Source organism: Fischerella sp. JS2, assembly GCF_032393985.1.
Lineage (GTDB): Bacteria > Cyanobacteriota > Cyanobacteriia > Cyanobacteriales > Nostocaceae > Fischerella.
Genome location: NZ_CP135918.1, coordinates 6,343,873 through 6,401,543, shown reverse-complemented (window position 1 = coordinate 6,401,543; position 57,671 = coordinate 6,343,873). Strand labels below are relative to the sequence as shown.

At 40.5% G+C, this 57,671-nt stretch carries 48 protein-coding genes and 2 pseudogenes (2 of these 50 only partly in view); 19 read left to right on the top strand and 31 right to left on the bottom strand.

Features of this window, described 5'->3' with window-relative positions:
• Positions 1-575: the 3' portion of a PatU gene (locus RS893_RS27430; protein ID WP_315788742.1), read on the top strand. It extends 406 nt beyond the left edge of the window; the window shows 575 of its 981 coding nt (coding positions 407-981); its start codon lies off the left edge, out of view; it ends in the stop codon at positions 573-575.
• Between the two features lie 259 nt (positions 576-834).
• The gene (locus tag RS893_RS27425; RefSeq protein WP_315788741.1) at positions 835-3,171 is read left to right on the top strand and encodes a DUF3488 and DUF4129 domain-containing transglutaminase family protein; all 2,337 of its coding nucleotides are present in this window, start codon (positions 835-837) and stop codon (positions 3,169-3,171) included.
• A gap of 429 nt (positions 3,172-3,600) precedes the next feature.
• Here RS893_RS27425 and RS893_RS27420 read toward each other — a convergent pair.
• Positions 3,601-3,820: pseudogene (locus tag RS893_RS27420) on the bottom strand (hypothetical protein); the annotation flags it as partial.
• A 681-nt stretch (positions 3,821-4,501) separates the two neighbouring features.
• On the opposite strand from RS893_RS27420, the gene RS893_RS27415 reads away from it, so the two are divergent.
• Positions 4,502-5,353: a universal stress protein gene (locus RS893_RS27415; protein WP_315788740.1), complete on the top strand. Its 852-nt coding sequence runs from the start codon at positions 4,502-4,504 to the stop codon at positions 5,351-5,353.
• A gap of 131 nt (positions 5,354-5,484) precedes the next feature.
• Here RS893_RS27415 and psbM read toward each other — a convergent pair whose 3' ends face one another.
• From psbM to RS893_RS27390, 5 genes are all read right to left on the bottom strand, one after another.
• The gene (gene psbM / locus RS893_RS27410) at positions 5,485-5,601 is read right to left on the bottom strand and encodes a photosystem II reaction center protein PsbM (protein ID WP_009455495.1); all 117 of its coding nucleotides are present in this window, start codon (positions 5,599-5,601) and stop codon (positions 5,485-5,487) included.
• Between the two features lie 108 nt (positions 5,602-5,709).
• Entirely contained in the window at positions 5,710-6,009 is a 300-nt protein-coding gene (locus RS893_RS27405) for a 2Fe-2S iron-sulfur cluster-binding protein (protein WP_315788739.1), read from the bottom strand.
• Between the two features lie 191 nt (positions 6,010-6,200).
• Positions 6,201-6,338: a photosystem II reaction center protein K gene (locus tag RS893_RS27400; protein WP_009455491.1), complete on the bottom strand. Its 138-nt coding sequence runs from the start codon at positions 6,336-6,338 to the stop codon at positions 6,201-6,203.
• 257 nt (positions 6,339-6,595) lie between these two features.
• Positions 6,596-7,711 (bottom strand): tRNA guanosine(34) transglycosylase Tgt, encoded by a 1,116-nt coding sequence (gene tgt / locus RS893_RS27395; RefSeq protein WP_315788738.1) that lies wholly within the window; start codon positions 7,709-7,711, stop codon positions 6,596-6,598.
• 305 nt (positions 7,712-8,016) lie between these two features.
• Positions 8,017-8,469, bottom strand: a complete 453-nt coding sequence (locus tag RS893_RS27390; protein ID WP_315788737.1) for a hypothetical protein — start codon at positions 8,467-8,469, stop codon at positions 8,017-8,019.
• Between the two features lie 435 nt (positions 8,470-8,904).
• Here RS893_RS27390 and cobS point away from each other — a divergent pair, with 435 nt between their 5' ends.
• On the top strand, positions 8,905-9,690 hold the full coding sequence (gene cobS, locus RS893_RS27385; protein ID WP_315788736.1) for an adenosylcobinamide-GDP ribazoletransferase: 786 nt from the start codon (positions 8,905-8,907) through the stop codon (positions 9,688-9,690).
• 104 nt (positions 9,691-9,794) lie between these two features.
• Here cobS and RS893_RS27380 read toward each other — a convergent pair whose 3' ends face one another.
• Positions 9,795-10,883, bottom strand: coding sequence for a T3SS effector HopA1 family protein (locus RS893_RS27380; RefSeq protein ID WP_315788735.1), 1,089 nt, complete (start codon positions 10,881-10,883; stop codon positions 9,795-9,797).
• A gap of 33 nt (positions 10,884-10,916) precedes the next feature.
• Positions 10,917-12,161, bottom strand: a complete 1,245-nt coding sequence (locus RS893_RS27375) for an aminoglycoside phosphotransferase family protein (protein ID WP_315788734.1) — start codon at positions 12,159-12,161, stop codon at positions 10,917-10,919.
• A 1,206-nt stretch (positions 12,162-13,367) separates the two neighbouring features.
• On the opposite strand from RS893_RS27375, the gene RS893_RS27370 reads away from it, so the two are divergent.
• The 3 genes from RS893_RS27370 (at position 13,368) to RS893_RS27360 (ending at position 18,227) form a co-directional block, all read left to right on the top strand.
• Complete coding sequence (locus RS893_RS27370) at positions 13,368-17,369, top strand: response regulator (protein WP_315788733.1); 4,002 nt, start codon at positions 13,368-13,370, stop codon at positions 17,367-17,369.
• An 85-nt stretch (positions 17,370-17,454) separates the two neighbouring features.
• A complete protein-coding gene (locus RS893_RS27365) occupies positions 17,455-17,835 on the top strand; it encodes a response regulator (protein ID WP_009455093.1) in 381 nt (126 codons plus the stop codon).
• Positions 17,836-18,053: 218 nt separating this feature from the next.
• Positions 18,054-18,227, top strand: coding sequence for a hypothetical protein (locus RS893_RS27360; RefSeq protein ID WP_315788732.1), 174 nt, complete (start codon positions 18,054-18,056; stop codon positions 18,225-18,227).
• Positions 18,228-18,390: 163 nt separating this feature from the next.
• On the opposite strand, the gene RS893_RS27355 is transcribed toward RS893_RS27360, so the two are convergent.
• From RS893_RS27355 to RS893_RS27320, 8 genes are all read right to left on the bottom strand, one after another.
• On the bottom strand, positions 18,391-19,119 hold the full coding sequence (locus RS893_RS27355) for an ABC transporter ATP-binding protein (protein WP_315788731.1): 729 nt from the start codon (positions 19,117-19,119) through the stop codon (positions 18,391-18,393).
• Between the two features lie 147 nt (positions 19,120-19,266).
• Positions 19,267-19,494: an indolepyruvate ferredoxin oxidoreductase subunit alpha gene (locus tag RS893_RS27350; protein WP_315788730.1), complete on the bottom strand. Its 228-nt coding sequence runs from the start codon at positions 19,492-19,494 to the stop codon at positions 19,267-19,269.
• Positions 19,495-19,547: 53 nt separating this feature from the next.
• Positions 19,548-19,745: a hypothetical protein gene (locus tag RS893_RS27345; RefSeq protein WP_315788729.1), complete on the bottom strand. Its 198-nt coding sequence runs from the start codon at positions 19,743-19,745 to the stop codon at positions 19,548-19,550.
• A 17-nt stretch (positions 19,746-19,762) separates the two neighbouring features.
• Positions 19,763-19,891: an AraC family transcriptional regulator gene (locus tag RS893_RS27340; RefSeq protein ID WP_315788728.1), complete on the bottom strand. Its 129-nt coding sequence runs from the start codon at positions 19,889-19,891 to the stop codon at positions 19,763-19,765.
• Positions 19,892-19,904: 13 nt separating this feature from the next.
• A complete protein-coding gene (locus RS893_RS27335) occupies positions 19,905-20,501 on the bottom strand; it encodes an AraC family transcriptional regulator (RefSeq protein ID WP_315788727.1) in 597 nt (198 codons plus the stop codon).
• Between the two features lie 48 nt (positions 20,502-20,549).
• Complete coding sequence (locus RS893_RS27330) at positions 20,550-20,885, bottom strand: cupin domain-containing protein (protein WP_315788726.1); 336 nt, start codon at positions 20,883-20,885, stop codon at positions 20,550-20,552.
• Positions 20,882-23,761, bottom strand: a complete 2,880-nt coding sequence (locus RS893_RS27325; RefSeq protein WP_315788725.1) for a glycerol-3-phosphate acyltransferase — start codon at positions 23,759-23,761, stop codon at positions 20,882-20,884. The genes RS893_RS27330 and RS893_RS27325 overlap by 4 nt, the downstream gene beginning before the upstream one ends.
• A 669-nt stretch (positions 23,762-24,430) precedes the next feature.
• The gene (locus RS893_RS27320; RefSeq protein ID WP_315788724.1) at positions 24,431-24,571 is read right to left on the bottom strand and encodes a hypothetical protein; all 141 of its coding nucleotides are present in this window, start codon (positions 24,569-24,571) and stop codon (positions 24,431-24,433) included.
• Between the two features lie 303 nt (positions 24,572-24,874).
• On the opposite strand from RS893_RS27320, the gene RS893_RS27315 reads away from it, so the two are divergent.
• Complete coding sequence (locus tag RS893_RS27315) at positions 24,875-25,822, top strand: SGNH/GDSL hydrolase family protein (RefSeq protein WP_315788723.1); 948 nt, start codon at positions 24,875-24,877, stop codon at positions 25,820-25,822.
• 289 nt (positions 25,823-26,111) lie between these two features.
• Positions 26,112-26,660, top strand: a complete 549-nt coding sequence (locus tag RS893_RS27310) for a pentapeptide repeat-containing protein (protein WP_315788722.1) — start codon at positions 26,112-26,114, stop codon at positions 26,658-26,660.
• 246 nt (positions 26,661-26,906) lie between these two features.
• Here RS893_RS27310 and RS893_RS27305 read toward each other — a convergent pair whose 3' ends face one another.
• The 4 genes from RS893_RS27305 to RS893_RS27290 form a co-directional block, all read right to left on the bottom strand.
• Positions 26,907-27,779: an MBL fold metallo-hydrolase gene (locus RS893_RS27305; protein WP_315788721.1), complete on the bottom strand. Its 873-nt coding sequence runs from the start codon at positions 27,777-27,779 to the stop codon at positions 26,907-26,909.
• 243 nt (positions 27,780-28,022) lie between these two features.
• Complete coding sequence (locus tag RS893_RS27300) at positions 28,023-28,454, bottom strand: archease (protein WP_315788720.1); 432 nt, start codon at positions 28,452-28,454, stop codon at positions 28,023-28,025.
• A gap of 82 nt (positions 28,455-28,536) precedes the next feature.
• Positions 28,537-29,421 carry a GTP-binding protein gene (locus RS893_RS27295; protein WP_315788719.1) on the bottom strand — a complete coding sequence of 295 codons (885 nt, stop codon included), beginning with the start codon at positions 29,419-29,421 and terminating at the stop codon, positions 28,537-28,539.
• A gap of 198 nt (positions 29,422-29,619) precedes the next feature.
• Positions 29,620-31,080 (bottom strand): RtcB family protein, encoded by a 1,461-nt coding sequence (locus RS893_RS27290; protein WP_315792117.1) that lies wholly within the window; start codon positions 31,078-31,080, stop codon positions 29,620-29,622.
• 641 nt (positions 31,081-31,721) lie between these two features.
• Between RS893_RS27290 and RS893_RS27285 the strand changes: the two genes are divergently transcribed.
• The 3 genes from RS893_RS27285 to RS893_RS27275 all read left to right on the top strand — a co-directional run bounded on the left by RS893_RS27285 (position 31,722) and on the right by RS893_RS27275 (position 33,776).
• Positions 31,722-32,522 (top strand): class I SAM-dependent methyltransferase, encoded by an 801-nt coding sequence (locus RS893_RS27285; protein ID WP_315788718.1) that lies wholly within the window; start codon positions 31,722-31,724, stop codon positions 32,520-32,522.
• Between the two features lie 390 nt (positions 32,523-32,912).
• A complete protein-coding gene (locus RS893_RS27280; protein WP_315788717.1) occupies positions 32,913-33,071 on the top strand; it encodes a hypothetical protein in 159 nt (52 codons plus the stop codon).
• A 555-nt stretch (positions 33,072-33,626) separates the two neighbouring features.
• Positions 33,627-33,776, top strand: a complete 150-nt coding sequence (locus RS893_RS27275; RefSeq protein ID WP_009455060.1) for a hypothetical protein — start codon at positions 33,627-33,629, stop codon at positions 33,774-33,776.
• Positions 33,777-33,829: 53 nt separating this feature from the next.
• Here the strand turns inward: RS893_RS27275 and RS893_RS27270 are convergent, their stop codons facing one another.
• Positions 33,830-34,780 carry a heme o synthase gene (locus RS893_RS27270; RefSeq protein ID WP_315788716.1) on the bottom strand — a complete coding sequence of 317 codons (951 nt, stop codon included), beginning with the start codon at positions 34,778-34,780 and terminating at the stop codon, positions 33,830-33,832.
• A gap of 106 nt (positions 34,781-34,886) precedes the next feature.
• Complete coding sequence (locus tag RS893_RS27265; protein WP_315788715.1) at positions 34,887-35,849, bottom strand: heme A synthase; 963 nt, start codon at positions 35,847-35,849, stop codon at positions 34,887-34,889.
• 639 nt (positions 35,850-36,488) lie between these two features.
• Here RS893_RS27265 and RS893_RS27260 point away from each other — a divergent pair.
• The 3 genes from RS893_RS27260 to RS893_RS27250 all read left to right on the top strand — a co-directional run bounded on the left by RS893_RS27260 (position 36,489) and on the right by RS893_RS27250 (position 40,243).
• Positions 36,489-37,571 (top strand): cytochrome c oxidase subunit II, encoded by a 1,083-nt coding sequence (locus RS893_RS27260; protein WP_315788714.1) that lies wholly within the window; start codon positions 36,489-36,491, stop codon positions 37,569-37,571.
• Between the two features lie 146 nt (positions 37,572-37,717).
• On the top strand, positions 37,718-39,460 hold the full coding sequence (gene ctaD, locus RS893_RS27255) for a cytochrome c oxidase subunit I (RefSeq protein ID WP_315788713.1): 1,743 nt from the start codon (positions 37,718-37,720) through the stop codon (positions 39,458-39,460).
• Between the two features lie 165 nt (positions 39,461-39,625).
• A complete protein-coding gene (locus tag RS893_RS27250) occupies positions 39,626-40,243 on the top strand; it encodes a cytochrome c oxidase subunit 3 (RefSeq protein ID WP_102171111.1) in 618 nt (205 codons plus the stop codon).
• A 178-nt stretch (positions 40,244-40,421) separates the two neighbouring features.
• On the opposite strand, the gene RS893_RS27245 is transcribed toward RS893_RS27250, so the two are convergent.
• Both RS893_RS27245 and argS read right to left on the bottom strand, forming a co-directional pair.
• Positions 40,422-40,727: a hypothetical protein gene (locus tag RS893_RS27245; RefSeq protein WP_315788712.1), complete on the bottom strand. Its 306-nt coding sequence runs from the start codon at positions 40,725-40,727 to the stop codon at positions 40,422-40,424.
• 276 nt (positions 40,728-41,003) lie between these two features.
• Entirely contained in the window at positions 41,004-42,761 is a 1,758-nt protein-coding gene (gene argS / locus RS893_RS27240; protein WP_315788711.1) for an arginine--tRNA ligase, read from the bottom strand.
• A 291-nt stretch (positions 42,762-43,052) separates the two neighbouring features.
• On the opposite strand from argS, the gene metH reads away from it, so the two are divergent.
• The 3 genes from metH to RS893_RS27225 all read left to right on the top strand — a co-directional run bounded on the left by metH (position 43,053) and on the right by RS893_RS27225 (position 48,598).
• Positions 43,053-46,592: a methionine synthase gene (gene metH, locus RS893_RS27235; protein WP_315788710.1), complete on the top strand. Its 3,540-nt coding sequence runs from the start codon at positions 43,053-43,055 to the stop codon at positions 46,590-46,592.
• Between the two features lie 159 nt (positions 46,593-46,751).
• Complete coding sequence (locus tag RS893_RS27230) at positions 46,752-47,135, top strand: endonuclease domain-containing protein (protein WP_315788709.1); 384 nt, start codon at positions 46,752-46,754, stop codon at positions 47,133-47,135.
• A gap of 164 nt (positions 47,136-47,299) precedes the next feature.
• Positions 47,300-48,598 (top strand): GmrSD restriction endonuclease domain-containing protein, encoded by a 1,299-nt coding sequence (locus RS893_RS27225; protein WP_315788708.1) that lies wholly within the window; start codon positions 47,300-47,302, stop codon positions 48,596-48,598.
• A gap of 154 nt (positions 48,599-48,752) precedes the next feature.
• Here RS893_RS27225 and RS893_RS27220 read toward each other — a convergent pair whose 3' ends face one another.
• Entirely contained in the window at positions 48,753-49,811 is a 1,059-nt protein-coding gene (locus tag RS893_RS27220) for a hypothetical protein (RefSeq protein WP_315788707.1), read from the bottom strand.
• A gap of 678 nt (positions 49,812-50,489) precedes the next feature.
• Between RS893_RS27220 and RS893_RS27215 the strand changes: the two genes are divergently transcribed.
• The gene (locus RS893_RS27215; RefSeq protein ID WP_315788706.1) at positions 50,490-50,927 is read left to right on the top strand and encodes a lysozyme inhibitor LprI family protein; all 438 of its coding nucleotides are present in this window, start codon (positions 50,490-50,492) and stop codon (positions 50,925-50,927) included.
• 576 nt (positions 50,928-51,503) lie between these two features.
• Here RS893_RS27215 and RS893_RS27210 read toward each other — a convergent pair.
• From RS893_RS27210 to RS893_RS27185, 6 genes and pseudogenes are all read right to left on the bottom strand, one after another.
• Positions 51,504-52,340 carry a metallophosphoesterase gene (locus tag RS893_RS27210; RefSeq protein WP_315788705.1) on the bottom strand — a complete coding sequence of 279 codons (837 nt, stop codon included), beginning with the start codon at positions 52,338-52,340 and terminating at the stop codon, positions 51,504-51,506.
• Positions 52,341-52,558: 218 nt separating this feature from the next.
• Positions 52,559-52,753, bottom strand: a pseudogene (locus tag RS893_RS27205) (IS701 family transposase); the annotation flags it as partial.
• A complete protein-coding gene (locus RS893_RS27200; RefSeq protein ID WP_315788704.1) occupies positions 52,754-54,445 on the bottom strand; it encodes a potassium channel family protein in 1,692 nt (563 codons plus the stop codon).
• A gap of 238 nt (positions 54,446-54,683) precedes the next feature.
• Positions 54,684-56,138: an FAD-binding protein gene (locus RS893_RS27195; protein ID WP_315788703.1), complete on the bottom strand. Its 1,455-nt coding sequence runs from the start codon at positions 56,136-56,138 to the stop codon at positions 54,684-54,686.
• A 94-nt stretch (positions 56,139-56,232) separates the two neighbouring features.
• Positions 56,233-57,414 carry a low temperature requirement protein A gene (locus RS893_RS27190; protein WP_315788702.1) on the bottom strand — a complete coding sequence of 394 codons (1,182 nt, stop codon included), beginning with the start codon at positions 57,412-57,414 and terminating at the stop codon, positions 56,233-56,235.
• Between the two features lie 182 nt (positions 57,415-57,596).
• Positions 57,597-57,671 carry the 3' end of a sigma 54-interacting transcriptional regulator gene (locus tag RS893_RS27185; protein WP_315788701.1) on the bottom strand. It continues 2,502 nt past the right edge of the window, so the window shows 75 of its 2,577 coding nt (coding positions 2,503-2,577); the start codon falls outside the window, past its right edge — the gene reads right to left on this strand; its stop codon occupies positions 57,597-57,599.

Sequence of the window (57,671 nt, the reverse complement as noted above, 5' to 3'; positions counted from 1 at the left end):
GGCAATTGCTCGACAGATGTCAAGCACTGATAACATCTTCTGTGCCATTAGGGGCAAAATTAGTCCAAGCAGTGGAAAGCTTTTTCCCTAATGAATCCCAAGTCCTAAACGACTTAGCAGGGACAATCCAGCTAAGGGCCAACCTCCGCTATGGAGATACCCTAAATCCTATGCCAAATCTGGATAGTGATTATTCAGATTTACAACCACAGCAACAGATGCTGGTATCGTTGCTGGCAGCTCAACAAGTGTTAGAAAGTTTGACTTTGCCAATTTCTGCGACCAACCCAGTGCTAGAAAGGCAATGGCTAACTAGCGTGGGTGTTCTTAATCTAAGAGCAGAATATCAATCTCAAGGACAAGTGCCGAGACTGCTGATTCGAGGAGATTTACCCTCGAAGGGGGTAGTCAGACTTCAAGGTAATGGTTCCCAAGCCAGGGCAGAGTCTTCTAGTCCAGGTTGTTTAAGTGTGGAATTATGCTGTACTCAACTTGATGAGGCTTATACCTTAATGGTTGAGTTGAAAGAAATAGACCAGCAGCCTTTGTTGTTTGTAATTATTCCCACAAAATAACTCAATAGTTAGCGATCGCTAGCACTGAAACTTGATAATAGCCTTTGTTATGAAATGAATATCATCCTGGTTTTGAAAGAGTTCCCATTTTTTAAAAAGCGGTTATTAGGGCGTCTACAGGCAGCTACAGTGAGGAGATTTGTAACACGAGAGAGGTTAATTTGACCTCGCTCGTTTTGCGTCAGTAGCGTCTACTATTATCGCTTTGCTTATGTACCCATCCGCTGCTTTTTAGATCGAAATGTTTAACTTTTCCAGGATGAATTGGCTTTGGCGTCTACCTTTGGGTGATGACTGGCGGCAAAATATCCTCCAGTCGCCTGTAACAGCAGAAGTGGAAGATTCAATTACCTTGCGGGTGCTAGTGCTAGCGTTGGTAATTGTGGGTATTGTGGCGACGGATATTGCTGCTGAAACTTGGTCTAGTTTCTGGGCAGTACCACTATCGATATTAGGTGCAATTTGGAGTTATTATCGTCGCCGCGATCGCAATATCCCAGTTAAATTCTGTATTGCCATAGGAATGTTAGTAGCACTAGGTGCTTTCTTAGGGCGATTGTTAGGAGAACTGAATGATACACGACTAGCTTTAGCAGAACTATTAATTCAACTCCAGGTGCTGCATTGCTTTGATGTTCCTCGTCGCAAAGACTTGAGTTACTCAATTCTAATTGGATTAATTCTGCTGGGTGTGGCAGCAACGCTGAGTCAAACTCTAGCGTTTGCGCCAATATTACTGTTATTTTTAGCGATCGCCCTGCCCACTTTAGTAGTAGATTACCGTTCACGACTTGGATTAGAGCAATTAAATACTCATAATGAACAAATTTTGAGGAATTCCTCTACACAGGGGAATTCCTCGGTTTTTAATTTAAAATTTTTCATATTTAATTTTGTGATCATAGTGGGCTTAGGGCTAGTAATATTTGCCCTTTTACCCCGCCTACCCGGTTATCAATTGCGGATGTTTCCGGTCAGCAGCCCGATTCAGACTACAGACGAATTTACAGGACGTAATATTATTAACCCTGGCTATGTCCGCCAAGGTAATCCTAACAATCAAGGTAATAGTAACAGTAGTACTAGCAACAGCCAAACTGGTCAACCAGGGAAAGTAGATAGTAGCTTTTATTATGGTTTTAATAGCCAGATCAACCAGAACTTGCGTGGAGAGATGACACCCAAAATAGTTATGCGGGTGCGATCGCAAGCACCAGGTTTCTGGCGAGTGCTAGCCTTTGATCGCTACACAGGTAAAGGCTGGGAAGTTTCCCGTAATGATCAAGTCAAACGCTTGCAGCGATCGCCTTGGTCTTACCAAATTTTTCTTGACCCGCCAATCAGTGCGGCTCAAACTAAAGAAATTATCCAGACTTACACAGTGGTGTCTGATTTGCCAAACCTGATTCCAGCAATGGCATTTCCCAAAGAAATTTACTTCCCGACACCCGTATTAGCTGTGGATCAAGAAGACGGGTTGCGATCGCCTGTAGGATTATCAGAAGGCATGACCTACACAGTTATTTCCCAAGTTCCCTATCGCGATCGGACTTTGTTAGGCAAAACTTCCAATAAATATCCGCAGAGTATTAAAAATTACTACCTACAAGTTCCGCCGGAAACTGCCACAAAAGTACGTGAACTTACAGAAGAGATTCTAGCTAACTACAACCAAAAAAGAGTTGCACAGTCAAATAAATCACTAGAGCCTACTTACGAAAAAGCACTTTATTTAGCTCAGTATCTCAAACAAAACTATAAAACTCCGGAAAATCCCCTAGATTTACCTTATTTGAGTGAAAACGAAGACTTAGTAGAAGCTTTTTTATTCAAACATAAAGGTGGCTATCCAGACCATTTCTCTACAGTCTTAACGGTAATGCTACGTTCCATTGGCATTCCCGCACGCTTGGTAGCGGGGTTCGCGTCAGGAGAGTTTAATCCTTTTACGGGAATGTACATCGTCCGCAACACCGACGCCTATGTCATGACAGAGGTATATTTTCCCAAATATGGCTGGTTTGCGTTTGACCCTATTCCCAACCACCCTCTAATTCCTCCTTCAGTAGAAGATGAGCAGACTTTTAACACATTGCGGCTATTTTGGAATTGGGTTGCAGGCTGGCTACCCTCTCCTGTAACGGGTTTGCTGAATTATGTATTTGGGGCTATATTTACCTGGATTAGCAAAGCTTTTTCTTGGTTTGTTTCGCTATTTTACCAGGGATGGCTGGGTGTTTTCACTGGCTTAATTTTTGCCACAACAGTAGCTTTCTTAAGTTGGTTAGGCTGGGATAGATGGCGAGAGTGGCGCTATCACTCGGCTTTGAAGAAATTACCACCAATGGAACGTCTGTATCAGCAAATGTTGCGTTGGACAAGTAAACAAGGTTTAGCTAAACACCCAGCCCAAACACCGCTAGAGTATGCCAGAATTTTATACCAACATCATGCGATAACAACGGCAGAGGTGATAGACGAAATCTCCCAAGCCTATGTAAGCTGGCGTTATGGTAGTTATACTCCTGATTTGCAGAGACTGCAACAAAAATGGCAAAAAATGAAAAAGACTACCAAAAAATTAAAGCTAACTTAATTTAGTTAAGACTGGGATTGTTTTGTTTGCTAGTAGCTGTGCCATTTTGGTTACATCCTTCAGTTACAGCTCAGCAAAATACCAAACTTCTGTCATTTATTGATAATAAACGATAATCCTGTCCCAGTTGGGTTTCAGTCGGACAGCAGTTATACCAATTTTGGATTTTGCGAAAAGTTTGTAGACACGGAGTGGCTTAAGGCTGGGGTGCGGAGGTTTCTTCCGTACTCTACCTTGAAGCCGCGCAAAGCGCGTCTACAAAGCAGCGTTTTAGAGGGAACTTCAAACCTTTTCAAGACGGATTTTGGATTCAAACTATTGATTAATAGGCTATTCCAGAATCTTGAAACAAGACTACCGCGTGCCTATTTAGTATTAGACCTTTCACCGCCTGCACTAAAGCTGAATGACTTTGATCAGGCTGTTTGGAATATTTGTAGTGCAATTGATACCAGGGTTTGCCCAAATGTCACCCTTAATGGCTTGAAATCCCATGCCATTAACGTATGGCCTTGAACATTCTTGCTTGATTTCATCTGAGTACTCTTTTGGTGGACTGTAAACATCGATAAATTGACGACCACACTTTACACAAATGCGCTTACAGTTTACCTCTGCGTTTACCTTTTTTGTATATGCAACGCCAAATTTATGAATGAGTATTTTTGATATATAGAAAAATAACTAATAGCATAATTATATTTTCTTAATCAAACATCTGGTTTATGAAGTAATCTATTGAAAATAAAAATTGTTAAATAAACTAAGTATTAAGAATTTGTTTTTTCTGGGATAACTGAAGTCGACTGCTTTCCTTGTTGTTATTGCCTGTTGCCCGCCTATACAAGTAAGTTTAGAGTAAAATCGGATTTTGATATTCTTGAGTTTACATTGTAAATATTTTGCTACATAATACTTAGCTACTCCTAAGTATTTTAAGCTCAACTGATCTACTGTATTGCTTATTGACTGTCTTAGCAATACTTAACAAGAGATTAATTAAAAAGCGTAAACATAGATTAAAAGTGATAAAATTCATAACCATTCATTAAGTTAATCGTGCAGAATTAAGAGTAAGCTAAATTATCAATAGCCTAGTTGAGAAACTGCGTCACTAGGCGTAAATATAAATAAGATTTTGTCAAGAGTTAATTGTCAAAACGAGTGATTCTTACGATGTTAATTGCTAATTCTTCATTGCAGTTAACAATTAATCACTAACTATTGATGATTAACTATTGACTATTGACTAAGTAATTTAGCAGGCGGTGAAAGTTAAAGCTGAGCCAATTACTAGAGAGCAAACAACTAAAAGCTACGGAAGGCGAAAATGATACAAAACATTTTGATTGCTGTCTCTGGATTGGGACACGCGGAAGAGATGCTTAAAACTTTGAAGGAACTGCCATCAATTCAACAGGCAAAAGTTACAGTATTACACGTTGTTCCACCACAAAGCACCGCCGAATCTATGACAGCTAAGTGGGAAGAAGGTGGAAAAATCCTGGCTAATGCGATTCAGTCTTTAGCTTTAAATCCTAGCCAAGTCTCTTCCATTTTGCGACAAGGTGAACCTAAAGATGTGGTTTGTCAAGTAGCAGATGAAATTGATGCAGACTTAATTATTATGGGTTCTCGTGGACTTAAGCGTCTGCAATCGATCTTAGCAAATTCAGTTAGTCAGTACGTTTTTCAATTGTCCTCTCGCCCGATGTTGCTAGTAAAAGATGACATTTATGTCAAAAATATTAAGCGCATTATGGTGGCAATGGACAATTCCGATGCGTCAAAACACTGCCTGGATTTGGCTTTATTTTTGATTCGAGACATTAAGGGCGGAGAGCTAATCTTAACACATGTGATTACAGATTTAGGAGGTGAGCCTACATCAACCCAGGTTACTCCTGAACAACACCCTGTTTTAGCAGCTGCTGCTGCGGAAGCGAAGAAACAGGGTGTGCAACCTCGTTGTGTGTTGAGTATGGGTAAACCTGGTGAAAAAATTTGTCGCTTGGCAGAAGAATTAAACGTAGATCTGTTATTACTTGGTTCTCCAGATCGCCGTCCTTCTATTGCCAAGAGTTTTGTTGATTTAGACCGACTTTTAGGTTCTTCTTTGTCTGATTACGTAAGGATTAATGCGACTTGCCCAGTTTTGTTAGCGCGAACTGCTGCTGCTTAAATCAGTGAACAGTTATCAGTTATCAGTTATCAATTGCTAGCAGTTAATTGATAAGTGAATAACTGTAAAAAACCCTTACACCACATATGTATGTAAGGGTTTCTTATTTTATACACAAGATACACAAAGCATTAACTATCTTTTTTACCTTCGCGGCTAGCTGTTTGGATGTAAAGAATGATTAAAAAAACAGCAGGAACCAGCACAAATAGAATGCTGGCTACAAACCCCAGGTCATTAACCTGCATAGTAAGAAAGCCTCTCTTAGATTCCAGTCAACATTTTTAGGATACCATCATCATGGCTTGGGTGAGTCATTTGTCATTTGTCATTTGTAAGAATGAATGCTGACAATTCTATTCAGGCTTTGTCACTACACTTACTGGGCCATTAACCACTGTTTGACAGGCAAGTCGGTAATTTGCAGGCTTTTTCTTTAAGAAACGGTTTTCTATTTGGGTAGGCGGTGATAAATTTTCTTGTCCTTCGATGATCTCTACAATACAGGTGCCACACTGACCATAGCCACCACAATTCATCATTTTTCCCCAAAGTTTGTAGATGTCTATGCCGTTTTCTAAGGCTTTTTGCCGTAAATTAGCACCATTAGCAGCAATAACTTCTTTATTCTCTTTTACGAATTTGATGTTACCCATACTTTATACCTCGTTGACTGTTTGCTTAGACCGAATTTTGATCTGACTTGATGAAATACTTTTCTTTTTATATTAGTTCACTAATTAACTTAACAAAATGTTAAAAATTAAAAACTTTTGCAAACATACTTTTGGCAAAAATTAAGACAGGCAAAACGCCTGTCTCTTCAAAAATATATAGATTGATTAATTTACCTGAAACCCACAGCTGCTTGCCAAACAAAAGCTAAGAGCAAGAAGAATAAGGGAATGAGCGGGAGAACATCCACCAAAGGATCAAAAATTTGAAATGCTTCAGGCAATTTTGCTAATAATAGTGCTATTTCCATTTTTGTTTAAATCCACCTATCCAACACAGCTTTCAGAATTGAGAAATATCTTAACACGGGATAGCCATCAGTAATTAGTCATTGGTTATTAATTATCTGTTTGATAATAAAAACTTTTGGGTTATGCCTATGGAATTTCAACAAAAAAATCACATCCCTCCCCTAATTCCGACGCCATACTCAGCTAGCTACCCCCTTCTTCCCCTGTCCCCCCTATTCTCCTTCCTTTGAAATTTGAAGATTACTGAATTGGAGTTCTACCCCCGTGGAGTTAGCCACTTACCAAATTCTGCAATCAAGGTATCATTCAATATTGCCTCTCGTATTTTTTGGGTAAAGCGAATCAATTCAGTGATATTGTGAATGCTCAACAAGGTATATGCCAAAATTTCTTGCGATCGCACTAAATGAGAAATGTAAGCACGGGTGAAGTTTTGACAAGTGTAGCAAGGACAAGTTTCATCTAAAGGCGTAAAATCTTCACGAAACTTAGCATTTTTTAAATTCCAGCGATCGCCCCCTACCATCGCCGTACCGTGTCTTGCCCAACGTGTGGGAATCACACAATCAAATAAATCTACACCAGAAGCGATCGCAACCACCATTTCTTGATAAGTACCTACGCCCATCAAATAACGCGGCTTGTGGTGTGGTAACAGGGGTGCTGTTACTTGCACAACTTGATGAATTAGTTCTGGTTCTTCACCAACACTTACACCACCAATGGCATACCCTGGTAAATCCAGCTTTGTCAAAGCTTCCGCCGCCTGACAGCGCAAATCTAAATGCACTCCACCCTGAACGATGCCAAATAATGCTTGTTCCTGGGGGCGTTGATGTGCCTCAATACACCGTAAAAGCCATCGGTAAGTGCGCTCTGTTGCTGCTTCTACCTCTTGGCGGCTAGCTGTAGCAGGAGGACACTCATCAAAAGCCATGATCACATCTGCCCCCAGTGTATTTTGAATCTCAATGGATTTTTCGGGTGTGAATTTGATAATTTGACCATCATGGGGCGATCGAAAAGTTACACCTTCTTCAGATATTTTCCGCATTTCGCTGAGGCTGAAGACCTGAAACCCTCCTGAATCAGTAAGCATTGGGCCACTCCACCCCATAAACTTGTGCAGTCCTCCACCTCCAGCCACAATTGTTTCTCCTGGTTGCAGGTGTAGATGATAGGTATTGGATAGCACCATTTGTGCCCCTGTTTCTTGAAGCTGGGCAGGAGTGAGGGTTTTCACAGTTGCCAGTGTCCCCACAGGCATAAAACGAGGGGTTTCAACTACTCCGTGTGGTGTGTAAAATATCCCAGCCCGTGCTTTTGTCTGGGTACAGGAAGCAAGACATTGGAAAGAAAAATTTGCGCTCAAGACAGAAGTAACCGTTGATATTTAAGCTAAGTTTGGTGAACTTAATCAAACATAACTATAGCTTGAGTTTGACAACTGTATCTTCTACCGCCCCTAAAGCTTTCAATATGGCAACAGTTGCTGTGGTTAAGGTACAATTCGCCAAGGTATACACGCCTATCCAAAAGACACAGTGGCAACAGGCATCCACTTAGACGACAGAAAACTTCTTTGCCTGTACAAAAAAGCACAATAAAAATTCTTTTATTGCGTGAAATTAATTAACAACTGGTAATTCCCTAGTATCTTTTAATATACGCACCAGCTTAAAACGGATCGGAAGGATCATCGTCAATTTCTGCGTCCCATCTGGCTGAGAGTACCTGCTCCATCATCGCTTCTATGGCGCTGACATTTAAGGAACGCTCATGTCGTTCTTGCATAGGAGTAGAAAGAGGAATTAGGCGCAGACAACTTCCTTCTTGTACTAAGTCAAAGTAAGTTTCTTTTTGTGGTGACTGTTTTAATTCCAGATAATCAAAACTACAAACGTTGAGATAAAGGGCATGGTTAGCAACGAGGGTAGAGCGTTGCGGATTGGCAAATACTTCCATCACATTCCCTTCACCGTTGCTCTTGCATTCACCGTCTTGGGTGTAGGAATAGCGAACACGACCTAAATCTGTCAGTAATCGCCGCATATCAAGCTTGTTGACAACCACACCTGTATTGATGATGCATGGAGCTGGTATCTTGCTTTCGGGTAGATGATGACTCATAATCAAATGGCTTTCGGAGTGTAGATGAAAACTACATAGCTAAACAGTCGATTATCTTTGCTGATTGACGCCTACTATTTAATAATTATCTAAATATTGATCAATTTTGTAGGGCGATCGCCTAATTAGGCACAATAAATTATTTTTTGTTGACAAAACCCCAGAAAAGCGGATTTTAATATTTCTCTATTGCTTTTATGAGCCGTCCTAGTGTATTTAGTTTACGATCGCTATTCTTTACATAATTACAAAGTTTTTTTTTATACTAATAAAAAAGATTTTACTGAGATAAGCATAACAAAATTTTTGAGTGAAGTTACTCATACTGCTAAATCTTATTTAAATTTTTAAAGAGGAATTTAAGGTTTGTGCCGGAATTACGAGCGTCATTGTCACTTGTCATAAGAGTAATAACTAACAACTAGCGTAACCATTATGAGCAACAAGTGTCAGTGGTGGAAACAACTACTATTTGGTATAGGAAGTTCAGTTGTATTTTATACAATTATCCCGATGCCATATGTGTACCCTTGGGATTTCCAAGGAGTAGCCCGTTTTGCTCCTGTCATCGGACTAATGATAGGAGGGATTTTAGGGTTATGTGATGCTCTGATGATTTATTTAGGTGTACCAGTACTAACCCGTAGTGCCTTAGTTGTATGTGCTTGGATTGCGATTACTGGAGGACTGCATTTAGATGGAGCAATGGATACTGCTGATGGGTTAGCTGTGGGTAATCCTAAGCGGAGACTAGAAGTGATGGCAGATAGTGCTACAGGTGCATTTGGGGCAATGGCAGCGATCGCTTTGGTATTACTTAAAACAACTGCACTAACAGATCTAGAACACAATCGTTGCTTAATTCTCATGGCAGCTGCTGGGTGGGGGCGCTGGGGACAAGTCATGGCAATAGCCCGCTACCTTTACCTGAAACCTACTGGTAAGGGTGCTTTTCATAAACAGGCTATTCGTTCATACAAAGACTGGCTACCGACCCTACTTTTATTAATAGCTTTGGGTGGTTGGCAAATTTTCCTCAACCGCCATCAAATATTTTTTGCCACAGCAATGATACTTGCTGGAATTGCGATCGCAACAAGTGTTGGAGCCTGGTTTAATCACAAACTAGGCGGCCATACTGGTGATACCTATGGTGCTGTTGTGGAATGGACAGAAGCTTTATTTTTATGCGTGATGACAGCAACTAGCCCTGGCAATTAGAATGTTTCTTCCTTCTGCCATCTGCGTTCTGCCCTCTGCCCTCTGCCATCTGCGTTCTGCCCTCTGCCTTATTTTCAAGCTAGATATCATTTTTGGCTTTTTTCTCAAAGTAAAGGAATATACACATCCTCAGAACTAGGATTAAGGTAGGGACGCCGTAAATCTATTCCCAAACGCGCAAAATGTTGGCAGATGGTTTGTATTCTTTGTTGGGTAGAATTTTGCCCTTTCTGCCAAACTTCCAATAAGGCATTAGTAACAATTTGGCAACGATTGATGCCAAAACTTTCTTGAACAACAAATTTTTGGGCTGGTTCTTCAGCTAAACTCAACCCTGGTGCTAAATATTTGGTAAATAAGGGAATCTCTGAATGAAAATGAGATTGATGTTGTTTATACACAGCCTGTAAAACTTCTCGCACTACCCAGTAGTTGTGGCGTTCAAAGTAAAGAACTGCTGAATCAAAGCGTTTATAAGCAGAGGAATTATACGGGACTTGAAAGCTAAATGCAATACCAGCAGTATTAAGTTGTAATGTCAAGCTTTCCATGAGAGCGATCGCTCCGGTTGGAGTTAAATTAAAGTAGATTCGTCCTTCTCCCAAATCGCGATCAGGATTCTCTCCTAGTTTTTGGGCAATATTACTAACTGCGACGTAGCAACCATTTTGCAAACGATTTTTTGGCATCCAAATATTGATCAAATCGCCAACCCGAACAGACCGGATCATTGGTGCTAGATGGTGTTCGCTTTCAATATGTAATGTTAAACCGCCTTTACTCACGGCTAAACTGCCATCTGGTTCGCGTCGCAACACCTGCCAACCAGGATCATAATAACCAGTACCGTGATTGTGAGAGTGCAATTGCTCATACAATTGCCAATCAATCCCCAAGACGGAATTATTTTCTAAACTTTTGTGGGGTAAAAAATTGCTAGGTTCAGCATTGACTGCTAAAACACTTTGCAAAGAGCCATTGTAATAAATACCGTAGATAAAATTTCTGAGTAATAAGGTGAGATATTTATACTGTATTGCTTTAGAATGTTTTTGAAATCTTTGTGCCAATTGATTTGGCAAAGCAAAAGACTGATAGTTAGGATGATAAATGCAAAAGTTAGCCTCAATCTGAATATTGTCGGCAATATCGAGTAGAGAATTTTGGAGATGCTGGTCAGAACAATCTAGCATAGCTTTGAATTTCCCCGTCTACCTGTTTTTTCATCAACACCCACGCAAACGGGTTTTACTGTAGTAAATTCGGACTAAATTCTGTTCTTTTTCGGTTTGAGGATGTTTGGTAAATTTCACAAAAGGTTTGATAATTTCTGACTCGGAGATTCCAAAAACTGTCATTATAGATTCTTGTGGTCTTGTAAGTAGGCTTTTGGCAACTTGTAGCGTCGCAATACCACTGTTATCGAAATATTTCCGGTTTTGAATTGTTGCTTGCAACTGATGAATTAGCATCAAGCCAGCATATTGCACTACTCGCTGGATGAAGTCGCAACGATACTCCAGAATGCTGGGGAAAGCATTAAGATAAGCTTGAACTAAGGCAACTATAGAAGGGTGAAGAATTTCTAGTGGTGTTGCTGCCAATTCTAGAGATTCTTCTAACTTGATAGATGGATCAACCACTAAACTTTCTAACCAAATTCTCAAATAGCTAGCTAATAAGGTTCCTAAATCAAATGCTGGATCTCCCCAGCTACAAGTTTTCCAGTCAATGATACGGATCAGGCAGTTATCTAGTTGTTCCCAGCGAGAATGCACTAAGATGTTTTCTAATTTGAGGTCGTTGTGAGTTAAGCAACAAGGTTGCCATAAAGAAGCTAATTCTGCGATCGCTGCTTCTAAACTTTCATAACGTTGATAAAGAACATAAAACTTGAGCGCATCAGTAGGAACACTACCAAAAATCTCTGAACTAAATGATTCTATTCCTTGCACTGGATTGTAAAACTGATAGCGAAATTGCCCTTCGGGAGCAGTTGCCATAAAATCACGATACTCACGCTGATTAAATGTAGCGCGATGCAGCACACCCAAGCTAGCACCAATGGCAGTAGCAATTTCTGATGGATAAATATCGTTTTGTTGATAGAAATTTTCTAATTCAAAATACTCCGTTAGATAGTTGCGAACTAGTATTGATTGCTCTTCATCAAAATCAAGTAATAATGATCCGATTTCAGCAATGTTTCCTAAGACTGGAAACTGCTGCAACAACTGGTGAAATAACCATTCATTAAACAATTCCTGGGGAACACCATCATACTCTATATGACTTTCCTGCTTGACTAAAAATTTGCGATCGCTTCCCACATTTACCAGTAAATTTATATTTTTCTTTTGACTTCCTACTAGTTCACAGTCTGCAACAACATCATCCTCTGAACCACATAGTCCTAAGTTTTTCAGATGTTCAATCAGATGATGATTTAGAGAATGTAGTGAAAATACCATATATTATTTCCTAACTCGTAAAACTGCTTAGAGAAGTAGCTATCTTGTTATTCGCTTGGTTTAAGTAGTATTAGCTAAGTAGTAAAAACGCGTGGGTAAGAATATTGTTTGTTACTATCTACTAATATCCTATATTGTCAATAAAAACTTGCCAAAATGGCAATGCAGCCTTTACTTACCTTTAAATTTTGCTTCTTGAAAAATTTAAATTTTTAAATACTTTGAATGATATCTAGTTGATATTTGCTGGTTATGGATAGTAATTTATTGATCAACCACTACTGTACATATACGTCTAGAAGTTAAATTTTTAAATCTCAATTACCGAATGTACACTCAACCCCACTCCTATGCCTAAGGGAATACTGCTACCTAGTCAGTTAAATGTCTTTACAGACGCTACGTATTTACGTCTATAAAAAAGCCAAAATCCCTTTCTTCTAAGGTTTTGACCTCTTTCCAGTTGTCGGTTTATTCCCGCGATCCTGTAGTAGGTTTAGTGATGATATTTTTAAGTTTCAATAAACAGAGATGGACTGAAACTGACTCTAAAAAGCATTTGTTGGTACAGAAATAATTATGTAGTTCCGGATGAACTTCAATTTTTTTGTAAATCTATTAGCTATAAATAGTTAATTACTAAATAAGTAATTACTCCTACACTATATTATTTTTGCATTACTGAACATTGATTTTGACTTCTTTTCATGCTTTTTAATAACCTGCATCAACAATGAAAAAACAAATAAACAACTCGAGAATGTAAGTTGCTTGATATTAAATACTTATTTATAAAGAAATATTAATTTAATATAGAACCTTTCAGCAGTGTAGTAATTACTGAATCTCTGCAAGAAAGTGAGGAGATGGGGGTGTAAGGAGTGTAGGAAGCGTACAGAACTTCTTCCCGCGAACGGAGGATTGGGGGATTTCGTTCAGCCACATGGTTTTAGGTATTCGTTAAGAAACGAACAACATGTACTTGTAGATTAGCAAAAAATATTATCCGACAAGTCGCTTGCACAAAATAAATATAAGTTAAGCATTTTTATTTAAAAATATAAACTACATTAGACTTTTGTAAAGCGAGATTAACTCTTTTTGATATCTTTTTTAAGATCACATTGACGCCTATTTTTGGACTTAAATTTTAATTATTTACATCCATACATTTTTGTTTTCATTAATATAATTTAATTCTTTACAATGAAGATATTAATTGTCGAGGATGATGAGCTTGTTGCCCATGTACTTGCTGCTGTCCTTACTAATTACAATTATGCTGTGGAAGAAGCCTTTAGTGGCCAAGCAGCTTGGGATTTGATACAAACTTTTGATTATGATCTAATTCTCTTAGACGTGATCTTGCCGGAGATAGACGGTATCACCCTGTGTCGGCAAATTAGAGCGCATGGTTTGCAAATGCCAATTCTGTTATTGACGGGTTGCGATAGCAGTCATGAAAAGGCAATTGGTTTAGATGCTGGCGCAGATGACTACCTCGTCAAGCCCTTTGATGAAGAAGAATTAGTTGCTCGGATCAGAGCATTGTTACGTCGCGGAGGAGCAATATCGCAACCAGTTTTAGAATGGGTTAATTTACGGCTTGATCCTACTAGTTGCGAAGTTACTTATGCTGGCGAATTGCTGCCATTAACTCCCAAGGAATATGCCTTGCTAGAGCTATTTTTGCGAAATAGTCGCCGAGTTTTTAGCTGTGGCATGATTTTAGAGCATCTCTGGTCTTATGAGGATATACCAGGAGAAGAGGCTGTTCGTACCCATATCAAAGGATTACGGCACAAATTAAAAGCCGTCGGTGCGCCTGGGGATCTAATTGAAACAGTCTATGGTATTGGTTATCGATTGAAACCACGTAGGGAAGAGGCGGGGATAGGAGGACAAGGAGGACATAAGGAGGACATATTTTCTGGGTCTTCCGAAACCATGTCTATTGTTCCGTCTTCTCGGCAACAGACACTTGCGGTTGTGACTGGAGTCTGGAATAAATATAAAGCTAGGGTAAAAGAACAAGTAGGATTGCTTGAGCAAGCTGCTGAGGATGCAAAATCTAAAAGATTAAATCAAAAGCTCAAAAAACAGGCTCTTCAAGAGGCACATACCCTTGCTGGCTCATTGGGTACTTTTGGTTTTGGTGTTGGTTCCCAACTAGCACGTAGAATTGAGCATTTGCTAAAAGCTAATAAAACTCTAAGTGAAAATGACACTACTCAGTTACTGAGTTGGGTACAGCAATTACGTCAGGAAATTGCAGGTAGTAACCAAGATGCAGAACTTACACTTCATTGTGAAGATGAGCAGCCTTTGTTGTTGGTGGTAGATTGCGATCGCACTTTCACCGCACAAATTCAACAGGAGGCTACTAATAAAAATTTACAGGTCGCGATCGCTACTGATACTGCAACTGCCAGAACTATACTGTATCAAAACCATCCTAGTATTGTTCTGCTAGACCCGGATGTTTCTTCAGATCATGAAGACAGTTTTAGCCTACTAGCAGAATTGCACCAACGCAAACCCCCTGTACCAGTAATAGTTTTGACTCAAGACAGTGACTTTAGCGATCGTTTACAGGCTGCTCGCAATGGTGGACACACCTTTTTATCCAAGCCGATGTCTGCTAACCAAGTGTTAGAAGCAGTCAATCAAGTGTTGCAAGAGTCTCCCCACGCAGAAGCACACATACTAGCTGTAGACGATGATCCAAAAATAGGTGCTTTGTTACAAAAATTACTAATGCCTTGGGGAATCAAGGTGACATATTTGGAAAATACCCTGCATTTTTGGGAAACTCTGGAAACAGTTACGCCAGATTTACTAATTCTTGATATAGAAATGCCAGGAATAAATGGTATAGAAATTTGCCAAGTAGTACGCAATGCTCCCCAATGGAGTGAATTACCAATCTTATTTCTCACGGTTCATAACGATGCTGGTATTGTTAATCAGGTTTTTGCAGTTGGTGCAGATGACTTTGTGAGCAAACCCATAGTTGGGCCAGAACTTGTGACTAGGATTGTCAATCGCCTAGAACGGGTTAGCCTACGGCGGATGCGAGAAATTTATCAAGGAGAAAACACACAAGCACAGACGAAACTCAACACTCGCCTGTGCCAACAAGCGACAATAGAACAAGAATTGCGCCAAGCGAAGGATGAATTAGAACTGCGAGTAGCAGAACGTACAGCCCAGCTTACTAGAATTAATCAACAACTCCAGTCTGAACTCAACGAACGCCAACGCGCCCAAGAAGAACTGCGTAACTCCGAAGCAAGGTTTGCTGGTATAGTGTCGATCGCAGATGATGCAATTATTTCTATAGATAGTAGTCAAAAGATTACTCTGTTTAACCAAGGAGCAGAGAAAATTTTTGGTTACACTAGCCAAGAAGTGTTAGGACAACCTCTAGATATATTGCTCCCATCACAATATACTCAAGCACATCGGCAGTATGTATCAGACTTTGGTAAGTCTACAAAAGTTGCCCGGAGGATGGGAGAACGTCGGGAAATTTACGGACGGCGCCAAGATGGAACAGAATTTCCCGCAGAGGCTTCTATTTCTAAGTTAAAACTGGGTCAAGAAATAGTGTATACGGTTTACTTGCAAGATGTAAGCGATCGCAAGCAAGTAGAACGGATGAAAGATGAATTTGTTTCTGTTGTCAGTCACGAACTTCGCACGCCCTTAACTTCGATTCATGGTTCGTTAGGAATGTTAGCGAGTGGTTTAATCAAACCAGACTCAGAACAGGGGAAACGCTTATTACAAATTGCTGTGGATAGTACCGAACGTCTTGTTAGGCTGATCAACGACATCCTTGATATCGAGCGCATTGAATCAGGTAAAGTCAAGATGGAAAAACAAACCTGCAATGTTGCTAATTTGATCGCCGAAGCAATAAATGTCATGCAACCTCTAGCTGATAAAGCCAAGGTAACTCTCTCGGTTTCTAGCTTATCTCAACAGCTATGGGCAGATCCTGATCGGATTTTACAAACCCTGACCAACTTACTCAGTAATGCCATCAAATTTTCTACTGCTGGTTCTACAGTTTGGTTCAGCGCAGAGTTGGTGAGTAGAGAAGACTTCACTCCACCACCCCACTTTCCTAATTACCATATCTTGTTCAAAGTCCGTGACACCGGGCGCGGTATTCCATCTGATAAATTAGAGAGTATTTTTGAGCGCTTTCAACAGGTGGATTCTTCGGATTCCCGCAATCATGAAGGTACTGGTTTGGGTTTAGCGATTTGTAAAAGTATTGTCCAGCAACATGGTGGTCAAATTTGGGTAGATAGTCAGCTAGGTGAGGGTAGTACTTTTTACTTGACACTACCTATATTGCCGGATTCTCACATTCATGAATTAGAATACCGAGACAGTGATCGTGTACCTTTGGTGTTAGTCTGTGATGATGATCCTAATATTCGCAGCGAGTTACAAAATCTTCTGGAAAAACGCCACTATCGGGTAGTTACAGTCGCTAATGGAGAAGAAGCGATCGCGGCTGCGTCTTCAAGCCATCCAGATGTGATTTTACTAGATTTACTCATGCCTGGTATGAATGGCTGGGAAACAATGACAATTCTCAAACAAAGGGTTGATACTCAAGATATTCCTGTTATTATTTGCAGTGTTTGTACACCCAGCCATAACAACAAACCCAATCAAGATTTTGTTAATTGGGTCAGTAAGCCTTTAGAAGAAAGCTTATTATTTGAGTCGTTACGACAAGCACTAACAAATTCTCCTAAACAAATCCGTGTGTTGTTGGTTGAGGATGATCCCGATTTAGCAGAAGTTTTGCAAACTCTGTTTAAACTTTATGATATCAATATTGTTCATGCCAAAACAGGTAAAGAAGCAATTTGTCTCAGCCAAAAAGTGAAGCCTGATTTGCTAATTCTGGATTTAATTTTGCCTGAAGGTGATGGATTTACGGTTGTAGAATGGCTACAGCAACACAACCAACTTTGCAAGATTCCTCTGATGATTTATTCGGCCAAACAATTGCAAGAGTCTGAGAGAGAACGACTGAAGCTAGGACATACAGAATTTTTGGAAAAAGGACAAGTCACACCCCAAGAATTTGAACATCGAGTGATGCAATTATTGCACCAAATTACACAATCAAATTCGGAGTTAAGAAGTCAGAATAATTGTACTTCTATATCTATGGAATAGTATCCAATGCTTGGGTGTTTTTAACGCAGAGGATCGCGGAGTTAGCGCAAAGGTACGCAGAGTTATTTTAGGGATTATTCGCAGGATGAAAAGTAAGAAAGTGTTAGTAATTGATAATGAAGAATATATTCAAGAAGTTGCGAAGGTTTGTTTAGAAACAGTTGCAGGGTGGCAAGTGTTGACAGCAGGTTCTGGGAAAGAAGGTATCAGCAAAGCTGAGAACTATCAACCAGATGCAATTCTGTTAGATGTGATGATGCCAGATATGGATGGACTGACTACTTTTGAGAAACTAAAAGAAAATCAAATAACTAAAGCGATTCCGGTAATTTTATTAACTGCAAAGATCCAAGCTTCTGATCGTCGCCGTTATGCTCAGTTGGGTATCAAGGCAGCGATCGCTAAACCGTTTAATCCTTTAGAGTTAGCTCCTCAGGTAGCGTCAGCTTTGGGTTGGAACCTGTAAAAATTATATAGCATTCATAATTCATAATTTCTTATTCATAATTTATCATTCGTAAATTTTGAACATCTTCACAAGTTCCTCATATTCTTTTCCTACTCTGAAAGTAGAGACAACTATTACAAGTCTCGAACTCGTGCTACTGCTGCTGAAGTTGGCACTAATTAAAAAAATCTTGAGAGATTCATTAAAAGTTTTTTAAAAATTCAGGAGAAGATTCTATGACTAACAAAACAAATAAAGGTGGAATTTGGCAACGAATTATAGAAATTCCTCAAAAAGTTGTTCATTACATATACGGTGGATTTGTAAGAATTTTTGCTCCTAGAGATGACAATTATCCAGAAACAGGTGTACAACCATTTGAGGGAGAAGTTGATAAGGGAAAACATTAGGAATTTGTTGTTAGTTGTTAGTTATTAGTTATTGGTTGTTTGGAATAATTAATATCTAATCAAAAATCAATAACTAAGTTTTATGACTGTAGGGTGCGTTAGGCTGAAGCTATGGCACTCTACTTAATATTTACTAATTAAGATTTACTTTATAAATAGTTCCTTAATGTCTTTTACCTGCTCCTAAATACAGTTCCCCTACTTTAGGGTCATTCAATAATTCTTGACCAGGGCCTGTAATTGCATCGCGTCCAGATTCGAGTACGCAACCCCGGTGGGCCATTTCTAAGGCTTTGCGAGCGTTTTGTTCTACTAAAACTATAGCTGTACCTCCCCGGTTAATTTCTTGAATTTGTTCAAATACCTGAGTGACTAAAATCGGAGATAGGGCGGCGGAAGGCTCATCTAAAAGCAGTAGACTGGGTTCTAACATCAAGGCTTTGCCCATTGCTAACATCTGACGTTCGCCACCGGAGAGTGTACCAGCACGTTGACGACGGCGATCGCGTAGCCTGGGAAACATGGCAAATATTTTGTCTTTGAGTGGTTGAAGAGAAACATCACGAACAAAAGCGCCCATTTCTAAATTTTCTTCTACTGTTAAGGAAGGAAAAACATTGGCGATTTGCGGTACGTAACACATCCCTCGCTGCACGATTTGGTTCGATTTTAATCCGGTGATGTTTTCTCCTTTAAAAGTGATTTTGCCTGTATGGGGTGTCAACAACCCAAAAATGGTTTTTGCTAAAGTCGATTTACCTGCACCGTTGGGGCCAATCACCGTCACTAATTCCCCAGGAGAAACGCAGAAATTTACACCTTGTAGAATATCAACATCTTTAATATATCCAGCATGGACATTATTAACTTCTAGTAAGTAGTCAGTAGTCATTAGTTAGTAGTTAGTGGTTAGTGGTTGGTGGGTAGAGACGCGAGGAACATCGCGTCTGTACATTAGTGGTTGGTGGTTGGTGGTTAATAATATTTAGTCAATAGTCAAGTCAAAAATAACTATTGACTCTTGACTATTGACTATTGACTACATTGGCGTTTTTTGCAACTCAGGTCTTTCTTCTGGGACGATCGCACCTTCTACTGGGCAAACTTGGATACATATGCCGCAGTCAATACAAGTAGCGAAGTCAATCCAGAACCAATCAGTACCTTTGATATTTTTGCCTGGCCCATCATGGATACAAGCAACTGGACAGGCATCTACGCAATCTGCAACACCTTCACAGACGTCTGTAACAATCGTATGTGGCATAGTTCCCCTCTTTCGGATCAAAATTGCTGTACTGAGTACAACTGTTTTCTAGACTAACAACAATCAGTTGTAAAAAGGGAACAGGGAACAGCTTTAAGCCTCAACGCCAAAGCTTTAAAACTCAACAACCAAGCTTCAAGACTCAACAACCAAGCTTCAAGACTCAACGACCAAGCTTTAAAACTCAACAACCAAGCTTTAAAACTCAATAACCAAGCTTCAAGACTCAATAACCAAGCTTTAAAACTCAACACTCAAGCTTCAAACTTCAACAATCTCGATAAGTCTTAGGTGTGACTCCTGTTATTTTACGAAATTGCTGTGTAAAGTGGCTCTGACTGTTGAAGCCGCACTGGAATGCAATCTCTGAAATTGAATTATTGCGCTGTTTTAACAACTTCTTTGCGCGTTCAACTCGCTGCTGCTACATATTGCCAAGGAGTTATCCCCATTGACTGCTTAAAGAGACTAGCAAAGTAGCATTGGCTAAAGTCTGCTATTTCAGCGAGATCCGCTAAATCAATATCTTGTTCAAGATGGGTATTGATATATTCCAGTACCCGTTTAAGCCTGACTTCACCCAATCCTGCCTCATACTTGTGTAACTTGAGAGGGCGTGAAGTATAATTTCTAAGCAGATGAATTGCTAACAAGTTTGCTAAAGAATCTAAATACAATCTGCTTCCCCATCTAGTTTGCTGGATTTCAGTGTGAATAGACTGGACAACAAATCCTATTTGCAAATCGCGTGTTTTTATAACACTAAGAAGTTCAACTTGCTCAGAGTGAGGGCAATTTGCTTCCAACGACATTCGACTTAGAAAAGTTGGATCGATGATCAATGCCAAAACTTCATCAGTTGTTTCACAAGCTCCAAAAAAAGGAGCTTTAGCCGGAATCAGAAGTAGCTCCCCTTGCAATAGAGATCCGTCATACTCTTGCCCACCGATGCGGAAAACTTGGCGTGTCACATTCCCCAGTTCAAAAACCAGTAGATGGTCACTCAATCCACCCGATACTTCACACTCTTCAGACAGCTGAAACTGAATCTCCCTCTAGGCTCGTAACCCAAAGTAAGTAAGAACTAATTCCGTCGTACCATTGTTGATTATTTCGTGTATTTCTGTTGCTTCTACAGCTACACAAGTTCCTGGTAATAAGGAATATTCTTGATTGTTGATGCGGATGATCCCTGTACCAGCCTCAACAAAAAATACTTCACACATATCATTGTGTGCGTGTGCTGAGGCTGTTTGTCCGGGGGCAAAACGTGCTTGGGAAAAGTTGGTTAAACCAGGTAATTCACCAAGCCGCAACATTACTTGTTTCTTAATTTCCAGGTTATGAGAAACAGGCTCTTGTGGTATTTCGTTCAGGGATACAATTTTCATTCTGGTCTGAGGTCGTTAGATATTTCCACAATACCCCTAGTACCATCAATGCGTACTTTTTGACCATCCTGTAAAATCCAAGTAGCATTACGTACATCCATAATTGCTGGGATGCCATACTCACGAGCTAAGATAGCTCCGTGGGAAAGCCTACCACCAGCTTCGGAAATCAATCCTCCTGCTCTCACTAGTAGAGGAGCCCAACCAGAATCTGTATAAGGAACTACTAAAATTATTTCCTTGTCAATGTCTGGAATTGATTGTAAATTTCGCAACACCTTCACCCTTCCTACTGCTTGTCCGGGACTGGCGGGGATACCTTGTAATGTGTGATCGGCAGACAGAGGAGCAATTCGCACAGGTAAAGCCGGAGCTGTATTGCCGTAAACTAACAGTGGCACTGGATTGATTTGAGCGTGTTCTGCAAGTTGCGATCGCCTCAATTTAATAATCTCAGGTAACTGCTCAACCAAATCTGTGTCAATCCCCTCAATCAAACGCCGAATTTCTGCAAATTCCAAAAAAAAGATATCTCCAGTTTCGCTCAACAAATTTGAGTTCACCCAAATCTGTGCCAATGCCACAAACGACCACCGCAAATGAGCTAATAATTGAGAATAAACTTCTGTGACTCGCCCTTTCAAATTCACACGCTGTTGGACGAAACCTTTGTTTCTCTTCACTTGGCGTTGTTGACGTTGAGGCGGTTCATTTCCCTGCATGAACTGCAACAATAACTGCTTGACTGCTTGGGGTTCTTCCTTCCAAGTAGGAACAGCAATATCAGTCCCTACTTCACTTAAATAACCATAACGTTGCAGCAATTGGTCAAACTCAGCCAGAATAGCTTGTCCTGACTCAGACTGGGACATCTCCTCAAACACAGTATTTGGCTTGAAGCGTGGGAATTGCTGCTTGGCTTTGGCGGCTAATTGTTGCAGCGATCGCAATGCTGCTACTTCTGGTGTGAGACTGTTATCTAATTTGCTATCTTTGACTTTAAATATAGCTTGGCGCATGGCTGCACTCAAGGGAGCCATAATACTGTAGAAGGTGGCATGGTGCAGCAAATCTAAAATATAGTCAATTCTTGCTAGCAGTTGTGGCGGATCTAGTTCCTCAGGTGATTCTGAAGACAAGCGCGATAAACCAGGGGCAAAATGCTTACGATAATCCCGCTTGAACTCCCTCTCTAACCATACCTCCCGCATTAACAACCGCAGCAGTCCGGGCAAATTTTCCCAGGTAGAGTTTAACGGTGGTTTGCTTAATTTTTCTCCCCTCGTTAAAAACTCGAGACTTTCTGGCGGTAGTCCCATACGCCGGAATATCTGTCCTAAGAGAGTGGCATTAAAATAAGCATGAGAATAATGCAATGTCGCTGTTTCATTAAAATTTAATCCCACAGCTTTTTCACCCAAGACAAGAGCAAAAATTGCTCCCCACACACCACAAGTTAAAGGACGATTAATCGACCATGTTAAAGGGCGAATTAACCCAGGAATAACTTCGGCGGCGATTTTGCGTGTCCAGATTGGCAATAAGGTACTAATTGGACGAGTTTGCAGTACCCACAGAGTTTGGCCGTCGTAACTCCATTCAATATCTTGAGGAACGCCGTGATAACGGTCTTCTAGACGTCGAGCTAAGTATGCTACTTGTTTAATTAATGCTGCTGGTACTCGTCCTTGTCCTTCCAGTTGAATCAGTGCCAAATTTTCTGTATCGACAACAAAAGCACGATATTGTTCTGGTGTCACCCGTCCAGATACAACTTGAACAGCGCTTCCTGGTAAAGCTTCAATTACAACTGCATCCTGTTCTTGCGTCATCGGATCGCGACTAAAGGCCACGCCAGAATACACTGATTGGACTTGTTGCTGAACTAGTACTGCGATCGCTGTATCTGTAACATTGCGATCGCGTCGGTATTGAACTGCTAGGGGTTCGTTGTAGGAAGCTTGGACTTTAGCGATCGCATTTTCCAAACCTTCTTTGGTGGTAACATTTAAAACAGTTTCGTACTGTCCTGCACCAGAAGCTTGTTCTGAGTCTTCACCAATCGCTGAAGAACGTACCACCAAAGGACATAATTCTGATGGTTGCAAGAAGTTAATCAACTGTTGGGGATCTTCATAAGGCATTAATACCCATCCCTTAGGCACAGGATAACCCCAGCGCTTGATTTGAGATAATTTTGCTGCCTTATTCCCCACAATTGCAGCATCTAATTCATCGTCTAGGGAAAGAATACTTTGATCGCCGCGTAAAAATTGCAATACTGCTTGGGAATCGGGTTTTGCATCTTGAGGTGGAAGATTCAAGTCATCAGGTATTTGTTTATAAATCCAGGCTAGTAAAGCAGCTAACCCAGCAGCAGCGATGATCATGAATGAATCTTCCATATGCAAAATTCCCACAATGATCGGAACCATAATCAGAACTACGTATTTTGCTAATCGGCGATCGCGCAAAATCGTAAAGCTGACACCTGTCACTAAAAATATAAATCCTGCTGCGAGTGGATCATGTACTGTAAATCCCCAGACAACGTTTGTAGTACCTGCACCTCTACCCATGCAGTATCTGCCCATAACCAGAGCAATTAAAGCTACCAATTCCCAAGCCGAACCATCTGGGAAATAAGCACGAGCAATCAAAACAGCAGCAATTCCCTTGGCAGCTTCAGATAAAACTGCCAAAATTCCTACAAATGTGCCACCGTGGTAAAAAGCAGCCGATACTCCTATATTGCCGGTACCGACTTCCGCCAATTGCCGCCCTGTCAGAGTTTGCGTAATCCAGGCAATTAACGGTAATGCACCCAGTAATGGGCAGACAACAACAATAACTAAGACACCCCAGAGTTCAAGCATTTTGGATTTTGGATTTTAGATTCCTCTTCAAATCTAAAATCTCAAATGTCAAAATTTTAGTATATGTCAGGACTTTTTCTTAATACTTCATGAAGGCAGGGGGTAGGAGGCAGAGGGTAGTCACGATGAAACTAGTTTCACTGCCATGCATGAAAAACCTCACCCCGTCAAGAGAGGACACGCCTCTTTTTACCAAGGAGAGGGGAAAGGGGTGAGGTTGCTTTCAAGCTAGAAGGCAGAGGATTTTAAAGATCATAAACAAAAAACGCCCCCCAACAGCCGTAAATAATTGCAAAGTGAAGACTTATAGCTTTCGTTGGCGAGGCGAGTGTTACCCAAGGGATAGAACCGAATAACTATTCAAGTTGTCAGTTGTACAAATGGATATTCCACTTTGTGTCTTACTGTCTTGGTGGTTCAAAAATGTAGTCACTAACACCCTTCGGGTTCGCCACTTTGCCAACCCTTACGGGAAGTCGCTCCGCATCTAGGTGACGGAAACCGGAGCCACTGCGGTGGACTCCTTTCCCGGCATAAAGAAAGAGGCGTCACCTGGCGTCCAAGACGGCAAGTGGACTCACTAAGACACTAAGACTCTAAGGAAAAAATTAAATTGATTTAGCTGAATAAATATACTCTATTGGCCTAATTCTTGTGCCGCTACTGAAATTAATTTACTGCATAGGCTGCTTGTAGTGCCCAAATAATCAGACCTGCGATCGCTCCCAAAAGTACTACGGTGGAAATAGTGACTACTTTCGGGGAGTCTGCTCCATCAAATTTCATAATTCCTCGATTTAAATCGGACATGGCTTTGTAATCCTCCTTATATTACAGGTCTGGTTTTCCCGTCTCGATTGTAATCTTTCCGTTTGCAACTGATATGAGATTCTTAACTAATATTTTGTTTAAGCTTTGTAAATTTAGCATCACCAATATTACTTATATCAAAAGAAATACTAGGAATTTTTATACAAAAATTTACTTAATATTTAAAACTAAAAAGTATAAGTTATAACAATAATCACATTGTTGTTTGTTGCTAAAACATGGTTATTTCTGCCAAATAATAAACATCAGCACTGTACTAATTCATTTCTAAGGCATTTACAGGTGAAAGAAACATTAGTAATTATTTTAACTTTGGTGTTAGGTTTGTTTGTGGCTATAGAAATAGCGATGCGATCGCTTTTTGGTTTTGGCAATCCCTTAACTTACATTGCGGACGAGCAAATTGGCTATTTACTAGCTCCCAACCAGCGCACCCGTCGTTATGGCAATCGCATTGAAATTAATCAATACTCTATGCGAAGTGAAGCAATCGAACAGACGCCTTCTTCTACGCTGCGGGTATTGTTGTTAGGAGATTCAATTGCTAACGGTGGTTGGTGGACAGCTCAGAATAATACTATTTCTAGCCTGATTCAAGGTTCTTTAAGAGCAACAAATCCTAGTAATTACCAACAAATTCAAGTATTAAATGCTTCAGCTAATTCTTGGGGACCCAGAAATGAATTAGCATATTTAGAGAAATTTGGTAGTTTTAATGCTCAGGTAGTAGTATTAATAATTAATACAGATGATTTATTTGCTACTGCTCCGACATCTTTACCAGTGGGACGCGATCGCAACTATCCAGATCGCAAACCCCCTTTAGCATTAGTGGAGGTGTTGCGAAATTATATTTTTAAGCCCCAGCCAATACCAGAATTAGCAGCAATACATAAAGAAGGTGGCGATCGCGTTGGTAGAAATTTGGAAGCTATTGGGAAAATTCAAGCATTAACGCGTCAAAGCAATAGCCAATTTCTACTTGTCATGACTCCCTTATTGCGCGAAATTGGCTCACCAGGTTCTCGCGATTATGAAGTTAAAGCACGTCAACGTCTTAGTGAATTTACCAAAACCCAGCAAATTGCATATATAGATTTTCTACCGAAATTCAATACTACCAAAAACCCAAAAACTCTATATCACGACCACATCCATCTCAATCTACAAGGAAATCAAATCGTGAGTGAGGTAATTAAGCAAAAGCTAATTGATATTTTGAAATTTTAAGAATCATGAATTATAAATTATGAATTATGAAGTAGGAGGGGAAAGTTATCAGTTATTAAATCTAATGGCTTATTGTTCACTGTTAACTGTCAACTGTTAACTAATTTGTAAAATGGTATGCATATTTCCATTAAGCAAGTGTGTCATGAGCGAAAAACTCAAGCAAAATAATAGAACAAGATATAGCAACAAGAATTTCAGTTGCTATCAACTCAATACTTGTGTGGTTTGGATGGAGTGAAACTCAAAGCTCAACTTGCTCACTTGTAAATATTGCGAGGTGGATAATATGGACTTTAATATGCTCCTAAGCCGATATGAAACAGGAGAACGGGATTTTGTCGGTATAAATCTCCATAAAGTAAACCTTCGTGAAGTAGATTTGAGTGGGGCAAATTTTTGTGGAGCAGATTTGAGTGGAGCAGATCTCAGCCAAGCTAATTTAAGCGGGTGTAACTTTAGTCGAGCAAATCTGACGGATGCAGATTTAACCAGAGCAGATTTGAACGGTGCAAATTTGAGCGAGATCAACTTGATTGGAGCAGACTTAATTAATGCTAACCTCGAGGGAACTAATTTAAGTCGTGCAGATTTGCGAGGTGCAAATTTAATTAGAGCTAACTTAACGAAGGCAAATTTGAGTGAAGCAGAATTGAGTGGTGCGGATTTAAGCGGAGCTAATCTTAATCAAGCAAATCTGATTGAAACAAACTTGAATGAAGCAGAACTCAATGGTGTTAATATAACCGGAGCAACCATAACTGAAAGAGAAATGAGTGGGGTAATTATGCACACTGGTTTGTCCCATAAATGGATAACTTGGGCTGGTGGTTGCTGAGGGCTTTATTTTTGTCTAAGTCCTGCTAATAATAATCATGCGATCGCTCTAATGGATAATGGTTCCATATATTAATTCGGCAAGCAACTACACAATAACTACTAACTTTCATCATGAAATTCCGGAAATAGATTGTTGTTTGTAGAATTATCTAGTGATGAAGTGAGGATGTTTACACAAAAACCGGGTTTTAATCATAGAATTAAAACCCGATTTCTTGACTGAGGTTACAAAATTCAAACTAGCTTATTGAGTTTCCATCCACGCAATACACTTTTGCATTTGCTCTTTCATAGTTTCTGCATCTGTGTGATACCTCCGACCATGACCTGGAAGCACCCACTCAAAAGTATAATTAGCCAACTTCCGCATAGACTGAATTAGTTCTGACCAAGAGTACCAACAATAATTACGGAAGGCTATTAGCTGCTGAAGTTCATCATCCCAAGCGAGATGATCTCCAGTAAAGAGAAATTTATGTTTGTAAAGCAGCACAGTATGTCCTTTACTGTGACCGGGAACTGGGATAATCAATAAATCAGGAGCAAGCTGAAAAGGTTCCGAACCAGCCAATTGAATTTCGACATCACGAGTATCCTGATTGATATCATCTTTGTGCAAAATACGTTGACAGCCAAAATGCTCTGCATACTTTTGATGATCTGCTACATCATCCATGTGAGTTAGGTACATATAACGTATTCCCCCCATTTCTTCTAAACGCTTGACTAAAGGCGGTGTAAAGCGAGGAGAATCTATTAAAACATTACCTTCTGATCGTTGAATAAAGTAGCCAGCTCCACCATAGGATTTTTCCGAATGGTAGCCACAATCATAGACATTTTCTTCTACAGGAATCGGAAAGCTTAGCTGAACAATTTTGATATCTTGAGGCTTATCAACAGTACCAATTGAACTAGTAGGACAAGATAAAAGTGCTTGCAATGCTTTTAATCTTTCTTTGTTGTTTGTTGGTTGATGATAAACTGCCGACATGCCCTCAGCTTCAATAAATACCTCCGGAGCCATCCAACGGCAAGTGTCACAGTCGATACAAGTGGTATCGACATAAAAATCGCCACTGACATTTTGAGGGCGACGCAGATTTAAATGAGCCATATTAAACCTGTTAATTTTTAGAAACGGTAATTATGCTTGTATTACTACACTAGCAAATGCGACCTGGTGTTTTGAAATGCAAAGGATCGCAAAGGAGAACGCAATGGGGCGCAGAGTTTGACTAAAAGTTCGATCCTCAAGCAATTCATTATTTGCGTTATGCAGTTAGCATTTTATCTAGCGATCGCTCTCTAATTTTGGTTCAAAGCTGTGTGATCTTTAGTCTTCATCTCAAAGTTTAAACTAAATATCAAGAATCACCATTGCCCTCCAACCATCACTGATTTTTTCTACTTGAAACTGATGTAAAGTGACAGCTTTCACATCTACTAACTGTTGATGGCGTTGAGGGTCAAGTTTTTCTCCTTGGAGTACAGCACTCAGGTGATAGTTACCGTCTTTCTCCTCAAAATTAATTTGCTGTGTTCGTAACAAAAGTTGTTCGCTGTCTTTGTAATAAATTAGTTCTTGCAGAAAATTAAATAGTAAGAGATCTAATTCATCATTATCCAAGCTGATATTTCGCGTTTCTTTTGGTTCTATCGAATCCAAATTTTCAATCATAGTATTAATTGTGGCATTACCTGCTGCTTTAAAAAGCTTTTGCAAATCTTCTCCCCAAGCACAAAAGGCAGTATCAGCAGTGGCAATATCTTCCAAAAATTCGTAACGCATAAATTTCTCAATCTTAATTTTCTCTGTGTTCTCTATGTTCTCTACAGTTTATTCAATATTATTTATATACAAAAGTAGTATTTCATTGTTCACATAATTTTAATCTATTGATAATTTCTGATTTAATCAATCTTAAGTCTTTACCAATAAAAACTAATTCCGTTGCTGTTTGTGGAAATAACTCTAATTCCCAACGTCCAGCTACAAAATTAAACAAATAAACGCCTTCTAAAAACTTGATAAATCCTTTGGCGCGATAAATTTCAGTTCCTAAACTATCAGCAAATTCTTCAAAGCACTGGCGATTAAAATTAGCAGAAGAGTTATAACTAAATGATTCAAATTCTGGTTGATGGACGTGGTGTGGTGGTGCTTGTACTTTTTCGTGACTTATACCAAATAGCAACTCTGCATCTACTTTACCCCGTACAGTATGTACAATCGCAGCAGTTCCATTAATAGAATTTAACTTTCTCTCAATTGTTTGCAATTCAGTTTCAGAAACTAAATCAACCTTGTTTAAAAGAATAGTGTCCGCAGCTTCAATTTGAATTCGCGTTGTGTGACCAATGGAGGGATATTTAATCATGGCATCGGCATCAATAACTGTAATCACTCCATCCAGCCTTACTCTGTGTAAACTTTCTTGAATATCAAAAACTAAAGCATCCGGTTCTGCGACTCCGGTTGTTTCCACGACGATGTAATCGGGATCAACATTATCTATGATTTCATTCACGGCGGCTTCAAATTCACCTAGTAGCGAACAGCAAACACAACCACCACCCAAATCTGCCATTTGAACGTTTTTACCTTGAATGATTTTGGTATCGATCGCTATTTCGCCAAATTCGTTCATCAAAATGGCAATCTTTTTGGGGAAAGTGTCAAGGATATGACGCAGCAGTGTTGTTTTGCCGCTTCCCAACGGCCCGGTAATTACTGTTAATGGTGTACGTACTGCCATAAGAATCCAAAATCAAAAATCTGAACTTACGTTTAAGTTGTACTAACTAATAGAATTCTTGCAAGAAAACTGTTTTATGGTAGAAACGACCACAGACGAATACAGATAAATTATCGGTGTACATCTGTGTTTATCTGTGTTCGATTTCCAAAAGATAATATTTGTCATAGTTCAAATTCACATTAGGTTTAATTAGCATTACCCCTTGATATTCCCAATCGGTGTTAACCTGACTACCCGCTTGCTAATCCCTGCTAACTCAGCCGCTTCAATGACATCATCAATATCTTTGTAGGCTCCACCTGCTTCTTCTGCTAATCCTGAATAGGAGGTACTGCGGACATAAATACCCCGACTTTCCATCTCTTTTTTAAGTTTTTCGCCGCGATAGATTTTTCGTGCTTTCGCTCGACTCATCGTCCGTCCGCTACCGTGAGCTGTGCTAAAGAAAGTTTGGTCGCCACTGGGTACACCTACTAATAAATAAGAGCCAGTTTCCATACTGCCGCCAATAATCACCGGCTGACCAATATTTTTATACCGCTCAGGTACATCTCCCATCCCAGGAGCAAAAGCACGAGTTGCACCTTTACGGTGGACAAGGAGCGATCGCTCTTGGCCATCAATAATATGACGCTCTAGTTTAGCGGTATTGTGAGCGACATCATAAACCATATGCATACCTAAATTTTGGGGCGATCGTCCTAAAATTTCCGAGAACACTTCCCGAATCCGGTGCAAAATCACTTGACGATTAGCAAACGACATATTAATGCCGCATTTCATCGCCGCAAAATAAGCTTGACCTTCAGGAGAGTTAAAAGGCGCACAAGCTAATTCTCGATCCAAAATTTTGATCCCGTACTTACTTTCCATTACCTTCAGGAAAGTTTGCAGATAGTCAGTTGCTACCTGATGACCAAATCCCCGACTTCCACAGTGAAACATCACCACCACTTGATTAGGAATAGTAATTCCCAAACTCCGTGCTAATTCCTGGTCATAAATATTCTCTGGTCGAGCAACTTGAATTTCCAAATAGTGGTTCCCAGACCCCAAAGTACCGATTTGGTTGAAACCTCTATCAATCGCTTTTTCACTGATTTTGCTAGCATCAGCACCCTGAATACACCCGTTTTCTTCTACCAATTCCAAGTCTTCTTCCCAACCGTAACCATTACGGATGCACCATTGCGTGCCTTCTTCCACCACTTTCCGAAACTCATTGCGGGAAAGTTTCACAAACCCAGTGCTTCCTACCCCAGCAGGAACCCTTTCGTACAGTCTATCTACTAATTTTTTAATATATGGTTTAACTTGATCATAAGTTAGATTTGTTACCATCAAGCGCATACCACAATTAATATCAAAACCGATACCACCAGGAGAAATCACACCACCTGCTTCTACATCCATCGCCGCCACACCACCAATCGGGAAACCATAACCAAAGTGTCCGTCAGGCATACACAAAGCGTACTTAGTTATGCCTGGAAGTGTAGCCACATTAGTAACTTGGTCATAAACAGCGTCGTCCAATTGCTGAATTAATTTTTCTGTTCCATAGATCCGCGCCGGAACACGCATTCCCTGTTTGTAGGAAACTGGAATTTCCCAGATAGTGTCAGAAATTCTTTTTAAATCTTCAATCATTACCATATACAGCACTCCCGCGCTTTGTTCGGTGTTTGCTTTAGTAAAGGTCATTGCCACAAAATCCCATTGGTTCGTGGCGGGAGTCTCAAAATATGCTGATAAACTTTTGCATATATAGATTCGAGGATAAAGTTTCTATTGAATTGAAACCTCTGTCTAGAGAAATGTGTGACATACTGCCGTTAGCTAAAATACAAGCAAGCTGATGCCTAATCAACAAATTTCAGCCACTCAAGCAAGTAGTAATCTAGTTCCAGTCGCCAGCAAATCTCCTGTATTATCAAGTAACAAAACTAACTATCAAACTTTTGTAGAACTATAGCTTTATTGGTGTGCATCTGGGTTTATCCGTGTTCTTTTGTTTTCGTTCACCTATGTATCCTATGGAAAGCTTATAAGCATGTCTACGTTTTTTCCCTGTGCTACACCTAACTGCAAACCGCTATATATTAAAACCACAAGAAAATTTATATTTATAAATCGAACACCGATGCACACCGATACACACGGATGGATTTTTCATTTGGATTTTATCTACTCTGCGTCCCTCTAGGTTGAAAAACACTAAAGTCAACTTTATCGGTGTGCATCTGTGTTCATCCGTGTTCGCTTTTTCCCCAAAAATTTTATGCACTACAACCAATATGCAATACGAACAACAATACAAACAAGAAGTAATAGATTTCTTTAACAGCAGAACAAGTTACGACAACGATTACACCATTCGTCGCACTCTGCCTTTACTAGAGTTAGTTCACCTACAAAAGGGACAAAAAGTATTAGATATAGCAACTGGCACGGGTATAATTGCCATTGCTGCTGCCCAAATTATTGGCTCGGAAGGAAAAGTAATTGGAGTTGATTTTTCTTTAGGAATGCTTGAGCAAGCACAACAAAAAATTGAAGAATTAGGCTTGCAAAATATTGAGTTAATAGAAGCAGATGCAGAAGATATCGACTTTAAAGATGAAAGCTTTGATATCATTCTTTGTTCTACAGCAATCGTTTACTTTACAGATATTCCTGCTGCTTTACACAAATGGTATCGTTTTCTGAAACAAGGTGGCATTGTAGGCTTTTCTGCTTGCTCTCAAGAATCATGTGAAGCACCACTCATCATTGAAGTTTGTGCCAAACATGGTATTACAATGACAAACATTAATGAGCCAACAGGAACTCCCCAGAAGTGTCAAAATTTGCTCCAAGAAGCTGGTTTTAAAGATATTAAAGTCAAAAGCGAACAATTTGGTTTTTACCGTAGTATTGAGCAAGCTCAAGAATGGAATGGACTATGGTTTCACCCTAGAGAAAATCCCTTATTACAGCTTTCTGCGGAGCAAATGCAAGAATTACAAGCAGAGTATCGTCAACAAATAGAAGCAATGGCAACAGAACAAGGTGTTTGGTATGAAAATATGACTATTTTCGCAACTGGCCGTAAATGATTAATTAATGATTAATTGGGTTAACACTATAAATATTGCGCCAATTAATGCATGTTTTGACATCATAATTAATTTCAAAAAAACAGTCAACAACTTTATTTTTTATTTAAAAATTTCCAGAATATATACATATTTCATAGCCAAAGATTAGAAATAGAGAACTACTTTTGACAGATGTAGGTTATACCTTTAGACATATGAATGTCCGATAACAGATACCTAAATTAGGGTACTAAGGTTATCGCTCTCCTGATTTTGTAAGTGAGGCTGAGAGGATATCTAAGAAGTCAAATTTTAATCGCAATTGATGCTAAGAAATTGCAGCCCTACACTTTTCAGATATCCTTACAATCCCAGCAATTACCATGAATTAATTTCCAGGAGGAACTCATGATTATTTCTGATCTGAATCACATCGAATCTGCTGACTCTAGTCAAATTATTGGTGGTCACTACGGAGGCAGATACTACGGAGGTAAAAAATACTACGGAGGATACTACGGTTACAAAGGCAGAGGATACAAACACTACGGCTGTTGCAAGTACTAAATACTGACAACTTGCACTAGTTTGTAATATCAGGATGCGAAACCTCCTCGTTACCAGGTTCAACCTGGTAACGACAATAGCTTACATGATTTTGTAAGTGAGGTTAAGAGGATTTCTAAGAAGTCAAAGTTTAATCAAAATTGGTATTAAAAAATTGTAGCCCTGCACTTTTCAGATATCTTTGCAATCACAGCAATTATCATGAATTAATTTCCAGGAGGAACTCATGATTATTTTTGATTTGAATCACATCGAATCTGTTGACTCTAGTCAAATTTTTGGTGGTCAAGACAAAAAATTTAAAGACAAAGACAAAGACGAAGACAAATACAAAAAGAAATACAAATGCTATAAGTGCTACGATTGTTACAAAGACTAAAGACTGACAACTTGCACTAGTTTGTAGTACCAGGATGGGAAGCCCTCAAACCCTCGTTACCAGGTTGAACCTGGTAACGAAAATAATTTGTATAATTTATTTTTATTTTTATAAACAAAATTAATGGATAATTGTATTAGTGTCAGCCCTATTAACATCTCGCTAGAGGATTCAAGATGAGTATTTTACGTCAAATGGCGTTGAGTGCTTTTTTTGCTCTTTTCTTAGCAGCTATTCTTGGTGTTGTTAAGAATCAACCTTCTTTAACAGCTTCGGCTGGTATAGCTGCTGGTGTGTGTGGACGCGCTCTTTCTGCTATTAAATAATTTAAAAAACCGGGTTTTTTGAAAAACCCGGTTTAATTCCAGTCAGTTAACTCTCACATCAAATGCAACTGCCTAAGTACGAAATTAACTGCATGATGGGTAAGAGGAAGACTATCAATTACCATACCCAAACACAAAAGCATCATGTAAGAAATGGAATAGAGAAATAATCCTCTTGCTAAATTCCGATCGCTTGGATCACGCAACAATTGCCAAGCTTTGTAAATGAATACTCCGCCTAAATATAGCGCGATCGCACCATAAACTAATCCTGTTTGCTGCAAGGGATAAACTAGCATTAGTGTGGCTACGACTGTGATCAGGGTGTACCACCAAATCTGTCGCACTGTCGCTGGATTACCTGCAACTACTGGTAGCATTGGTACACCAACTTTTGCGTAATCATCCCGAATCATCAAGGCTAAAGCCCAGAAGTGGGGCGGTGTCCACAAAAAGACTATTGTAAATAATAACCATGCTGTCCAGCTAAGATTACCAGTAACAGCCGCCCAACCTACCAGTGTGGGAATTGCTCCTGCTGCCCCACCAATGACGATATTGAGGGTGCTATGACGCTTTAGCCAATGAGTATAAACTAACACATAAAAACCTATACCAGCCATTGCTAGTAAGGCAGCTAGCAAGTTGGCGAATACTGACAATAGGCTAAAGGAAATAACAGCAAGAGCGATCGCAAAAATCAGAGCATCACGCGACTGTATTCTACCAGAAGGGATGGGACGATGACGGGTACGCTCCATCTCATAATCTATATCTCGGTCATAAATACAGTTAATTGTCTGGGCGCTAGCAGCAGCTAAAGTGCCACCAGAGAGAGTGACTAACAATAGCATCGGGTCTACTTGTCCCTTTGCTGCGATCCACATACTGCCAGCTGTTGTAATTAAGAGTAACGGGATAATCCTGGGTTTGGTTAGCTGGTAGTAACTTTGCAGAACCTGTAAAAACGATTCATGCTGCTTCGAGACATTAGTCTCAATCATCTTGGCACTATTTCCTTAATCTTGAATAATTTGTATGCTGCCGCCATGAGTATCAGTTATCAGTTGTCAGTTATCAGTGATCAAAAACTGTTAACTGTTAACTGATTTAATTTGGAATTGGATTGGCAGTCTCGGTGTTGGATTCAGCATTAATACTGCGGGTTGTTCCCCAATCACGTAAAGAAAGAACAGTGAACACCACTAAAATACCTAGCAAGGTCGCTCCTATAGCTTGGTGAGATACTGTTAATGGCTCAACTTGCAGATGTAACCTGAAAGTGGCAAATCCCACAATTAATTGTAAAATCAATAACCCGCCAGCCATATTTGCGAGTTTGCGTAGGGCTGGGTGGAGTGCTGGTGTACGCCAAGCCGTGAAAACCAGTGTCAATATTGCCACAGTTGGCGGAATCAAGCCAAAAATGTGGCTGTACATCACATCACAAAGTTGATAACCCGCAAAACATTGGTGTAGTGCCCAGCGAGAACCGACTAAAGCACCGAGAAGACTCTGGACATAAACCAAAATAGTGGCGGTTAAACCTACCCAAGGCAACTTACCAACAGTTCCGGTAGCTTGGTAGGGAGTGAGTGCAGTACCGATCGCTAGTAAAGTAGAGAAAAATACCAAAGCTGTTCCCAAGTGAGCGGTCACAATATCAAACCGCAACAGTTGCGTAACAGTAAGTCCACCTAACACGCCTTGGAAGATAATTAAAAACAGGGCGAATGTGGATGCCCAAGGTAGCCACTTGGGTAGACAGCGACGATTCCACCAAGATACACCCACAAGTGCGATCGCGCTGACTCCAATTAATGCTGCATCCAATCTATGAAACCATTCCAGAAACACCTGGAAATTCATTTGCTTGGTTGGTACTAGTTCACCATAGCATAAAGGCCAGTCTGGACAAGCCAATCCTGCATTCATGACGCGGGTAGCGCTGCCTATAGCCATTAACATCAAGGTGGCTACACACATTCTCCATACCCAGCGCCGAATTCGATCTTTGGGATTTTGCTGTTCTACTGCTGCTACATTTTGTTGTTCTAGGACAAATTCGCTCATGAAAGATACCCTTGAGTTGCTCTTCGTGAGCCACCAAATTCAAACGTTTGCTACTTGATTTTAGATTTGAGATTGCAGATTTTAGAGTTAATCCAGGCCAGCTTCTGAGGCTGGGGAATCTTGGATTATCGATGGAGGATTTTTAAATAATTGAAACTGGGCAATTGAAACCATTTCAAAATCCAAAATCCGTCTTGAAAAGCTTTGAGGTTCCCTCCGGGACGCTGCTTTGTAGACGCCCGCTTTCTCGGCTTCAAGGTAGAGTACGCCGGAAGTCCCTAGCTCAAACTTTTCGCAAAATCTAAAATCCACACCTCCACCCTAGCTTATGGAAACTGGGGTAAAAGTTCGGCTCTCACTTATACTGTGAAGCACCTTCTTTACTTTGTGCCTAAGCTTTAGGTATTTTTCAAGTTGTAGGCAATAGACTGCTGGAGATACTTCTAGCTTTAGGAAAGTTTTCTGGTCATTGGCATCCATCCTTCGGCATATCTAACCAATACATTCTGTTGAGGATCGAAAAATCAGCTTAAAAATTAATAATGATTTTACCTTCTGGGACTATATGTCCTATAGGCTGGACTACCGTAGTAAGTGAGCAGTTCTGTCCTAGTAGTAAAGTCGTTAACTTTATCAACCGTGAAAATTCCAAGTTCAATCTGGACATTACTTATCGGCATTGTGCTGACATTGGCCAGCCTCTGGTATGGTCAAAATCATGGCTTGTTGCCTACCCAAGCTTCCGATGAAGCTGTTTTAGTGGATGCTCTGTTCAATGCAATGATGACCGTGTCCACGGGTATATTTTTAATTGTCGAAGGCGTTTTAATCTACACCGCCTTTAAATATCGCCGACGTGCAGGTGATAACGCAGATGGTCAGCCAGTGCATGGTAATGTACCACTAGAAATTCTCTGGACAGCGATCCCCGCGATTATTGTCATCGGTATCTCTGTCTACAGTTTCGATGTTTACAATGAAATGGGCGGCTTTGATCCCCATGCCATTCACGACGCACCCATAACACCCCAAGCGATGAAAATGCCAGGGGCAGCGATCGCAGCAACTTTGACCGATACACCTCCCAGTGATCAACTCAACCTCAATCAGCAAAAATCTGATGAGGCGATGCAAGATCCAGCCACTGCCGCAGTCCGCAATGCTGACCAAATTCCGCAGAAGCAGGACGCCCCTGGTGTCGGCAGTGTTGCTCCTACAATTGGTGCTAGTCGGGAAAAGCAAGGCAAACCACCCGAACTTGTGGTTAACGTCACAGGTTTACAGTATGCCTTCATTTTCACCTACCCAGACACAGGCATAACTTCTGGTGAATTGCACGTTCCTATCGGACGGGAAGTGAAACTAAATATGTCCGCAAATGATGTCATCCATGCTTTCTGGGTTCCGGAATTCCGCCTCAAGCAAGATGTGATCCCCGGTCGGCAAACAGAGGTTCGGTTTACACCGAAAACAGAGGGCAGTTATGCTGTAGTTTGTGCGGAACTGTGTGGGCCCTATCACGGTGCAATGAGGACACAAGTAATAGTAGAAAAACCAGAAGCATTTGAAAAGTGGGTACAAGAACAGCAGATTGCCAGTGCTGAAACTCTCAATCAGGCAGTTGCTGTCAACCCTGCGGAACTATCCCCAGCGCAGTATCTTGCCTCACACACTCAAGATATGAAAATTCAGCCAGAAATGTTACATCAATTGCACAACTAGTCATTAGTCATTGGTCATTAGTCATTAGTCATCAGTCATTAGTCATTAATCGTTAGCTTCTTCACAAAGAACAAATGAAAAATGACAAAGGACAAATGACAAATGACAAAGGACAAATGACAAAGGACAAATGACAATAGATTTTTATGACACAAGCACAAATACAACAAACAGCTAATATCCCAGCTCAGGCTGAGGAACCAGGGATCAGAAAATGGTGGGAATACTTTACCTTTAACACTGACCACAAAGTCATTGGTATTCAATACCTAGTCACCACCTTCATTTTCTACTGTATTGGTGGGGTGATGGCTGATTTAGTACGTACCGAACTACGAACCCCAGAAGTAGATTTTGTTACCCCTGAAGTCTACAACAGCTTGTTTACGCTGCACGCCACAATTATGATTTTCTTGTGGATTGTGCCTGCGGGTGCGGGTTTTGCTAACTATGTCATGCCCTTGATGATTGGGGCAAAAGATATGGCATTTCCTCGCCTCAATGCCTTGGCTTTTTGGATCATTCCCCCAGCCGGTTTAATGCTAATTGCCAGTTTAGCTGTAGGCGATGCCCCAGATGCAGGTTGGACTTCTTACCCTCCCTTGAGTTTGGTAACAGGTCAGGTGGGTGAGGGAATCTGGATTATGAGTGTCCTGCTGTTGGGTACATCCTCAATTTTGGGGGCGATTAATTTCCTCGTCACCCTCCTGAAAATGCGTACCCCTGGCATGGGATTCCATCAAATGCCCCTGTTCTGCTGGGCGATGTTGGCAACTTCAGCGTTGGTGTTGTTATCGACACCTGTGCTAGCAGCAGGGCTAATTTTGCTTGCCTTTGATTTATTTGTAGGCACGACATTTTTTAATCCTACAGGCGGTGGTGATCCAGTTGTTTACCAGCACATGTTCTGGTTCTACTCGCACCCTGCGGTTTACATTATGATTTTGCCCTTCTTTGGGGTGATTTCGGAAGTGATCCCCGTTCACTCTCGTAAACCCATTTTTGGTTATAAAGCGATCGCCTATTCTTCTTTGGCAATTAGCTTTCTGGGTTTAATTGTGTGGGCGCACCACATGTTCACCAGTGGTATTCCCGGTTGGTTACGGATGTTTTTCATGATCACGACGATGATCATTGCCGTACCTACGGGTATTAAAATTTTCAGTTGGCTAGGAACTATGTGGGGTGGCAAACTCCGCCTTAACACTGCCATGCTTTTTGCAATGGGCTTTGTAGGTACTTTTGTGATTGGTGGTATCAGTGGTGTTATGTTGGCAGCTGTGCCTTTTGATATCCACGTCCACGACACCTATTTCGTAGTCGCACACCTACATTACGTCCTGTTTGGTGGTAGTGTTTTGGGTATCTATGCCGCTTTCTACCATTGGTTCCCAAAAATGACGGGACGGATGTTAAACGAATTTTGGGGTAAAGTTCATTTTGCCTTGACTATTGTTGGTCTGAATATGACCTTCTTACCCATGCACAAGCTGGGAATGATGGGGATGAACCGCCGTGTTGCCCAGTATGATCCTAAATTTGCTTTGCTCAACGAAGTTTGTACTTACGGTGCTTATATACTGGCAGTTTCCACATTACCTTTTATTGTCAATGTAATTTGGAGTTGGATGTACGGGCCCAAAGCTGGCAACAATCCTTGGAATGCTCTGACTCTGGAGTGGATGACTACTTCGCCACCAGCATTTGAAAATTTTGACAAACCCCCCGTACTGGCTACTGGCCCCTATGATTACGGTTTGGAAAGGGCTAAAGAAGGTGTGCCTTTATCTAGTTCCGATCCAGCTTTATCTGCTGGTCCTAATTCCGTCTTACGCGCCGATCCTGACGAACCCTATCCATCTATCGCTGCTGAAAAAGGCGAACGCTAATAAAGGATGAAGGCAAAAGGCACAAAGCAGAAGGCAGAAGGATAAATACTAATTATTTAACCTTCATCCTTCATCCTTCACCCTACTCTACGAGAAGCCTATGAGCGCGTCTACATACTTCATACTTCATCCTTCATCCTTCACCCTTCATACTTCAATAGATTCATGAGTCAAACTATTGACCCAGCAAAAACAGCCCTAAATTATCACCACACAGCAGAAGCTGCTCACCACGAAGAACATCATGACTATCGTCTCTTTGGACTAATTGTGTTTCTGATTGCCGAAGGGATGATTTTTATGGGTTTGTTCGGAGCCTACTTAGCTTTCCGTTCGACATTACCTGCTTGGCCGCCGGAAGGTACTCCAGAATTAGAGTTATTACTTCCTGGAGTTAACACCATTAACCTAATTGCCAGCAGTTTTGTGATTCACAATGCTGATACCGCCATCAAAAAGAATGATGTGCGGGGTATGCAAATGTGGTTTGCTATTACTGCTGTGATGGGGATCATTTTCTTGGCGGGACAGATGTATGAATACTTCCACCTGGAATTTGGTCTGACTACTAATTTATTTGCCAGTGCATTTTACGTTTTGACTGGTTTCCATGGACTGCACGTAACGATTGGTGTTTTAGCAATCTTAGCGGTGCTGTGGCGATCGCGCAAAAAGGGTCACTACAGTAGCGAAAAGCACTTTGGCATTGAAGCTGCTGAAATTTATTGGCACTTTGTAGACGTGATTTGGATCATCTTATTCGGATTATTGTATATACTGTGAGTATTACTTTTTACTCCACTCTCTGATGACACAACCCCCAATAGGGGGTTTTTTATTTGATGAAACCTAAAAACTTTATAAAATAAAAATCAGGAGTTATGCATAAAAAAATGCTACTCCTGAGTTTTACATTCTACCTTTATCATCAAAATAACAATATTTTCAGTAGCATCTTTACCTAGCTTGTCACTAAATTAGAACGCCAAGAATTTGTTATGACTTCACTACTCTTAGTGCGTCCATCTGGGGAAGTGTAATCCTTTCTTGATGTAGTACTACCAGAATTTTGATTACCCTCATCTCCACCTTCTTCACCGAGAGCTAAAGTAGTCAATATATTTTGAACTCCCGGAGGAACAAGTTCAGGGGAAAGAAAGTAGTTATATCCACCTGTAACTTTTTCGCTTTGATCATGGCTAAGTTCTTCAAAGCACAAACCAAGTTTTTCTAACTCAGAGAGATCTAAATCAAAAGGATGACGCATAACAGACTCCTAGAATTTTTCAAGGCAAAAGTCAAAAGTAAAAAGTCAAAACTAGACCTTTGACTTTACGTAAGCTGTTCAATTTCCCCTGTTTCAAGCAAGCTAGGGAATCAAAAAATTACCCAAACCAAATTAGGGTAAAAATTGAGAATTTAATTTTTACCCCTAACTAAAATTTAAAGGTAATGTCTATGTATTTCCAGTTTAATTGCGTAATTTAATTTACCTAAATGTGAAGAGAAAATTTCATTTTTCAGCAAAGTTCCACTTCATATACTACATCCGCTCCAACACCTGAATTCCTAACAAAGACAGTCCCAACTTCAAGGTTCTAGCTGTTAAATAACACAGTGCTAAACGTGATGTTCTGATTAGTTCCTCAGATTTGAGAACGGGACAGTTTTCGTAAAACTTGTTAAACTTATCACTGAGTTGATACAAGTATTCACATAACCGATTCGGCAATAAATCCTGCTCAACCTCACTAATAATTTCATCAAGTTGTAACAAATGCTTTGCTAAAGTTAATTCTGTATCTTTCTGCAACAGAATTTTGGCATCTGTACCTAACTTTTCAAAATCAACGTTCCCTTCGCGGCTAATTCCTTGGGTACGGACGTAAGCATAAAGCATGTAGGGTGCGGTGTTACCTTTGAGGGAGAGCATTTTGTCATAGCTAAAGACATAGTTGCTGGTGCGGTTTTGACTCAAATCTGCATACTTCACCGCACTGATCCCAACTACTTTGGCAACGTTAGCTTTGAACTCTTCTGTTTCTTGTCGTCCCTCTTGCGTTAATCTACTTTCTAGGTCTGCACGCGCTCGAGCGATCGCTTCATCTAATAAATCCCGTAACCGTACTGTATCCCCAGAACGAGTTTTGAATTTCTTACCATCTTCACCCAACACTAAACCAAAGGGAACGTGAACAAGTTCCACGTCATCGGGAACCCACCCTGCCTTATGGGCTACTTGAAACACTTGGGCAAAATGGTTTGCTTGTCCAGCATCTGTAACATAAATTATGCGTTTAGCATGATCATTTTGAATCCGGTAGCGAATGGCAGCTAAATCTGTAGTTGCGTAGTTGTAACCACCATCAGATTTTTGCACAATCAAAGGCAGTGGTTCACCTTCTTTATTAGTAAATCCTTCTAAAAAAACGCATTTTGCCCCTTGATCTTCTACTAGTAACCCAGCCTGTTCTAAATCTTCTACAACTTTTGCTAGTAAGGGATTGTAGAAAGACTCTCCCCGTTCTTGCACTTTAATATCTAACAAGTCGTAAATAACTTGAAACTCTGCCCTTGACTGTTCACACAACAATTTCCAAGCATGAATTGTATCTTCTGCGCCTGCTTGTAATCTGACAACTTCTAGGCGTGCTTGTTCTTGGAAAGCTTCATCTTCATCAAACCGCTTTTTAGCTTGCTTATAAAAGGTAACTAAATCACCAATATCTAAAGCATTAGCAGTTGTCAGGGCTTGTGGGTAAACTTCCCGCAGATATGTAATTAACATCCCAAACTGCGTTCCCCAATCACCAACGTGATTTAACCGCAGCACGTCATGACCCCGAAACTCTAAAATTCGGGCAATGCTATCGCCGATAATGGTAGAACGCAGGTGTCCGACGTGCATTTCTTTGGCAATGTTGGGACTAGAAAAATCCACAATCTCGCGCTTTGGCGTTTTCGCTTCGGCGACTCCCAATCTGTAATCTGCTTGCATCGCCGCCAGTTGTGCTTCTAAGTATTGTGTCGTGAGTTTGAGATTGATAAAACCAGGCCCAGCAACTTCCGGTGGTTTGCAAATATCGGATACAGCCAATTTATCAACTATAGCTTGAGCGATCGCTCGTGGCTGTTGTCCTAAACGTTTTGCTAAAGATAAAGCTACATTCGCCTGATAATCACCAAATCTAGGATTGCTGGCTGCAACTAACACCGGATCTACTCCGGCGAACTCCGCGCCAAAAGCTGTAACTAAAGCTTGCTGTAATTTTTCTTTTAATAGTTCTTGTGTAGCGTTCATATATATTGTTGGGAAGCAGGCAGTAACTAATTAGATATCTTTAACGACCTGATTATTCTAGCTTTAAAATGCGATCACGTAATCCAACTACAAGATTGCGTAAATTTAAACGCAAAGGGGCGCAAAGGTAGCGCAGAGGAACGCGGAGTCTTTTTTCTATTTTACCTTTTGTGCCCTTGCCATCTGCCTTCTGCCTTCTTCAAGCAAAACCTTATCCTGAAACAGTAGAAATTTTGGCAAATAATAAATTAAGTTGAATTATTGAGAGTAACCAAATTTCTTTTGGCAAATATGACTCATCCCTTTTTAGAACGTGTGCACAGTCCCCAACGCCCGGTTATTGTCTTCGACGGTGCGATGGGAACTAATTTGCAAAGGCAAAATCTCGTCGCTGAAGATTTCGGTGGGCTTGAATATGAAGGTTGCAACGAGTACCTAGTTCATACCAAACCTGAAGCTGTGGCGAAGGTTCACCGCGATTTTCTGGCTGCGGGTGCAGATGTGATCGAAACCGATACTTTTGGTGGTACATCTATAGTATTGGCAGAATACGATCTTGCTGATCAAGCTTATTATCTAAATAAAACTGCCGCCGAATTGGCAAAGCGTGTCGCCGCAGAATTCTCTACTCCTGAAAAACCCCGATTTGTGGCTGGTTCAATGGGACCGACAACCAAATTGCCAACTCTGGGACACATTGATTTTGACACGATGAAAGATGCCTTTGCCCAACAAGCAGAGGCGTTGTGGGATGGTGGTGTCGATTTATTTATTATTGAGACTTGTCAGGATGTGCTGCAAATCAAAGCAGCCTTGAATGGGATTGAAGAAGTCTTTGCCAAAAAACGCGATCGCCGTCCTCTCATGGTTTCTGTGACAATGGAAACAATGGGAACAATGTTAGTAGGTACGGAAATCAACGCTGTACTGACTATTTTGGAGCCTTATTCCATAGATATTCTCGGTCTGAACTGTGCTACTGGCCCAGACCTGATGAAGCCACATATTAAGTATCTAGCGGAACATTCACCATTCGTAGTTTCTTGTATTCCCAACGCCGGTTTACCAGAAAACGTCGGTGGACAAGCACACTATCGCTTAACACCAATGGAGTTGCGGATGTCATTGATGCATTTTGTTGAAGATTTGGGTGTCCAGGTAATTGGGGGTTGCTGTGGGACACGTCCAGAACACATTCAACAATTAGCAGAAATTGCCAAAGAACTAAAGCCGAAAGTCAGAGAACCCAAGCTGGAAGCAGCCGCAGCATCAATTTACAGTATTCAGCCTTATGAACAAGACAATTCTTTTTTAATTATCGGTGAACGGATCAACGCCAGTGGTTCTAAAAAGTGCCGCGAATTGCTGAATGCGGAAGATTGGGATGGACTGGTATCGATGGCGAGGGCGCAAGTCAAAGAAGGCGCACACATTCTGGATATCAACGTTGATTATGTGGGGCGTGATGGTGTCCGGGATATGCACGAATTGATTTCGCGGATTGTCAACAATGTCACACTTCCCTTGATGCTCGACTCCACGGAATGGGAAAAGATGGAAGCGGGTTTAAAAGTAGCAGGTGGAAAGTGTTTGTTGAACTCTACCAACTACGAAGATGGTGAACCGCGTTTCTTGAAAGTGTTGGAGTTAGCGAAAAAGTACGGTGCTGGTGTAGTCATTGGTACTATTGATGAAGAGGGGATGGCACGGACTGCTGACAAGAAATTCCAAATTGCTCAACGTGCCTATCGTCAAGCATTGGAATACGGTATCCCATCACACGAAATATTTTTTGATACTTTAGCCCTACCAATTTCTACGGGGATTGAAGAAGACCGAGAAAATGCTAAAGCCACCATTAAAGCCATCCAGCGTATCCGCCAGGAATTGCCTGGTTGTCATGTAGTTTTGGGTGTGTCTAATATTTCTTTTGGTCTGAGTCCCGCAGCCCGGATAGTACTGAACTCGATGTTTTTACACGAGGCTATGGCGGCGGGTATGGATGCAGCAATTGTTAGTGCTAATAAAATTTTACCACTTGCAAAAATTGAGGAGAAGCATCAACAAGTCTGTCGCCAGCTAATTTACGATGAACGCAAATTTGAGGGTGATGTCTGCGTTTATGATCCTTTGGCAGAATTAACCAAAATGTTTGAAGGGGTGACGACAAAACGCGACAAAGGTGTTGATGAAAGTCTCCCGATTGAAGAACGTCTTAAGCGCCACATCATTGATGGTGAACGCATTGGTTTGGATACAGCACTTGCTGAAGCGTTAAAGAAATATCCAGCTTTGGATATTATCAACATCTTCTTGCTAGATGGGATGAAAGTAGTAGGTGAGTTGTTCGGTTCTGGACAAATGCAACTACCTTTTGTGTTGCAGTCAGCCGAAACCATGAAAGCGGCGGTAGCGTATCTTGAACCGTTCATGGAAAAATCAGAAGCTGGCGATAATGCCAAAGGTACATTTATTATTGCCACGGTCAAGGGTGATGTTCACGATATTGGTAAAAACCTGGTAGATATCATTCTGTCCAATAATGGTTACAGGGTAATTAACCTGGGGATTAAGCAGCCGGTGGAAAGCATTATTGAGGCATACGAGAAGCACAAGGCTGATTGTATTGCTATGAGTGGGTTGCTGGTGAAGTCTACTGCCTTCATGAAAGAAAATTTGGAGGTATTTAACGAGAAGGGAATTACTGTTCCTGTAATTTTGGGGGGTGCGGCGCTGACTCCCAAGTTTGTTTATGAGGATTGCCAGAATACTTACAAAGGTAAGGTGGTGTATGGCAAGGATGCATTTTCAGACTTGCATTTTATGGACAAATTAATGCCAGCCAAAGTTTCTGGTAAGTGGGATGATTTGCAGGGATTCTTGGATGAGTTTGCCCAAGCACCCCAAAATGGACATAAGGAACCTGTGGTCAGAGAAGAAGCTGAAGCAAAAGCACCTGTTGCACCAACAGAAGTTGACACGAGGCGTTCAGAAGCGGTGGCGGTAGATATCGCACGTCCTACGCCGCCTTTCTGGGGAACTCAGTTGTTGCAGCCGAGTGATATTCCTCTGGAAGAGGTTTTCTGGTATTTGGATTTGCAAGCTTTGATTGCAGGACAGTGGCAGTTTCGCAAGCCGAAGGAGCAATCTAAGGAGGAATATCAGGCTTTTTTGGATGAGAAGGTGTATCCAATTTTGGAGGAGTGGAAGCAGCGGATTGTTGCAGAGAATTTGTTGCAGCCACAGGTGATTTATGGGTATTTTCCTTGTCAGGCTGAGGGGAATAGTTTGTATGTTTATGATTGGAACCGCCAAGACGCAGAGGACGCAGAGGTAAGAGCAACTTTTGAGTTTCCTCGGCAGAAGTCGTTGAGGAGGCTGTGTATTGCTGATTTCTTTGCACCGAAGGAGTCGGGGGTGATTGATGTTTTCCCTATGCAGGCGGTGACGGTGGGTGAAGTGGCGACGGAGTACGCACAGAAGTTATTTGCGGATCATCAGTATACTGATTATTTGTATTTCCACGGTTTGACGGTGCAGATGGCGGAGGCTTTGGCTGAGTGGACTCATGCACGAATTCGTCGGGAGTTGGGTTTTGCTGCTGAGGAACCGGATAATATTCGGGATGTTTTGGCACAGAGGTATCGAGGGTCAAGGTACAGTTTTGGCTATCCAGCGTGTCCGAATATTCAGGATCAGTACAAGCAGTTGGAGTTGTTGGGGGCTGAGCGAATAAATTTGTATATGGATGAGAGTGAGCAGTTGTATCCGGAGCAGTCTACGACGGCGATTATTTGTTACCATCCGGTAGCGAAGTATTTTAGTGCTTAACCTCACCCCCAACCCCTCTCCTTAGTGAACCTCACCCCCAACCCCTCTCCTTAGTAAGGAGAGGGGTGCCCGGTAGGGCGGGGTGAGGTAATTTTACGGATGCTAAAGTAAAATTTATGTGACTAGGCTGGTATGTAATATCAGCTTAGTTATTTTAAAATGACCAAACTATATAACAAATCCTCTGAAAAGGAAAAACGGCGACAGCTACGCCAAAATATAACAAAAGCTGAAAAAAATCTTTGGGAGAAAGTAAAAGATAGACAAATTGAAAACTGTAAGTTTCGCAGGCAATATAGTGTGGCTGAGTTCGTTATAGATTTTTACAGTTGTGAATTGAAGTTAACTATAGAAATTGACGGTGATAGTCATTTTCAAAATGGTGCTGCTGAATACGACAAGGAAAGACAAGTGTTTCTTGAATCAGTAGGAATTAGATTTATCAGATTTACCAATGATCATGTGTACACTAATTTGCCTGGTGTTTTGGAAAGTATTGCTCAAAATATACGGGATTTAAGGCTACAGAACCAGAAAGAATGATCTTGGATGGACAGCAGCGATTAACTTCACTTTTCCAAGCTTTGCTTTCAGGAAAGGCTGTAAAAACAACAGATTCACGAGGTAAACAAATTAAGCGTTGATATTACATTGATATTAATAAGGCTCTTGCTCCAAATGTTGAACGTCAGCAGGCAGTCATCAGTTTGCCAGAAGACAAAATTATTCGCAATAATTTTCGTAATGAGGTATTAGCAGACTACTCAACACCTGAAGCAGAGTACAAAAATGATCTATTTCCAGTTGCACAAATTTTTGACTGTTCTGACTGGATGACAAACTACAATGATTTTTGGGATTATGATAAGGATAAAATTAAGCTCTTCAATAAATTTAATCAGGAAATAATCAAACCATTTGAGCAGTATCTAGTACCAGTCATTTTGCTGCGGAAAGAAACACCAAGAGAGGCTGTTTGTCAAGTTTTTGAAAAGGTTAATACTGGTGGTGTTTCTCTTACAGTCTTCGAGTTACTTACAGCTACTTTTGCTGCTGATAAGTTTCAACTACGGGAAGATTGGGAAAAACGTGAAAAGCAAATGAAAAAACTAGCAGATTTAGGGAATATTTACAGTACTGATTTTTTGCAAGCAGTAACCTTAGTTGCTACTCACCAACATCCAAGTGGTACTGTTAGTTGTACTCGTAAAGATATTTTGAATCTGAAACTAGAAGAATACAAAGATTGGGGTGAGAAAGTTACACAAGGATTTGAAAAAGCTACCAAATTACTCTATACACAAAAAATATTTTCTGCCAGAGATTTACCCTACCAACCACAACTGACAGTACTTGCTGCTAACTTTGCAGTATTAGGCGATCGCAGTGAAACAGATCCAATACGTGCTAAGTTAGTGCGTTGGTATTGGTGTGGAGTTTTTGGCGAACTTTACAGTAGTGCGATTGAAAGCCGGATGGCTAAAGACTTGACACAAGTTTTGAGATGGATTGAATCTAGTGATTCTGAACCTGACACAATCAAAGATGCTAACTTTGCTCCCAATCGACTAGTAAGGCTTTACACGCGCCGCAGTGCTGCTTACAAAGGTTTGTCTGCTTTGCTATTGCGAGATAGAGGATGCGATTTCCGCACAGGTTATAACATTGACGCTTTAATATATCATGAAGAGCCTATTGATATTCATCATATTTTTCCTCGAAGTTGGTGTGACAAGAATGGCATTAAACCCGAACTTTACGATAGTGTTGTCAACAAAACTCCTTTATCATCTAGAACTAACAAAATTATTGGTGGTAATGCACCCAGTATCTATTTATCTCGTCTTCAGAAAGAAGCTGGTATATCTGAGGAACGGATGGATGAAATTTTGCGATCGCACATTATAGATCCAGTTGCTTTAAGGACAGATAATTTTGAAGCTTTCTTCCAAGCTAGACAAAAAGCTTTGCTGAATCGAATTGAAAAGCGATGGGTAAATCTCTAATTTTAGATACCAATTCATTGGAAGATACTGAGCAATCTGAGCATGAAGAAGAATAATAATTATAAATAGCCATGCTATAGAAATTCTGCTTTTTCTAGGTTTGCGATCGCATCAATATACTGGTTTTGTATAATAATAGAAATCTCTACAAACTTTATCTATCAAAAGCTTGTATCATCCCTTGAGTATAAGGTAACAAAACCTTTTGATATTCTGGCTTTACACGACTAATTATTTCATCTATTAATATTTGATTCCATTGTTGTAAGACTTTCCATTTCACCTCTAATTTTTCCATCACCATTACACATAAATCTACTAGTTCCTGTTCTACTGGTATGAGGCTTTCTTCTAACACACATAACCAAAGGTAAGCTTGGAACATATTCAAGTCACGAATGCTTGAGTGTGCAACAGTGGGAGTGCTTAATAAACCACTACGACTACAATGATTCGGAAATAATTCCACTAGTTTGTAGTAAACAGTTTTGGCAATTTCTTCAGCCGCAGGTAGCATTTGCTCTACAAGAGTAAAGACTGGCGAATCTATATCATGCTTGGCACTAGCAGCACATACTCGTTGCCAGGGAATTGCAACTTGCTCTTCAATAAAATTGATGTAGGGACTAAGCAGTATTTTTTCAATAGGTGTAATTTGATTCAAAATTAATTTATTAGTAAATTTTAATTGTGTAGTCATAAAGCCTAATGTACACCAGTCTTTACATGCCATGTGTTGTTCTTGAAATGCTACTAATGTAGGTTCCAGTTTATATGCTAATTCCTTAATCGCTAATGTTCCGAATTCAGCAAAGAAAATATCTTCAATATCAAGTGTAACTTGTGAGAGTTTTGTTGTTAATGTAGCAGTATATAATGACTGCTTTTGGTAAATCTCTAGTAGAGTCTTATAAACAGCAAGTGCAGACTCCGTTATTTTTTTCGCTTCGTTAAAGTCTAAAAGATTTGGAATATAATTGTGCAGAGATTTTGTTTGTAGCCACGCCATCTGGCTATTGATATCTAACAAGTTATTTTTTAATCTAGCAGCAGTATGCATTCTACCTTCTGGTGAAGCAGTTTCCATTAATGAAGCGATTAATATTTCTTGAGATATGGTTAAATTAGAGAATTCAGGTATGTAACGTCTTACCCAAACCTTAAGCAAGCGTTCTACAGAAGGTGTTGTTAGATGATGAGTGGTTTTAAACATGTATTTTGACTTTATTATGCCTACTTTGATCAATTTGATGACAGAAAAGAGATTTACTATTGTTTTTATTTATTTAAAGTAAAATAATTCAGATTAAGTTCTGTTTCTCTATTGTTCTTTGACTTTCACATCTCAATAACTTTTTTTTACTTTGCGTTTTTAATTTTCAAATGATTTATGTCACTAATAAAAATTATTTACATTTCTTTGCACTACATAAAATTCTTGAATATTTGTGTGCCAATTGCTTTAGGAAGAAGGGCTGTGAAATCCAGACAACAAGCTACTTTCGTCAATTGAAGAATCTGTCCAAAAATTTTTGGAAAGTTTCCGGAATGTGCTGGCATGGTTTAGTAGATAGTTATAGAGCGCTAAAGCAATTTCGCTCAGCTATATCTCAAGATTTATACCGAATCCTCTAACCTTAACCAATTATCTTAAAACTCCCTCAGCCATAGCCCCTCTCCATATGTTGGAGAGAGGCTATGTTATTTATATATTGACAAAAATGATACAGCTTGGAGATACTGTTTAGTAGAAAAAGTACTATATTATAGTATTTATTATGACTTTTAATTCAATAAAATTACTCAAAAGAATTTAGGTCGAGCATCTTAATTATTAAATTTCCCAGTGGAAGCATTAAAGAATTATTTTTTATTTTTTCATTAAAAGCGTATGTATAAGAGATTATTTATTGCCTTGATTTTGAGTGCGATCGCATTTTTATCAGTCCTAGTCATCCCTAGCTTAGCTACACCAACTGAAGCGATCGCGCAAAAACCAGCAATTGACTGCTCTAAAGCCACAGCGACACCAGAACTGAGATACTGTTCTCAACTATCATACGCCGCCGCAGACAAAAAACTAAATCAAGTTTATCAAAAAGTTCTTGCAATCACTAAAACAGAGCCAAAGCAACAACTTATTAAAGGACAACAAGCATGGATTGTATTTCGTGACAACACCTGTGATTTTGAAGTCTATGAATCTCGGGGTGGGACAGGTTATGAAATCTTTCGCAATCAATGTTTGGAACGACTGACTAAACAACGTACAAAAGATTTAGAAAATTATTTGCAACTGAGAACTCAGGAAAGCTTTTGTACAGGCTGAAGATATGACAAATATTATATTTTGCCTTTGTGTAAATCATCAGTATCTTAATTACCCATTACCGATCCCGACTCATAGCATAAGTGTTTAAGCGGACGTGATATGAATTGAAGTTAAGACTATTGATAAAATAAAAATCTGTAGTCAATTATTGCGAAAAATTACTGCGAGTCACATTTGGTAAAATAAGGGTTTTTGCTCACAAAAGTGATGCTAATTTAAAAAGTAGGCACAGATAAGTTAAAAACTTCAACCACAGCTTCTAGATTAGGGCTTGTGCCTCCGGCTCTAGTCTCATCGCAACAATCCAAAAGTCCTTGCATCCTTTGAATGTGTTTTCGCCTTAAGTTCGTTTAGTTGTTTTGGAGGTTTTTGAACGCACAGCCAAGAATGCCTGCCTAGCTGGAATTGATTGAGGATGCTCTAGACTTAAGAATGTGTAGTTGCGAGTTCTGTCCACTTTTAGTTGAGTTATTTTTATCTGAATTTCGACTCGTATCAATTTATAAGGATGTTTATAAACTACCGCTAGTTAAGGACGTTTCTCGGTCGTAGCTAGCGGTAGTTTAGTTTTGGCTAATTTTCCAGAGTAATAACAGTTACTTCTGGTGGGCAAAATAAGCGTCCTGGTGGATAAGTTCCTAAGCCACGGTTGACGTATAACTGATTTTTTCCCACTGTATGAAATCCTTGTGCCCATTCCCAGTGTCGCATCACTTTCGCTGGATTACCTCGCAAAAATGGTACCCATTGCCTTACCTTTCTGGGTATTTTGTAAATAAGTTTTTTATAATAAACTACTACTGGCCCAATACCTGGTAATATGATTTGACCACCATGAGTATGACCAGATAGTTGTAAATCTACTCGCCATTTTTGTAGTATTTCGGCAGTATCTGGATTATGTGACAAAACTATACAAGGTTTTGTGGTATCTAATTGGTTCATCACGGATGTAGGATCAAATTCCCGTGACCAAAACTCAGCAAGTCCTACTAAAGGTAGTTCTTTTCCCAAAGGATAAGCAATTTCATTCCAAAGGACTTTGATTCCAATACTTGTTAACGCCTCTGTTACTTCTGTTTTTGAATCATAAGCACGATAGCGTAAATCATGATTGCCGAGTACAGCATAAATTCCAAGGCGGCTTTGTAAGTTTTTGAGTCGCAACGCTAGCTGGTGAATAGGAGTCGGTTCGTCTGTGACATAGTCGCCAGTTAGTACAACTAAATCTGGTTCTGCTTCATTACTAATAGCGATCGCTTTTTCTAACATCCTTTCTGACAGTCGTAGACCATCATAATGTAAATCTGATATTTGCACCAGCTTCGTACCCTTTAATGATGCTGGTAAATCTGCTATATTGACCGTTAATTGTTCTACACTCAAAGGGCCAGATAATAACCAGTGCATCTTGCTGAAACTACTCCTAAGATGAGCGACTTCAGCTTAACAAATATTCATATTTTTGGTCTGACCCAGGCGGTTAACTTCTTAATAAATTTATATAAATCAATTTCTCTATATCTTTTGCCAAGGAAATACCTAAATAGGAAATCATCCAATATTTCGTATTGGCAGGGCAAAGCTAAACGTATATCTAATGGTAAGATTTTTCTTCCATCATCTTATAGAATTGTTACCACTAATATTCCATTATCTGTTTTGCCGATTTCTTCGATATACTGTCTTTCTACTCCCTGTGTAAAATTGCCACTTTTTCTATGACCAGAATCATCAATTATCACCTTTTATCCTCTACTAATTCTGGTCTGACTACACTTGTTCATGATCTTCAAGCGATATTCATTGATCTTTGAATTAGATCAACTCGCCATCACCTGTGATGGTGTATAACGCCACAACTGATGCAAGCGATTTGCTGGCATTGTTAGGTATAAAATATCTCCAGCACTAAGGTTAATTTCTAGTAAATCCCAGCCGTGAATTTCTTGGTTATTTGTCTCCACATACAACGGCACAAAGTCGGCGTCCATTGCTGCATCTTTCACCCATTGTCCACAAAAAGGATGAGAAGGTGTAATTAATGTTGCAAAGGCTACCCAAAGGCTATCGGCGGTGATCCCATTGCCCAGGATACGTCCACCTAAAGCTGCGGCGGCGAAGGCTGGCGCAGCGAGTTCGGCGGGACTCAAAACAGCCTCAAAGTCAAAGACTTGTTGTGCCATGCGGGCAAAATCAGGATCGGCATAATGGACAATCACGGGTACTTTGGGTGTGATGGCTTTGGCCTTAAGAGCAATTTCCATATTTGTCGCGTCGTCGTTGGTGACAGCAATCAGTGCAGATGCATTCTCTAAATTACTCACTTTGAGAATTTCGGCAAAGCTACCATCGCCGTGAATGACAGGAATACCCAATCCTCGCGCTGTGTTGACAAATCTGTTATTGGTATCACGCTCAATCACAATCACTTCATGGCCACTACTGTGGAGTTGCTGAACAATTTTAATCCCAATTCCTCCTAAGCCACAGACTATATAATGATAACGATGGGGAATCCGGGCTGCATCTAAAAATTGTTTGAAGCGACTACCTAGAACAAAATCGTTAAGTAAGGCATAGAAAAGACCGATGACTGCCGCTCCTACAAGCATCATCAACACGGTAAATAATCTTACACTCGTGGGAGCTTGTTCAACAACTTGATCATTACCACCAGCCCCCGTAATCATACCGACAGCAAAATAGAGAGCATCAATAATAGAAACACTTCTTTCGGTGGAAGTATAGATGAGTGTAGCGATCGCAATAATTACCAGCAGCACCAAAGACATCATTACCACTGCTTGAGCATGTTGCTGAAACTGTCGCAGGCTGGTAAGCACTTTCAGCATTTTGGCAATCATTGATCTGCGAATACAACGAATCCGGGGTTGAGTTCCCACAATTAAGCGATCGCCTACTTTTAATTTATGTCCCGTGACTACGGCAGAGACTAAATCCACCTCACCTTCTGCTGGCATGTAGTAAATCAGCATCCGTGTCTGATCGTTCCACAACTCGCTGAGTTTGCGATCGCGCCACGGGTGATGTTCATCTATATATTCTTCGTGAATCGGCCAAGTTTGGTGAAACAGCTTGATTTGTCCAATTGCTTGGCTACCCAAGGCGGCAAAAGTAAATACGGGTGCTGCCAAACCCGCAACACTCATAGTCAAATGTTCTGGAACCGCATGATCCAGCCTTTCTCCTAAACTGGTGTTAAAAAAGCGGTTGATGATCCGAATTCGCGGATTCAAGACCCGCGCTTGCATCATAATTCGCAAATTGAGTGCATCGTCACCTCCAGCGATAACTAGGGTGTGCGCCTGCTGAATGCCAGCTGCTTTTAGGGTGCTAGCTGCGTGCAGATCGCCGACAATGACATCTCCTGCTCGTTCGCCTGGAACTGGTTTATGATGAATGCCAATGACTAACGCCCCCTGCTGTCTCAGCAAACGAAAAACTTTATATCCAGTGCGTCCTAAACCACAGACAATTATTCGAGGTTTCATGAATCAGCAGCATGATGTGCAGAAAAGCTGCATTAGTAAAATGAAATATTATTTAAATTTTTGCCTGATTCTCAAGAATGGAACTGTAGCTGACAACACGATAAATAGAAGGCAGAAGGCACCAGGGCAGATGGCAGAAGGGGAAAGCCGCTTCAGGTGCAGGTTTTACTAATTAAGATTTTTAAGTTTTTAATCACGGGAAAATCTCACGAACCTTGCCATAAAATGACTTGTTGTACTAGAAAATACCCTGACCGGGTGTTAATAAATTATCAGGATCATAGCGACGTTTGGCACTCACTAATTTACCCCAAACAGGACGAAAATGTTGTCGCCAATCCTTGGAGGAGAAGGGAATCGCACCTACAGGATATTGGTAGCCACCCAAATCGCGATCGCGCTCAAATAATTTGCGATTATCACTCAACATTCGTGTGACAACAGTATCCTCTGGTGGTACTGCGGTTCGCAAAATAGCAAACAGAAATATCACTTCCTCTGTGGGAACTCGAAACAAAGGCCTTTGGAAGCGGTTAGTTTTAACTGGATATAGTAAAATCGGCCCTTGACCTGTGTCATCTAGTGTTAAATTGCTAGCAACTTCACCCACATAATTTTCTACTACACTACCTGGCACAAATAAGTTCAACCAGGGATGAGGATAAAACCATACACCAATAGATTTGAGGGTTGCAACAACAGGTGCTAAACGGTTGAGGAAATCGAAGTAAGACTTATCCTCTATCTGTTCTGTACCACGAATGTAGTTTAACCTAGCAAGCAATATATTATTGTTGGGTACAGCAGGGGGAGTGTAAAAGCTAGCAGCTTCCAACAGATAACCCCACCCACCATTATCATCAGCTACCAACTGACCTTCTACATAGTCGAAGCGCTCATCATTGATCAGTAAACGTTGGTCACGTGTCAAGGTAGCCACATTATCGTAATACAAAACAAACACACGGGCATGAGTAGCTGCGGGAATAAGTCTAATTGTTGCCTGTACAATGATGCCACATTGACCCAAACCTGCGAGTACAGCCTCAAATAAATCACGATTTTGAGCTAAAGAACAAGTTTCCAGCTTGCCTTCACCAGTTACTACTTGAATTTCTAAGACATTATCAACTTGTACACCATAGCGATGGGTTGCACCACCAATACCACCCACTGATAAAGTTCCACCGATAGAAAGTTCGATATAATCGGTGAGGACAGGTGGTGTCAATCTTTGTGGAAGTGTCTGTTGTAGTAATTCACGCCAACCTACACCAGCATCAACAATCGCTCGATCTGCACCAATAGAGTAAATTTTGTTGAGCGTACTCATATCTATGACTACGCCAGCTTCTACTTGTGATTGACCATTACAAGAATGAGCTTGACCACGCGCAGCAACCTTGAGTTTGTGAGTACGAGCAAACTGGATAATATGGATAATATCTTCAACTGAGCCTGGTTTCAATACAGCGATCGCCTGACGATGTACAATATGACCAAAATCATTAGCAACACTAGCCAGTAAAGTGTTATCTGTGTAAAGTACTCCATCTAGAGGTGGCAAACTTTCAAACAAAGATGCAGCACTGGCAGATGTCACCCAAACACGATTAACCGGATCAAACCCAATCACAATCGCAGTGGCAATTAAACCTTGTAAAACTACACGGCGAGAAGTATGATTTTTCATTATTTCGTTGTGGTACAGGCCAGGCACTTTTCTATTGATTTAATACCTATTAAATAAATGGCCAGTAAATTCACAGAATATGCAGGTGAGTAAGCTAAATTTCTGGATCAACCAAGCGTGTAGTCGGACGACTTTGATATAAATCTTGGGCGACTTGTGCAACGCAGGCTACAGCCACAAGTCCAATGACTGTAACAGGTAATAAACCTTTACCAAATATAGCGATCGCCATCACAACAATCGCCCCCACACCTCGGAACTGAGAACGAATTTTGCAGTAACGGATGACGCCAACACGATGCAGGATACCCAAAGCTAAGTAGCATAAAGCCACAGAACCACAAAGTAACCATCGTATAGGATCGCTTAGGGCGATCGCTTGCTCACTCGTTAATACTTCTTCTACACCAACTCCAGCCCCAGCAATACCAATTACTAGGGGTAGATGAGTATACAGCCAAGTGGCAACAGTCCAAATTTTCCCTTCTGAGCGTGCTGTTTGAATCGGTGTACCACCAAGGTTATCAAAATAAACCCACCACACACTAAAAGCAATCACCAGACCAAATATAGCAGCGATGACACTCAGAACTTCCCATTTTTGTTCAGAAACACCATCAACGACGGCAATAATTGCCTCACCCAAGACAATCATCGTAAATAGTCCAAAACGTTCTGGTAAATGGGAAGCGTGGGGAAGTAATTTTAGCTGGAATTTCGTAGCACTAAAGGGTGTAATCAAGTCAATGATAATTCCTACTCCCCACAGCACAAATCGCCAAGGTGCAGGTATGAATGCTGAGGCTAGCCAAAACATAGCAGCGATCGCAAAACCCGTAGCATAACGTGTTGTCAATGGACGTGCTGCGGGAATATGTATACCAGCACGGACGTATTCTATAATCAGCACAGCTCGACCGAAAGCATAAGCAAGAGCAAACCCAGGCGCACTTTCACCCAAACCATGATGGATGTTAATAGCCAATGCTGCTGCCGTCAACATTTGCAAACCAACCAACAACCGCCGTCCGATGTCATCGCTATCAAAGCGATTTGCATACATAGTAGTACCAATCCATGACCACCACACAGGTATAAATAGAAATACAAAACCTAAATATCCCGCCAGCGAGACATTTTCTTTCAAATTGTGGGCAAGCTGAGAAACTGCAACCACAAACACCAAATCATAAAACAATTCCAGCCAAGTAGCATGTCTTTCTTCTTGGCTATCTTCACCTATGCGTAAGCGTGGGGGCTGTAAAAAATTAGTCATAATGTCTAGTCGCTAACTTCTCATTAGTGTCAAATCTGAACTCATAAAAATGCTAATTCTCAACCACCAACAAATAACCTATCTGCATCCATCCGTGTGCATCGGTGTGTATCGGTGTTCGACATATAAAAACGATATTTCTCACAACTCCAATCCCCATCAGACATAATTAATTCTTACCATTAGCCAGACACAATAATCTGCCACATACTTACTCCCAACGCGATCGCTGCTAAGTGTTGCCATAACATTACACG

Bases quoted from the DNA above. Each gene is read 5' to 3' on its own strand.
- RS893_RS27375 (WP_315788734.1), bottom strand. From the start codon at position 12,161: ATGGTATTTTCACTACATTCTCTAAATCATCATCTGATTGAACATCTG.
- RS893_RS27425 (WP_315788741.1), top strand. From the start codon at position 835: ATGAATTGGCTTTGGCGTCTACCTTTGGGTGATGACTGGCGGCAAAAT.
- RS893_RS27270 (WP_315788716.1), bottom strand. From the start codon at position 34,780: ATGATTGAGACTAATGTCTCGAAGCAGCATGAATCGTTTTTACAGGTT.
- RS893_RS27200 (WP_315788704.1), bottom strand. From the start codon at position 54,445: ATGAAACCTCGAATAATTGTCTGTGGTTTAGGACGCACTGGATATAAA.
- RS893_RS27415 (WP_315788740.1), top strand. From the start codon at position 4,502: ATGATACAAAACATTTTGATTGCTGTCTCTGGATTGGGACACGCGGAA.
- RS893_RS27390 (WP_315788737.1), bottom strand. From the start codon at position 8,469: ATGAGTCATCATCTACCCGAAAGCAAGATACCAGCTCCATGCATCATC.
- RS893_RS27325 (WP_315788725.1), bottom strand. From the start codon at position 23,761: ATGCTTGAACTCTGGGGTGTCTTAGTTATTGTTGTTGTCTGCCCATTA.
- RS893_RS27370 (WP_315788733.1), top strand. From the start codon at position 13,368: ATGAAGATATTAATTGTCGAGGATGATGAGCTTGTTGCCCATGTACTT.
- RS893_RS27280 (WP_315788717.1), top strand. From the start codon at position 32,913: ATGATTATTTCTGATCTGAATCACATCGAATCTGCTGACTCTAGTCAA.
- RS893_RS27285 (WP_315788718.1), top strand. From the start codon at position 31,722: ATGCAATACGAACAACAATACAAACAAGAAGTAATAGATTTCTTTAAC.
- RS893_RS27320 (WP_315788724.1), bottom strand. From the start codon at position 24,571: ATGTCCGATTTAAATCGAGGAATTATGAAATTTGATGGAGCAGACTCC.
- RS893_RS27355 (WP_315788731.1), bottom strand. From the start codon at position 19,119: ATGACTACTGACTACTTACTAGAAGTTAATAATGTCCATGCTGGATAT.
- RS893_RS27265 (WP_315788715.1), bottom strand. From the start codon at position 35,849: ATGAGCGAATTTGTCCTAGAACAACAAAATGTAGCAGCAGTAGAACAG.
- RS893_RS27400 (WP_009455491.1), bottom strand. From the start codon at position 6,338: ATGGAAATAGCACTATTATTAGCAAAATTGCCTGAAGCATTTCAAATT.
- RS893_RS27195 (WP_315788703.1), bottom strand. From the start codon at position 56,138: ATGAAAAATCATACTTCTCGCCGTGTAGTTTTACAAGGTTTAATTGCC.
- RS893_RS27210 (WP_315788705.1), bottom strand. From the start codon at position 52,340: ATGCACTGGTTATTATCTGGCCCTTTGAGTGTAGAACAATTAACGGTC.
- RS893_RS27220 (WP_315788707.1), bottom strand. From the start codon at position 49,811: ATGTTTAAAACCACTCATCATCTAACAACACCTTCTGTAGAACGCTTG.
- RS893_RS27350 (WP_315788730.1), bottom strand. From the start codon at position 19,494: ATGCCACATACGATTGTTACAGACGTCTGTGAAGGTGTTGCAGATTGC.
- ctaD (WP_315788713.1), top strand. From the start codon at position 37,718: ATGACACAAGCACAAATACAACAAACAGCTAATATCCCAGCTCAGGCT.
- RS893_RS27300 (WP_315788720.1), bottom strand. From the start codon at position 28,454: ATGCGTTACGAATTTTTGGAAGATATTGCCACTGCTGATACTGCCTTT.
- RS893_RS27310 (WP_315788722.1), top strand. From the start codon at position 26,112: ATGGACTTTAATATGCTCCTAAGCCGATATGAAACAGGAGAACGGGAT.
- RS893_RS27295 (WP_315788719.1), bottom strand. From the start codon at position 29,421: ATGGCAGTACGTACACCATTAACAGTAATTACCGGGCCGTTGGGAAGC.
- RS893_RS27245 (WP_315788712.1), bottom strand. From the start codon at position 40,727: ATGCGTCATCCTTTTGATTTAGATCTCTCTGAGTTAGAAAAACTTGGT.
- RS893_RS27250 (WP_102171111.1), top strand. From the start codon at position 39,626: ATGAGTCAAACTATTGACCCAGCAAAAACAGCCCTAAATTATCACCAC.
- RS893_RS27190 (WP_315788702.1), bottom strand. From the start codon at position 57,414: ATGACTAATTTTTTACAGCCCCCACGCTTACGCATAGGTGAAGATAGC.
- RS893_RS27305 (WP_315788721.1), bottom strand. From the start codon at position 27,779: ATGGCTCATTTAAATCTGCGTCGCCCTCAAAATGTCAGTGGCGATTTT.
- RS893_RS27365 (WP_009455093.1), top strand. From the start codon at position 17,455: ATGAAAAGTAAGAAAGTGTTAGTAATTGATAATGAAGAATATATTCAA.
- metH (WP_315788710.1), top strand. From the start codon at position 43,053: ATGACTCATCCCTTTTTAGAACGTGTGCACAGTCCCCAACGCCCGGTT.
- RS893_RS27290 (WP_315792117.1), bottom strand. From the start codon at position 31,080: ATGGTAATGATTGAAGATTTAAAAAGAATTTCTGACACTATCTGGGAA.
- RS893_RS27360 (WP_315788732.1), top strand. From the start codon at position 18,054: ATGACTAACAAAACAAATAAAGGTGGAATTTGGCAACGAATTATAGAA.
- RS893_RS27215 (WP_315788706.1), top strand. From the start codon at position 50,490: ATGTATAAGAGATTATTTATTGCCTTGATTTTGAGTGCGATCGCATTT.
- RS893_RS27230 (WP_315788709.1), top strand. From the start codon at position 46,752: ATGACCAAACTATATAACAAATCCTCTGAAAAGGAAAAACGGCGACAG.
- psbM (WP_009455495.1), bottom strand. From the start codon at position 5,601: ATGCAGGTTAATGACCTGGGGTTTGTAGCCAGCATTCTATTTGTGCTG.
- RS893_RS27275 (WP_009455060.1), top strand. From the start codon at position 33,627: ATGAGTATTTTACGTCAAATGGCGTTGAGTGCTTTTTTTGCTCTTTTC.
- argS (WP_315788711.1), bottom strand. From the start codon at position 42,761: ATGAACGCTACACAAGAACTATTAAAAGAAAAATTACAGCAAGCTTTA.
- RS893_RS27380 (WP_315788735.1), bottom strand. From the start codon at position 10,883: ATGCTAGATTGTTCTGACCAGCATCTCCAAAATTCTCTACTCGATATT.
- RS893_RS27330 (WP_315788726.1), bottom strand. From the start codon at position 20,885: ATGAAAATTGTATCCCTGAACGAAATACCACAAGAGCCTGTTTCTCAT.
- cobS (WP_315788736.1), top strand. From the start codon at position 8,905: ATGAGCAACAAGTGTCAGTGGTGGAAACAACTACTATTTGGTATAGGA.
- RS893_RS27405 (WP_315788739.1), bottom strand. From the start codon at position 6,009: ATGGGTAACATCAAATTCGTAAAAGAGAATAAAGAAGTTATTGCTGCT.